Origin of the sequence: Caulobacter endophyticus (assembly GCF_003116815.1) — a bacterium.
GTDB lineage: Bacteria > Pseudomonadota > Alphaproteobacteria > Caulobacterales > Caulobacteraceae > Caulobacter > Caulobacter endophyticus.
Genome location: NZ_QDKQ01000056.1, coordinates 110,432 through 166,117 on the forward strand (window position 1 = coordinate 110,432; position 55,686 = coordinate 166,117).

Sequence of the window (55,686 nt, forward strand, 5' to 3'; positions counted from 1 at the left end):
CGCCCAGCAGCCGCTGGCGACCATTCCGCAGGTCCCCGCCGCCCCGGCGGCGGCCGACGACGGCCTGGGCGACGACGGCTACTACCTGGAATCCGACCTGCTGATCCGCGACGACGCGTCCAAGACGATGACGGCGCGCGGCTCGGTCGAGGTGCGCTCCCAGGGCCGCACCCTGCGCGCCCAGGAGGTGATCTACGACACCAGCACCGGGGTGGTGACCGCCCACGGCAAGGTCTCGCTGATCAATGCCGACGGCACGGCCCAGTTCGCCGACGACCTGACGCTGGACAAGGACATGCGCGCCGGCTTCGCGCGCAACTTCTCCACGCGCCTGGACCAGAACGTGAAGATCGCCGCGGCCACGGCGATCCGCCGCAACGAGGAAGTCACCGAGCTCAACCAGGCGATCTACACCCCGTGCGACGTCTGCGCCGAGAAGCCGACGCCGACCTGGTCGATCGAAGCCGACAAGGTGGTGCAGGATAAGAAGCGCCAGATCGTCTACTACCATGGCGCCAAGATCCGCCTGTGGGGCGCGCCGCTGCTCTACCTGCCGCTGTTCTGGCACCCCGACCCGCAGGCTCCGCGCAGCTCGGGCTTCCTGACGCCGAAGGTGGGCCTGTCGCAGCGCCGAGGCCTGTCCTACCAGCAGCCCTACCTACAGGTGATCTCGCCCTCCCAGGACGTGATCATCAGCCCACAGATCAACACGAAGGTTAACCCCTTCGTCAACGTCAACTACCGCAAGCGTTTCTACTCGGGCATGCTCGAGGCGCGCATGGGGGCGACGTACGAGAAGGAGTTCGACAACCGGGGCAACCGCTTCGGCGACGCGACCACCCGCAGCTACATACTGGCCAAGGGCGCGTTCGACATCGACGACAAGTGGAAGTGGGGCTTCAGCGCCGAGCGCGCCTCCGACGCCCTGCTCTTCGACAAGTACGACATCAACGACGTCTACGCCCAACGCGGCCTGTTCACGAGCGAAGATCGCCGCCTGACGTCGCAGATCTACACCTCGCGGCAGGACGCCCGCTCGTGGCTGTCGATCTCGGCCGTGTCGGTGCAGGGCCTGCGCGTCGTGGGTACGGACGCGACGACCGGCATCGGCAACAAGTTCGAGAACAGCGGCGCCTTCCCGGTGATCGGCCCCCTGGTCGAAGGCCGCTGGGAACCGGAATCGCCGGTGCTGTTCGGCCGCCTGCGCCTGCAGGGTTCGGGCGTGCTGCTCAACCGCTCGGAATCGCAGTTCGGCGAAGCGCCCTACTACGGCACCATGGCCGCGTACAGCCACCAGGAAGGCGTCGACAGCGCCCGCGGCAGCGTCCAGGCCGACTGGCGCGCCAGCGCCGTGGTCGGACCGGGCCTGCGGATCCAGCCGTTCGCCCAGGCCCGCGCCGACGCCTACAAGATCAAGGGCATCTACCTGACGACCGAGGCCATGGCCGCGGGCGACGACGCCTCGGTCAACTATTCGCGCACCATGGGCGTGGCCGGGGTCGACCTCAGCCTGCCGCTCTACAAGGGCCTCAAGAAGGGCGGCAGCGTCATCCTCGAACCGCTGGTGCAGATCGCCACGGGTTCGGACAGCTCCAGCGTGCCGGTGGTGGTCGCCCGCAACGGGACCACGACCTATCTCTACAATGAGGACAGCTCGGCCTTCGAGTTCGACGAAACCAACCTCTTCCGCACCAACAAGTCGCCGGGCTTCGACCTCTACGAAGGCGGCACGCGGATGAACGTGGGCGGCCGGGCAACCTTCAACACCGCCGACGGCCGTGGCGGCAGCGTGCTGGTGGGCCGCAGCTTCCGCACCGAATACGACCCGCTGCTGCCCTCGCGCACCGGCCTGCAGGACAAGTCGTCCGACTGGATCGTGGCCGCCACGGTCACCCCGGTGCAGGGAATCAACGCCTATGTCCGCACGCGCCTGGACTCCGACACCACCAAGATCAATCGCCTGGAAACCGGCGCCGACGCCTACACCCAGCGGATCCAGGGTTCGTTCCGCTACCTGAAGGACAACGTCGACTCCAACGGCGAGCGGCAGGAAAACTTCGAGGCCCGCGGCCAGCTGAAGCTGACCAGCAAGTGGGCCCTGACGGCCTTCGGCCAGCTCGACCTGGTGGCCGAGACCTGGCGCCGCCGCGACCTCGGCGTGGCCTATACGGACGATTGCATCCGCATCGACATCATCTACCAACAGGAAGACCGCTATAGCTCGACGGTGACGGGGCTGCGGCTCCAGCCTGACCGCTCGGTCGTCGTGCGCCTAACCCTCGCCACATTGGGTGATACAGGGTACAGCGACTAAGCAATCCAACGTCCGGGGGGACGTGCGGGCGTCCGCACGCGTCCCCGTGACGCATCGAGACGCGGCCGCTCACGGTCTACCGGAAGGTCGTCGCGTCAAAGACATTGAAATCGAGGCCAGCCGCCAGGCCGGGCTCCAGAGGAACGACACTACCCATGCGGTCTGCGCGTAGCGTGACGACATTTGCGGCCAGCGCCGCGTCCATCCTCGCCCTGACCGTGGCGGGCTTCCCCGCCCAGGCCCGTCAGGCCACGCCCCTGGTCGACGCCCCTCCGGCCGCCGCCGAGCCTCGCGCCAATCCGCTGTCGGAAAGCGTCGCGGCCGTGGTCAACGACGACATCGTCTCGTCCTACGATCTGATGCAGCGCATGCGCCTGCTGATGGTGACCTCGGGCCTGCAGCCCACCCAGGAAAACCTGCCGCAGCTGGAGCAGGAAGCCCTGCGCTCGCTGATCGACGAGCACGTCCAGATGCAGGAACTGCGTCGGGTCGAGCGCGAGCAGAAGATCACGATCATTTCGACCGACAAGGAAGTCGACGAAGAGATCGAGAACATCGCCCAGGGCAACAAGATGAACGCCCAGCAGCTGCTGGCCAGCCTGTCGGCCCAGGGCGTCAGCGCCGACACCTGGCGCGCCCAGATCCGCGCGGAGACCAGCTGGCAGAACTGGATCAGCGGCCGCTACGGCTCGCGCCTGCGGATCGGCGAAGACCAGATCAAGGCCTTCCAGCGCCGCATGGCCGAGTCGGCCAGCAAGCCGCAGTACCAGGTCAGCGAAGTGTTCATCGACGCCGTGCGCGTCGGCGGCGCCGAGGTGGCCCTGAACGGCGCCCGCCAGCTGGTGACCCAGATGCAGCAGGGCGCGCCGTTCGCGGCCGTGGCCCGTCAGTTCTCGGCCGCCGCGACGGCGGCCAACGGCGGCGACGCCGGCTGGGTCAGCCCGGGCGAGATGCCGGCCGAGGTCGACGCGGCGCTCGAACAGCTGCGCCCCGGCCAGCTGTCGGCCCCGATCCAAGTCAAGGACGGCGTCTACATCGTCTATCTGCGCGACAAGCGCTCGGGCGCCAAGGCGACCCTGGTCGACCTGAAACAGGTGGCCGTGGCCCTGCCCAAGGACGCCCCTGAAACCGACGTGCAGGCCGCCACCGCTCTGCTGGCCGGCCTGAAGCCCAAGCTGACCAGCTGCCAGACGCTGGAAGCCGAAGCCGGCAAGGTGAGCGGCGTCGTGGCCGGCGACCTCGGCGAGGCCGAGATCGGCGACCTGGCCCCGTCGTTCCAGGAAGCCGCCAACGCCCTGAACATCGGCCAGGTGTCGGATCCGATCCGCACGGACGCCGGCCTGCACCTGATCGCGGTGTGCGGCAAGCGCCAGTCGGGCGGCGGCGCCCCGTCTCACGACCAGATCGAAAATCGTCTTAAGGGTCAGCAACTTGCGCTGATCTCCAAACGTTATCTGCGAGACCTGCGCAACTCCGCCACCATCGAGACCCGGTGAAGACAGACACCCTGGCCCTGAGCGTCGGCGATCCCGCCGGCGTCGGGCCCGAAATCATCGCCAAGGCCTGGGCCGCCCTCCGCGAAAGCGGCCCGGTTTTCATGGCCGTCGGCGACCTCCAGAGCCTGGCCGCCGCCGGCGGCGGTGTGAAGGTGCGGCCCGTGACCGGGCCGGCCGAGGCCGCCCAGGTGTTTCCTGAGGCCCTGCCGGTTCTGGACGTGCCCCTGCAATCGCCCGTGGTGGCCGGCAAGCCCTCCAGCGCCCACGCTCCCCAGATCATCCGCTGCATCGAGACGGGCGTGGGCCTGGCGCTTTCGGGCGCCGTCGCTGGCCTGGTCACCGCTCCCATCGCCAAGGCTCCGCTGTACGAGGCCGGCTTCAAGTTTCCCGGCCATACCGAGTTCCTCGCCGAGCTGACCGCCCCCGTCCCGTTTGAGGGCGCGCGCGGGCCGGTGATGATGCTGACCGCCGGCGACCTGCGCGCCACCCTGGTGACCATCCACCAGTCGGTGGGCAGCGTGCCGTCCTCGCTGAGCGTGCCGCGCATCGTCGAGGCGGGCCTGGTCACCGCCCAGGCCATCAAGACCGATTTCGGGATCGCCGCGCCGCGCCTGGCCGTGGCCGCGCTGAACCCTCACGCCGGCGAAGGCGGCGCCCTGGGCCGCGAGGAAATCGAGACGATCATCCCGGCGGTCGAGATCCTGCGCGCGCGCGGCGTGGACGCCCGCGGTCCCGCCCCCGCCGACAGCCTGTTCCACGCCGACGCCCGGGCGACCTACGACGCGGTGCTGTGCATGTACCACGACCAGGCCCTGATCCCGGTGAAGATGCTCGACTTCTGGGGCGGGGTGAACGTGACCCTGGGCCTGCCGATCGTGCGCACCTCGCCCGACCACGGCACCGGATTCGACATCGCCGGGCGCGGGATCGCCCGCCCCGACAGCCTGATCGCGGCCATTCGGCTTGCGGCCGAGATCGCCGCGCGGCGCAACGCCTAGGCTTTCGACGGTTTTGCCTCTAGAGGGAGGCGATGACGACCCCTTCCCTCGCCGACCTGCCGCCGCTGCGTGAAGCGCTGGAGCGCCACGGCCTGCTGGCCCGCAAGAGCTTCGGCCAGCACTTCCTGCTCGACCTCAACATCACCCGCAAGATCGCGCGCCTGGCGGAAGTCGGCGAAGGCGACACGGTGATCGAGGTGGGCCCCGGCCCCGGCGGCCTGACGCGGGCCCTGCTGGAGACCGGCGCCAGGGTGGTGGCGGTCGAGAAGGACAGCCGCTTCCTGCCGCTGCTGGGCGAACTGGCCGACGCCGCCGACGGCCGCCTGACCCTGGTCGAGGGCGACGCACTGCGGGCCGACATGGCCGCTCTGGCTCAGGGCGGTCCGGCGCACATGGTCTCGAACCTGCCTTACAACGTCGGCACCCAGCTGCTGATCAACTGGCTGACGGGGCCGTTCCGGCCGCTGTCGATGACCCTGATGTTCCAGAAGGAGGTCGCCGACCGCATCGCCGCCCAAGAGGACGACGACGCCTACGGGCGCCTGGCGGTGCTATCCCAGACCGTCTGCAGCGCCAGGGTGGTCATGGACCTGCCGGCCCGCGCCTTCACCCCGCCGCCCAAGGTGGCCTCGGCGGTGGCCCGCCTCGTGCCGCTGGAGCCCGCGCCGGACAAGGCGCTGGTCTCGGCCCTGGAACGGGTGACGGCGGCCGCGTTCGGCCAGCGCCGCAAGATGCTGCGCTCCAGCCTCAAGCCGATCGGCGGCGGCGCCTTGTGCGAAGCGGCAGGCATAGACCCTGACGCCCGGGCCGAGACCATCCCCATCGAAGGCTTCCAGGCCCTGGCCGCGGCGCTGCTGAAGGCCTGAGACGGCTCCACCACGGCTTGCATTCGCCGACAGGTGGAGGAATCTTCACCACATGCAGTCCGCGCCCGAGCAGCAGCATCTGGTCCTGGTCGTCGACGACGATCCTCTGGTGACGGAGTTCGTCAAGTTCCGGCTCGAAATGGAGGGTTTCGCGGTGGACGTGGCCCACAAGGCCGAGGACGCCTTGGCGAGCGCCCGACGCCGGCCGCCGCACCTGTTCCTGCTCGACGTCGCCATGCCCGAGATCAACGGCCTGACGCTGCTGCGGCGCCTACGGGCGGAAAGGCGGTTGAACGACGTGCCGGCCATCATGATAACCGCCTCGGCGCACGGGGCGAACGTCAAGGCCGCGATGGAGGCCGGCGCCGTCGGCTACGTGCTCAAGCCCTTCTCCGCCGCCGACCTGGTGGCGCGGGTGCGGGCGGCGACCAAGAATCAGTCCCGCGTCTGGTTGTGACGCGCTCCTGGAGTTCCCCATGACCTCGCGCCCCCTGGCCCTGGTGATCGACGACGACCCGCTGATGCTGGAATTCGTGTCGACCGCGCTCGAAGGCGGCGGTTTCGACGTGGAGACGGCCGAGGACGCCCGGCGGCTGCTGTCGGACGTGCAGGACCGCCATCCGGCGATCGTCTTCCTCGATGTGCGCATGCCTGGGGAAACGGGCATCGAAGTGCTGCGCCGCCTGCGGGTCAGCGAGTGGGGCCGCGAGGTGCCGGTGGTGATCATGACCGGCGAGCGCCGGCTCGACCGCGTGGTCGAGGCCATGAGCGCGGGCGCGACGACCTACATGATGAAGCCGTTCACGCCCGTGCAGATCGTGCTGCGGGCCCGCGAGCTGATCCAGCCGCGCGAGAGCGGCAGCTTCCACTACTGATTGGGGTGAAAGCCTCGCGCAGGCCGCTCAGATGTCTTCCGCCAGCAGGTCGCCGACCAGGTCGCCGATCCAGGGGTTGCGCGAGCGCTTCTGGCGTTCGGCGTGATAGATGTGGGCGAGGTCCGCATAGGCCTTGTCGAAGTCGTCGTTGAGCACGACGTAGTCGAACTTCTCCCAGGCGGCGACCTCGTCCTTGGCGCGGGCCAGGCGGCGGGCGATGACTTCCTCGCTGTCCTGGCTGCGGGCGTGCAGGCGGCGGCTCATCTCGGCCAGCGAAGGCGGCAGGATGTAGACCAGCACGCTGTCGGCGCCGGCCTGCTCGTGCACCTTCATGGCGCCCTGGAAGTCGATGTCGAACAGCACGCTCTCGCCGCGTTCCAGCGCTTCCATGATCGGACCGCGCGGGCTGCCGTAGTGATTGCCGTAGACCTCGGCCCATTCGAGGAAGGCATCGTCCTCGATCATCACCTCGAAATCGTCCCTGGAGACGAAGTGGTAGTCACGACCATGGTGCTCGCCGGGGCGCGGCTCGCGGGTGGTGGCGCTGATCGACAGGTGCAGGTCGCCGTGGTCGGCCACCAGGCGGCGGGTCAGCGAGGTCTTGCCCACGCCCGAGGGGGCGACGACCATCAGCAGGAGGCCGCGGTGCTTGCGGCCGCTCTTCTCGGCCGGGTTATTCGACATTCTGAACCTGTTCGCGAAACTGTTCGATCGTGGCCTTCAGCTCGAGGCCGTGGGCCGTCAGCGCGGTCAGCGCCGACTTGCTGCAAAGGGTGTTGGCCTCGCGCATGAACTCCTGCGAGAGGAAGTCGAGGCGCCGGCCCGAGGCGCCGTCGCTGGCCAGCAGGGTGCGCGCGGCGGCCACATGGCCGGCCAGGCGATCCAGCTCCTCGCGGACGTCGGCCTTGACCGCCAGGGCGGCGGCTTCCTGCAGAATGCGGTCCTGCGAGGCGCTTTCGCCCAGCAGTTCGCTCATGCGGCGCTCGAAACGCTGCTTGAGGATCGCCGGCTGGCCCTCGGCCTCGGCGGCGGCGAGGCTGGTCAGGGTCTCGATACGGTCGACGAGGCCGGAAAGCACCGGCGAGAGCGAAGCGCCCTCCTCCAGCCGCGCGGCCTTCAGGCCGTCGAGGGCCTGGTGGATGCTGGCGACGATGGCGGCTTCGAGGGCGGCGCGGGCCTCGGCGTCCTCGTCGTCCTCGCGGACCTCGATGACGCCGCGCAGGGCCAGCAGGCCGTCGAGGCTGGGCTTGCCGACCATGCCGGTGGCCACATAGGGGCTGCCGGCCTTGAGGTAGCGTTCCAGCACCTCGACATTGACCTGCGGGGCGGCGGCGGCCTCGGCCTTGCGGGCCTGGACGCCGAGCGTCAGCTGGCCGCGCTGGAAGCGACCTTGCGCGCCGTCACGGGCGGCCCGGTCGAGGCTTTCCAGGCCCGGCGGGCCACGGAAGCGGGTCTCGAGGTTGCGGCCGTTGACGCTGCGCGCCTCGACGGCCCAGCTCCAGTCGCCCAGAGCTCCCTCGACGCGCGCGAACCCGGTCATGCCCGACAGCGCCATGGTCAGTTCCCCGCTGCTTCCGAAGCCTTGGCCTCGCGCTCGATACGACGCCACTGGGCGACGTTGCGCTCGTGCTCTTCGTAGGTCCGGGCGAAGACATGGCCGCCGGTGCCGTCGGCGACGAAATAAAGCTCGTCGGTCTTGGGCGGGTTCATCACCGCCGCCAGGGCCTCGCGGCCCGGATTGGCGATCGGCGTCGGCGGCAGGCCGGTGATCTTGTAGGTGTTGTAGGGCGTGAAGGCGTCCAGTTCCGAACGGCGCAGCCCACGGCCCAGCGGACGGCCGCGGGTGATGCCGTAGATCACCGTCGGATCGGTATCCAGACGCATCCCCAGACGCAGGCGGTTGGTGAACAGGGCCGCGACGCGCGGACGCTCGCTGGCCAGGGCCGTTTCCTTCTCGACGATCGAGGCCAGGGTGACAGCCTCGTCCTTGGTCTGGAACGGCAGGCCGGCCTGGCGCTGCTCCCACAGGGCGTTCAGCACCTTGTCGCGGTCGTCCATCATCCGCTGCAGGACCGCGGCCCGCTCTTCGCCGCGCTCGACCTGGTAGGTCTCGGGCAGGACGGCGCCTTCCGGCGGGGTCGGCACGTCGCCGACCAGCACGGGCGAGCGCTGCAGGATCTCGACGACCATCTCGGAGGTCACGCCCTCGGGCACGGTGACCTGGTGGCGCACCACCTTGCCGTCGCGGACCATGGCCAGGACCGTGGAGAGCGAGGCGCGATTGGGGAATTCGTATTCGCCGGCCTTCAGCCGACGCGCCGCGCCGGTGACCTGGGCGGCGGTCAGGAACAGCGACGACGAGCGGATCGCGCCGCCGGCTTCCAGCGCCCCGGCGATCTCCGAGACGCTGGCGCCCCGGCGAAGCACCACCGAGGTATATTCGCCGTTCTTGGCCTTGGGGCCCGGCCCGCCGTAGAGCCAGACCGCCCCGCCGCCGACCGCGAGGGCCGCGACCGCGGCGACCACGAGGCCGCCGCCGGCCATGGCGGCCAGGCGACGTCCCAGGGTGGCGGTCTCGCGCTTGCGGGCCTTCGACGCCCGCTTGGGCGCCGTAGCCTTCTTCTGCGGACGCGGCGGCTTGCTCACGCGACTTGGCTCACGAGATCTTACGGAACACGACGGAGGCGTTGGTGCCGCCGAAGCCGAAGCTGTTGGACACGGCCACGTCGATCTTCATCGGCACGGCCTTGTGGGGCGCCAGATTCATCGGCACGTCCACATCCGGGTTGTCGAGGTTGATGGTCGGCGGCGCGATCTGGTCGCGGATGGCCAGGATCGAGAAGATCGACTCGATGGCGCCGGCCGCGCCCAGAAGGTGGCCGGTCATCGACTTGGTCGACGACATCACCACGTTCTTGGCGTGATCGCCGAGGAAGGAGGCCACAGCGCCGGCTTCCAGGCCGTCGGCCATGGTCGAGGTGCCGTGGGCGTTGATGTAGTCGATGTCCGAGGGCTGGAGGCCCGCGTCCTTGACGGCCGCCGCCAGGGCGCGCCCGCCGCCTTCGCCGTTCTCCGACGGAGCGGTGATGTGATAGGCGTCGCCCGACAGGCCGTAGCCGACCACTTCGGCGTAGATCTTCGCGCCGCGGGCCTTGGCGTGCTCGTACTCTTCGAGCACCACGACGCCGGCGCCTTCACCCATGACGAAACCGCCGCGGTCCTTATCGTAGGGACGCGAGGCCTTCTCGGGCGTGTCGTTGAAGTCGGTGGCGACCGCGCGGCAGGCGATGAAGCCGGCGATGCCCAGCTTGCAGACGGCCGCTTCCGCGCCGCCGGCGATCATCACGTCGGCGTCGCCGTACTTGATCAGGCGCATGGCGTCGCCGATGGCGTGGGCGCCGGTGGCGCAGGCCGTCACCACGGCGTGGTTGGGGCCCTTGAAGCCGTACTTGATCGAGACCTGGCCCGAGATCAGGTTGATCAGGGCCGAGGAGATGAAGAACGGGCTGACGCGGCGCGGACCCTTGGCTTCCAGTTCCAGGGCGGTGTCGGCGATGGTCGACAGGCCGCCGATGCCCGAGCCGAGGATGACGCCGGTGCGCCACTTCTGCTCGTCGGTTTCCGGAACCCAGCCGGAGTCCTTAACGGCTTCGTCCGCGGCGGCGATGCCGTACAGGATGAAGTCGTCCACGCGCTTCTGGTCGCGCGGGCTCATGGTCTGGTCGGGGTCGAACGAACCTTCGACGTCCGGACCGCCTCCGCCACGACCATCGACGCGCGGCACTTCGCAGGCCACCTGGCAGGCGTAGTCGGTCGGGTCGAAAGCGGTGATGCGGCCCGCGCCGGACTTGCCGGCCACGATGTTCTTCCAGGACACTTCGACGCCCTGGCCCAGAGGAGTCAGCAGGCCCAGCCCGGTGACGACGACTCTACGCATGGATTGCTCCCAAACCTTCCGACGCGCCGGCCCAGACGAAAGGCGAAAGCCTTAAGCCGGGTTGCGACGCGAATCTTGGCCACATACGAAAACCGCCGCGCGCACGATGGCAAGAGCCCGTGCTGCGCGGCGGCTGATAGTGCTGTTCGCCCGTGAGGGTACGAACCCGACGCCCTTAGGCGCCGGTCTTTTCCGTGATGAACTTCACGGCGTCGCCAACCGTCTGGATGTGCTCGGCGGCGTCGTCCGGAATTTCGATGTCGAATTCTTCTTCGAACGCCATCACGAGCTCGACGTTGTCGAGGCTGTCGGCGCCCAGGTCGTCGATGAAGCTGGCCTTCTCGGTGACCTTCTCGGGATCGGCATCCAGGTGTTCGATGACGATCTTACGCACGCGCTCGAGAATGTCGGACATTCTGTTAGTCCCTCGTTTTGAAATCTGTTTACCCCCGGACGGTATGAACTCTGTTTCACCGTCCGTGAGATGTCGGGTCACCGCCTATCACGTTCCTTTTCGGGTGACCAGCGGGTCAGCCGCCAAGAAGCATGGCCGTTGTGGACCAAGGCGGCGTTCGCCTCAGATCATGGCCATGCCGCCGTTGACGTGCAAGGTCTGACCGGTGACGTAGCCACCTTGATCGCTAGCCAGGTAAACGCAGGCGGCGGCGATATCGCTCCCCTCGCCCAGCTTGCCGGCCGGGATGGTCGACAGGATGCCGGCCTTCTGCTGATCGTTCAGGGCGTCGGTCATCGGGCTGGCGATGAAGCCGGGGGCGACGCAGTTGACGGTCACGCCGCGGCTGGCCAGTTCCTGGGCCAAGGCCTTGGAAAACCCGATCATTCCGGCCTTGGAGGCCGCATAGTTGGTCTGGCCGGGGTTGCCGGTGACGCCCACGATCGAGGTGATGCCGATGATGCGGCCGGCGCGGCGCTTCATCATGCCCTTGGCGGCGGCGCGAGCCAGGCGGAAGTAGCCTTCCAGGTTCACCTTGATGACGGTGTCCCAGTCCTCGTCCTTCATGCGCACGATCAGGCCGTCGCGAGTGATGCCGGCGTTGGCGATGACGATGTCGAGCGGGGCGCCGGCGGCTTCCTCGGCCTTGGCGACCAGGCCGTCGACGGCTTCGGCGTCCGAAAGATTCGCCACGACGAACGAGGCGCGCTCGCCCAGCTCGTTCTTCAGCTCGGTCAGCGCCGATTCGCGGGTGCCCGAGAGCACGACGTGGGCGCCCTGGCCATGCAGGGCCCGGGCGATGGCGCCGCCGATGCCGCCCGTGGCGCCGGTGACGAGGGCGGTCTTGCCGGTGAGGTCGAACATTTGAGTTCTCCGGTTCGGAGGAAAGGAAAGCGAGGCCCCGTCCGTGAACGGACGCCGGCCTCGACGGGATCAGAGCGACTGGGCGAAGGCTTCCAGGTCGGCCGGGCTGTTCAGCGGGGTCGCCTCGGCGTCCGGGGCGATGCGCTTGGCCATCCCCGACAGCACCTTGCCAGCGCCGGCCTCGGCGAAGCGGGTGACGCCGCCCTCGCCGGCCAGCCAGGTCATGCTTTCGCGCCAGCGGACGCGGCCGGTGACCTGCTCGACCAGCAGCTTGCGGATGACGTCCGGGTCGTGGACCGGGGCGGCGGTGACGTTGGCCACCAGCGGCGCGCGCGGGGCCAGGATCGTGGCGGTCGCCAGGGCGGCGGCCATCTCATCGGCGGCCGGCTGCATCAGCGGGCAGTGGAACGGCGCCGACACGTTCAGCGGAATGGCGCGGGCGCCCAGTTCCTTGGCCTTCTCGATGGCCCTGTCGACGGCGGCCTTGGCGCCGGAGATCACGACGTTGCCGTTGTTGTTGTCGTTGGCGACGACGCAGACGCCGACTTCAGAGCCGGCGGCGGCGGCGGCCTCGGCCAGGGCGATGTCGGTCTTGGGACCGATCAGCGAGGCCATCGCGCCCTCGCCCACCGGCACGGCGCGCTGCATGGCCTGGCCGCGCAGCTTCAGGAGGCGCGCGGTGTCGGCCAGGCTGATGGCGCCGGCGGCGGCCAGGGCCGAGTATTCACCCAGGCTGTGACCGGCCACGAAGGCGGCGCGGTCGATCCCGACGCCGAATTCCTTCTCCAGCGTACGGGTGACCGCCAGCGAGACGGCCATCAGGGCCGGCTGGGCGTTCTCGGTCAGGGTCAGGTCGCCCTCGGGACCTTCGCGCATCAGTTGGAACAGCTTCTGGCCCAGGGCGTCGTCGACCTCCTGGAACACCTCGCGGGCGGACGCGAAGGCCTCCGCCAGCTCGACGCCCATGCCGACCGATTGGCTGCCCTGTCCCGGGAAGATGAAGGCGATGCTCATGACGGCCCGCTCCTCTTAGATTCAATGTCTTGGGCGCGGAGGGTTAGGGGAAAGCCGGTGACTGGGCAAGCCGGACCGCTGTTTTGCCGATACTTGCTTTCCGTTGGGGCACGTCCACATTGCTGGCCAAGCCGTCGCGGGACGGCGCCCTGCCCCCTCCCCGGAGTCGCCAAAATGAAACGCCTCGCCCTCGCCGCCTCCCTGGCCGCGTTCAGCCTGCTGGCCGCCGCGCCCGCTTTGGCGGCGCTGAAACCCGGCGACAAGGCCCCCGACTTTACAGCGCCCGGCGCCCTGGCCGGCAAGGACTTCGAGTTCAAGCTCAGCAAGGCTCTGAAGAAGGGGCCGGTGGTGCTCTATTTCTTCCCGGCCGCCTACACCTCGGGCTGCACGGCCGAGGCGCACGAGTTCGCCGAGGCGACGCCCGAGTTCGAGAAGCTGGGCGCCACCGTGATCGGGGTCACCGGCGGCAATGTCGACCGGATCAAGGACTTCTCGAAGGAACACTGCCGCGACAAGTTCGCGGTGGCCGCCGCCAGCCCGGCCCTGATCAAGGACTACGACGTCAAGCTGCCGCTGAAGGACAACATGTCCAACCGCACCTCCTACGTCATCGCGCCGGACGGCAAGATCCTGCTGGCCTACAGCGACTTCAACTTCCAGGGCCACGTGACCAAGACCATGGACGCGGTGAAGGCCTACAAGAGGAAGTAAGGGGAGCGAGCCGCCGCTCGTCATCCCGGAAGCCGCGGAGCGGACGGCCGGGATGACGACGGTCGGGCCTAGAACTTCACCTTCACCCCGGCGCTCCACATCGCAGGCTCGTCGGCCAGGCGGTAGACGATCAGGCCTGGGATGAAGACCGCGCCGGAGACATAGTCCTTGGCGTCGAAGACATTGCGCCCTGCACGAACACCCGCCAGGCCGCCGACGGCGATTCCCAGGCAAGGCTCGCATTGACGCGGTCGACCGAAGCGATGCGGCCAGCCTCCGCGTTGGTCGCCTCGGCGTAGCGCGGGCCGCGGTGGCTGTAGTCGGCCGAGACGATGAGCGCCCCTCCCTTCAGCGCCTGCGGCTCGATGCGCCAGGAACCGCCGACCTGGGCCTGGACCTTCGAGACCAGCGGCAGGGTCCTGGCCCCGGCCTGGGCGGCGGCGGTTGCGGGGTCGAGCTTCTCGTACTCGGCGTCTGTCAGGGCCAGCGAGGCGAAGAGATCCAGCCCCTTCACCGGCGTGGCGGCGGCCTCGACCTCAAGCCCGGCGATGCGGGCCTCGGCGGCGTTCTGGGTCAGGATCGAGCCGTTGCTGATGACGTTCTGCTGCAGGTCCCTCAACTGCTGGACATAGGCGGCCAGGTTCAGGCGGGCGCGGCGGTCGAAGGCCTCGATCTTGGCCCCGGCCTCGTAGGACCAGGCGGATTCGGGATCATAGGCCTTGGTGAAGATCGACGGCTCTGCGATCGACAGGGCCACGAAGCCGCCGGCGCGATAGCCCCGCGCGATCGTGCCATAGACCATGACGTCGTCGCTGGCCTCGTACTGAAGATTGAACTTCGGGGTCCAGACCTTCCACTCGCCCGCGCTGGAGCGGCTGGTCAGGCTGGGCGGATAGGCGGCCAGGCCGTCCTGGATCGTGCCGGCGATGGTCTTTTCGTCCCGGGTCCAGCGCAGGCCGGCCGAGCCCTTGAGGCGGTGAGTGAAGCGCCACTCCAGCTGGCCGTAGGCGGCGATGCTTTCCGAGGTCGCGTGGATCGTCGTCGGCAGCAGGGGCACGGGGAACGGGCCGTAGATGCCCGAGCCGACGGTGTCGGACAGCACCTGGGTTCCGGTCTCCTTGAACCAGAACAGGCCGCCGATCCACTGCAGGCGCCCCTCGAACGCCTCGCCCAGGGCCTGCAACTCCTGGCTGGCCTGCTCCTGCTGGGTGGCGCTGCCTCGCAGGAAGCCGGGAACAAGGCCCGAGCCGGTCACCAGGCCGCCGGAAAAATCGAGCGTCCAGCGGTCGTCGAGGCGCTGGTAGGCGGTGATCGACTTGAGCTGCACGCCGGAAAGGTCGTAGCCCAGGTGCAGGGTCAGGCTCTTCTGCTCGGTCTTGGTGTCGGTGTTGATCGGCGAGCGGGTCGAGCCGAACGCGCCGCCGGCCAGGGGCGCCAGGGTCGCCGGGTCGAGCGGCGAGAAGTGCTGGCCGTCGGTGTCGGTGCGGGCGTAGGCGGCCGAGACGGTCGCGCTGAGCGGACCGGTGTCGATCAGGCCGAGCGCCATACGCACCCCGGCGTCGCGACGCTCGCCGACGCGGCGGTTGAGGGCGGTGTTCCGTTGCCAGCCGTCGCGGTCGGAGAACAGGGCCGAGGCCGTGGCGCCGACATGGTCGGTGACCTTGCCGCCGACGCTGCCCCGATAGCGCTGCAGGCCGTAATCGCCCCAGGAGGCCTCCAGCGAGCCGCCGGGCGTTCCGTCGGGCTGGCGGGTGACGTACTTCAGCGCGCCGGTCATCGAGTTGCGGCCGTAGAGCGTGCCCTGCGGGCCGCGCAGCACCTCCACCCGCGTGACGTCGGCCAGGTCAAGGTTCGCGACCGACAGGCGGGCCTGATAGACGTCGTCGACATAGATGCCGACCGGCGGCTCCGAGGTGATCATGCCGCCGGTCTGATCCAGCGCGCCGCGCAGGGCCACCTGCACCGTCGAGGGCGAGGCGCTGATCTGCGAGATATAGAGGCTGGGCACGGCAGCCCCCAGGGCCTCGGCCCGGGTGATCTGCAGCTGGTCCAGCGCCTTGGCCCCGAAGGCGCTGACCGCGACCGGCGCGTCCTGCAGCTTCTGCTCGCGCCGCTGGGCGGTGACGACCAGGTCCTCGACCGCGACCGGCCCTTCCTGGGCCAGGACCGGCGCCCCGCTCGCCAGCACCGCTGCGGCCGAGACGCTCCATAGAACCGACTTGCGCATGTATCCGCTCCCCCTCTGGTGGAGCGACCAGGAGGGAAAGACCCGCGCGCGGGCGCAAACCCGCCCTCGCCGGCGCCCGCAGGTCGGACAGGCTTGAGAGGCAGATCAGGGGGATCGTCGGGAAAGCGGCGCGGCTGCGCCTATGCTTACCAGTTGGTCTTGACCAGCTTGACCATGAAGCGGCCGTCCTGGACGCGTTCGTCCTCGGCGCGGACGCTGACCGAGAACTCGGCCGGGATGTCGAACGGGCGGATCAGGCTGAAGTCGACGCCCTCGTCGCCCATGGTGCCGCCGCCCAGGCCGATAGAGGCGATCTGGCGGCCGTCGAGGGTCAGGGCCGAACGCACGTTGGCGCGGGCGATCGGAACCGAGGTCGGCAGGATCATCGAGCGCGTGGCGTTCATGTCGACCGACACGCTGACATAGTTGGACTTGGGCAGGTCGCCGAACCCGAACAGGCGCGACAGCGACGAGCGGAAGCCGGCCTCGCGCTTGTTCAGCGACGCGCCCAGCGCCAGGGCGCGGGGGCTGGGCCCCTGGTCGGCCTTGGCCGTCATGTTCAGATTGAAGTCGTAGGTGGGCTGCTCGATGCTGCCGGCGACCTTGGCCACGAAGGTGGTGTTTTCGGCGTCGGACGACAGGTCGAGCGGCAGGGCGGCCGAATAGCCCGTGAAGCGGCCGTCGTTGGACGACACCGACAGGTCGGGCTTCCTGATCGCCTGGGCCAGCACCGGGGCAGCCGTCATCGACAGCGCGAACGCGCCGCCAAGGATCAGGCTCTTCACGGTTGCACCCCGCATGCCCCTTCCCTAACCACCTGATCCCTTAACGACAAGCTGACTTCCGCCGCGAAAGCCTATTTCTCCTTCTGCGACTTGAGGGCCGCCAGCTTGGCGAGCAAGCGCCTTTCGAGGTCCGCCTGCATTTCGGGCATGATCGCGACCACAGCGGCCGAGGACTTGACCCCGAAGCTGGGCATCTTGGCTATGATCGAGCGGCCGGTCGGGCTTTCATAGAAATCGACCATCGCCTGCAGTTCGTCTTCGGAGAAGCTCTCGGCGATCGCCGGCTCCATGGCCGCCATCATCCTGTCGAGCATGCCCGCCTCGACGCTTTCGTTGAAAGCCTCCCGGACGGCCTTGCCCACCAGGGCCTTGGCCTCGTCGTCCCCCTTGGCCGAGGCCATCTGCTGCTGCAGCATGCCAGCCATCAGGTTATCGAGCATCGGCGCGAAATTCTTCTTCATGTCCATCGCCGAGACGTAGCGATGCGCCAGTTCGCGGGCGCGCGGCGAAGACGCTGCGCTGGGGCCGGCAGCGCCCAGGACGATGGAAAAGGCCGCGACGGCCGCTACGATGCGTTTCATGATTGCAAGCCCCTCAATGCAACCGCACCAGTGGATGCAGAGGACGCTTGGGGCAAGACCCATCGTTTCCTTGCTTCCGCCCTTAGTTTCCTGTAGTAGCGCGCGTTCTCACGGAAGGCGGTCTTGCGCGAACCCTTCATTGGGCCGGGATTTTCCCGCTCGTCGCACAGGATCCATCGTGGCCGCCGGACTTCCGCCGTCGACCGCGCCGCCTTCCATAACGGAAGAGGAAAACATGTCGTTCTACGAACACGTGGTCATCGCGCGGCAGGACATCTCGCCGCAACAGGCCGAAGCTCTCAACGAGCAAATCAAGACCCTGATCGAAGAAGGTGGTGGTCACATCGCCAAGATCGAATACTGGGGTCTGCGTAACCTCACCTACCGCATCAAGAAGAACCGCAAGGGCCACTATTCCCTGCTCGCCATCGACGCTCCGGCGGCGGCGGTGAAGGAAATGGAACGCCAGCTGTCGATCAACGAAGACGTGCTGCGTTTCATGACCATCCGCGTGGAAGAGCTGGACCTGGAACTGTCGCCGGTTCTGGCCCGTCGCGACCGTGAGCGCAGCGATCGCCCCGAACGTTCGGACCGCCCTGAGCGTACCGAGCGTCCGCGCGAAGACTTCGCGCCGCAAGCGTAAGGGAGAAATAGATCATGACCGATACGACTGCTCCCGAAGCCGCGGCTCCGGCCGCTGCCGCCGCCGGCGGCGCCCGCCGTCCGTTCTTCCGTCGCCGCAAGGTTTGCCCGTTCTCGGGCGCCAACGCTCCGAAGATCGACTACAAGGACGTGAAGCTGCTGCAGCGTTACGTTTCCGAGCGCGGCAAGATCGTTCCGTCGCGCATCACCGCGGTGTCGGCCAAGAAGCAACGCGAACTGGCCAAGGCCATCAAGCGCGCCCGCTTCCTGGCTCTGCTCCCCTACGTCGTGAAGTAAGGGAGACGCCACGATGAAAGTGATCCTGCTCGAACGAGTCGAAGGCAAGGGCGTCCTCGGCGACGTCGTCACCGTGAAGGACGGCTTCGCCCGTAACTTCCTGCTGCCCCGTCAGAAGGCTCTCCGCGCCAACGCGGCGAACCTGAAGGCCTTCGAAGTGCAGCGCGCCGAAATCGAAGCGCGCAACGTCCGCAACCGTGAATCGGCCGGCAAGGCCGGTGACTCGCTGGACGGCACCCAGTACGTCCTGATCCGTCAGGCTGGCGAAAGCGGCCAGCTGTACGGTTCGGTCGCTGGCCGTGACGTCGCCGACGCCATCAAGGCCGAAGGCGGCAAGGTCGACCGCTCGATGATCGTGCTGGACAAGCCGATCAAGACGCTCGGCGTCCACGAAGTGAAGGTGAAGCTGCACGCTGAAGTGACCGTCACGGTCACCCTCAACATCGCGCGCAGCGCCGACGAAGCCGAGCGCCAAGCGCGCGGCGAAAACGTCATCGCCTCGCAGTTCGAAGAAGAGCGTCTGGCCGACGCCGAAGCCGCCCAGGACCTCCTGGAAGGCGGCGCCGGCGCCCAGGAAGGCGACTACGAAGCCTGATCCGTCAGGTCCTTCGCAGACGAATGAGAAACGGCGCGGAGCAATCCGCGCCGTTTTTTTCTGCGCCGAAACCTAGAATTGCTCAGATTGTAGGACGACCCACGTTCGCGCAGGTTGATCGCGTCTAACCGCCTGTCGGCCAGAAGAGACGCGAACGCGCCCCCGACCGACAGCGTTTCGAGGGGATTACTCCATGCGTACTCAGTTGCTTCTGCTCGCCGCCGCCTCGGCTTCGGCCCTGGCGGTCTCCACCGCCCAAGCTCAGACCCCGGACGACCAGATCGCCGTCGAGGAAGTCGTCGTCACCGGCACCCGCACCGCGGGCCGCTCGCGTCTCGACACCGTCTCGCCGGTCGACGTGGTCGACTCAAAGGCCCTGACCCGGCAGGGCTCGACCGAACTAGCCCAGGCGCTGTCGACCCTGGCGCCGTCGCTGAACTTCCCGCGCCCGTCGGCCGTGGACGGCACCGACTCGGTGCGCCCGGCCACGCTGCGGGGCTTGGCGCCCGACCAGACCCTGGTTCTGCTGAACGGCAAGCGCGGCCACGCCGCCGCCCTGGTCAACGTCAACGGCTCGGTCGGTCGCGGCTCGGCCGCCTTCGACCTCAACACCATCCCAACCGCCGCCCTCGACCGCGTCGAGATCCTGCGTGAAGGCGCCGCGGCCCAGTACGGCTCGGACGCCATCGCCGGCGTCGTCAACCTGCGCCTGCGCGAGGCCCGCAGCGGCGGCGGCGCGACCGCCAGCTACGGGATCTACGACACGGAGGTGAAGACCGCCCGCGACACCGACGGCCGCAAGGCCAATGACGGCGTCACCTACACCGCCTCGGTCTGGCAGGGCTTCGGCATCGGCGAGGACGGCTACCTGACGGTCACCGCCGACTGGTCCAAGCGCAACCCGACCAACCGCAGCGACGTCTCGTCGGCCTTCAGCCCGGGCGTCGTCACCGGCCGCTACGGCGACGCCGAGGTCGAGAGCAAGTCGCTGTTCGCCAACGCCGGCGTTCCGATCGGCGAGACCTGGAAGGCCTATGGCTGGCTGGGCTACCAGCACCGCGACGGCGAAAGCGCGGCCTTCCCGCGCCTTTCCAACAACGCCGGCAACATCCTGGCGATCTATCCCAGCGGCTTCCTGCCCAAGATCGTCACCGATATCGACGACTACAACGCCGCCTTCGGCGCCAAGGGCCAGGCCGGCGCCTACACGATCGACGCCAGCGTCACCTATGGCCAGAACGATATCGACTACGGCGTCAAGGACAGCCTGAACGCCTCGTACGGGCCGGCCTCGCCGACCTCGTTCGACGCCGGCTCGATGCGCTACCGCCAGGCGGTGGCCTCGCTGGACGTCACCCGCCCGCTGACCATCGCCGCCTTCGCCCAGCCCTCGACCCTGGCCTTCGGGGCCGAGTACCGCAAGGAAAGCCACGAAATCGTCGCCGGCGAAACCGCCTCGTGGGCCAACGGCGGCTATAACGGCCTGGCGGCCGGCGCGCAGGGCTTCCCGGGCTTCCGCCCGAGCAACGCCGTCGACGTCAGCCGCGACAACTACAGCTTCTATGTCGACCTCGACAGCCAGGTGACCGACAAGCTGGACGTCGACGTGGCCGCGCGCTTCGAGGACTATTCGGACTTCGGCACCAAGACGACCGGCAAGATCGCCGCCCGCTACGACATCGCCGACGGCTTCGCCGTGCGCGGCGCGGTGTCGACCGGCTTCCGGGCCCCGGCCCTGCAGCAGCAGTACTTCACCGCCACCTCGACGAACATCATCAGCGGCACGGCCACCGAGGTCGGCACCTTCCCGGCCACCAGCCCGGTCTCGGCCGTGCTGGGCGCCAAGGCGCTGGAGCCGGAAGAGAGCAAGAACTACTCGCTGGGCCTGGTCTATCACCGCGGCCCGTTCGAGGTGACGGTCGACGCCTACCAGATCGATATCGACAACCGCATCGTGCTCTCGGAGAACATCCAGGGCAGCGCGACCGGCACGGCGACCCAGCAGGCGATCTACGCCCTGCTCGCCCCCTACGGCGTGACGACCGCGCGGTTCTTCATCAACGGCGTCGACACCACGACCAAGGGCGTGGACGTGGTGGTGCGCTACCGCCTCGACGCGGCCGAGGCCGGCCGCTTCGACCTGACCCTGGCGGGCAACTACAACGAGACCGAGGTCACCCGACTGCCGACGACCAACACCCTGTCGTCGCTGCCGGTCCCGCCGGCCCTGTTCGCCCGCGTCAACGTCCAGACCTTCGAACGCGGCACCCCGCGCACCAAGTTCGTGGCCAGCGGCGACTGGAGCAAGGGCCCGTGGGGCGCGACGCTGAAGCTGACCGGCTACGGCACGGTGCTGCAGCCCAACGCCACGGCCTCGCTGGACTACTGGACCGGTCGCAAGGCGGTGATCGACCTGGAAGCCCGCCGCACCTTCGCCGACAGGGTGACCTGGGCTGTGGGCGCCAACAACCTGTTCGACGAGTACCCCAACCGCACCCCCGCGGCCGTCAACAGCACCAGCGGCGTGGTGGGCTTCCCGAACTACTCGCCGTTCGGCTTCAACGGCCGGTTCCTCTACACCCGCCTCAGCTACAACTGGTAAGCTGACCTAGGGTAAACACCGAAGGGGACGCAGCCAGGGCTGCGTCCCCTTTTGTCGCCCCACAGAGATATACACAGAACATCCCCATTCATCTTCGCCGTTCACGATGCTCTTCCGAGCGCCCGGACGTCGATCGCGTTAACTTATGGCGATGTCTCTCGTACCCGCTCTCGATCTGCGCCCGCCGGTGCAGGATGCTCCCGTCATTGCCGTCGCGCCGCACAACCTGGAAGCCGAACAGGCGCTGCTGGGCGTGCTGCTGTACGACAACTCGGCCTATGAGCGGCTGACCGACAGCCTGCAGGGCCGTCACTTCTACGAGCCCTTCCACCAGCGGCTGTTCCAGTCGATCGAGACTCACATCCGCAAGGGCCAGCTGGCCGAGCCGATCCTGCTGGCCGACGAGTTCAAGCGCGATCCGGCCTTCGAGGAACTGGGCGGCATCCGCTACCTGGCCGACCTCGTGGATCGCGCCCCGCCGGCCGCCAATGTCGGCGACTACGCCCGGGCCGTGTTCGACCTCGCCCTGCGCCGCGACCTGATCCGCATCGGCGGCGAGATCGCCTCGGCCGCCCATGGCCACGGCGACGAGAAGCGCCCGGCCCGCGACCAGATCGAAGCGGCCGAACAGCAGCTCTACACCCTGGCCGAAAGCGGCACCGCCAGCTCGGGTTTCGTCAGCTTCGGCGACGCCCTGCGCGGCGCCGTCGAGATGACCGCCGAGGCGTTCCAGCGCGACGGCGGCATGTCGGGCCTGGCCTCGGACCTGATCGACCTCGACCAGAAGATCGGCGGCCTTCACCCGTCCGACTTGATCGTACTGGCCGGTCGCCCGTCGATGGGCAAGACGGCGCTTGCGACCAACATCGCCTTCAACGTCGCCAAGAAGTACGCCTGGGAGCCCCAGCCCGACGGCAGCCGCAAGACCGTCAACGGCGGCGTGGTGGCCTTCTACTCGCTGGAAATGAGCGCCGAGCAGCTGGCCCTGCGTATGCTGGCCGACGCTTCGGGCGTGTCGGGCGACAAGCTGCGCAAGGGCGAGATCGACGCTTCCGAGTTCGGGCGCGTTCGCGACGCGGCCATGGAGCTGCAGGAAGCGCCGCTCTACATCGACGCCACCGGCGGCATCTCGATCGCCAAGCTGACCGCCCGGGCCAGGCGCCTGAAGCGCCAGGTGGGCCTCGACCTCATCGTGGTCGACTACCTCCAGCTGGTCACCGGCTCGGACCTTGGCTCCAACGCCAGCCGCGTGCAGGAAGTCTCGCAGATCACCATGGGCCTCAAGGCCCTGGCCAAGGAGCTGGCCTGCCCGGTCATCGCGCTGTCGCAGCTGTCGCGTCAGGTCGAAAGCCGCGACGACAAGCGCCCGCAGCTGTCGGACCTTCGTGAATCCGGCTCGATCGAGCAGGACGCCGACATGGTGTGGTTCGTGTTCCGCGAAAGCTACTACGTGGGCCGCGCCGAGCCGCGCGAAGGCACGCCCGAGCACCTGACCTGGCAAGAGGAAATGGACAAGCTGCAAGGCCTGGCCGAGGTGATCATCGCCAAGCAGCGTCATGGTCCCATCGGCACCGTGCGCCTGTCGTTCAACAGCGACACCACTCGCTTCGGCAATCTCTCGCGCGACCACTATTTCCACCAGATGCGGTCGGGCGACGACGAATAGCCGCCTGGCGCTTTACCTCTGGATGCGCGTCGGGCAACGCTCGGCGCGCGATTCAGGAGTCGAGCGCGCGTCATGGAATTCAGCCCCCTGCCCGTCTCGACCTTCGTCGGGGCGTTCCTGCTGGCCTTTCCGGCCCTGTTCTCGATCGTCAATCCGGTCGGGGCGGCGCTGATCTTCCACCAGATGCTGGCCGATCATCCGGCCGAGACCCGCAAGCGCCTGGCGCCGACCATCGCGCTCTACGCCTTCTTCATCCTGTTGGGCTCGCTGCTGCTGGGCGGCTATGTGCTCAACTTCTTCGGGGTCAGCCTGGGCGCCCTGCGGGTGGCCGGCGGGCTGGTGGTGGCCATCCGCGCCTGGGCCCTGCTGATGGCCCCCGAGGCGCACGAGGAGCGCAAGGCCGACCAGGCCGCCTCGCCCGCCAAGGCGCGGGCCGAGGACATGGCCTTCTTCCCCCTGACCATGCCGTTCACGACGGGACCGGGCGCGATCTCGGTGGCCATCGCCCTGTCGTCGCAGCGTCCGGCCGAGGGCCACTCGGTGATCCCGTTCTTCATGGGCGCGAGCCTGGCCGTCGCCGTCATCGCCCTGATGGTCTGGGTGTTCTACCGGGCCTCGGACCGGGTCCTGTCCTTCCTGGGCGTGAACGGCGCGCGCGTGATGTCGCGGCTGATGGCGTTCCTCCTAATGTGCATCGGCGTGCAGATCGTCGCCAGCGGGGTCGAGGCGCTGGTGGGGCAGTTCCTGGCGACGCGCTAGGCCGCATCTCCACAGCATCTGCACTGGCCTTGCGGGCGCGGGTCGGCTACCTCCGCAGCCGTGACCGAAGCCCGCCTGACCCTCGACCTCGACGCCCTAGCGGCCAACTACGCCACGCTGAAGGCTGAGGCCCGCGACGCCGAACTGGCGCCGGCGGTGAAGGCCGACGGCTATGGCCTGGGCGCGGGCCTCGTCGCCCGCCGCCTGTGGGACGAGGGCGCGCGCGCCTTCTATGTGGCGCGGCTCTCCGAAGGCGTGGCGCTGCGCAAGGCGCTGGGCGATCGCGAGGCGAAAATTCACGTGCTGGACGGGGCGACGCCGGGCTCGGGCCCGACCCTGGTCCAGGCCGGCCTGATCCCGGTGCTCAACAGCCTTCCCCAGGTCGAGGCCTGGAACAGCCAGGCCGGCAAGGGGGTGCTGGAAGCGGCGATCCATGTCGACACCGGCATGAACCGACTTGGCCTGCGCCATGAAGAAGCCGCCGTGCTGACCGCCTCGATGGACCGGCTGAAGCACCTGGACGTCTCTCTGGTGATCAGCCACCTGGCCTGCGCCGGCGAGCCGGAGCATCCGCTGAACGCCCGCCAGCTGACCCGCTTCACCGATGCGGCGGCCCTGTTCCCAGGCGCCCGCCGGAGCCTGGCCAACTCGGCCGGCGTGTTCCTGGGCGGCGACTATCATTTCGACCAGTGCCGGCCCGGCGTCGCCCTCTACGGCGGCGGCCCGCGCGACGTGACCGACGCGCGGATCAAGGCCGTGGCGACGCTGGAAGCGCCGATCCTGCAGGTGCGGGTCGTGCCGCGCGGCGAGTCGATCGGCTACGGCGCGGCCTTCACGGCGAGCGAGACGACGCGCGTGGCGGTGCTGGCCTGCGGCTATGCCGACGGCGTGCTGCGCAGCTCCAGCCCCGCCGGCCACGTGTGGTTCGACGGCGCGCGACGGCGGCTCCTGGGCCGGGTGTCGATGGACCTGATCGCCATCGACGTCACCGACTGCGACGCGGCGCGTCCCGGCGCCCTGGTCGAGCTGATCGGCCCCAACCTGCCGGTCGACGAGGCCGCCGCCGCGGCGGGCACCACGGCCTACGAACTGCTGGTCCGCCTGGCCGGCCGCGCCCGCCGCGTGGTGCTGGGCGAGGCCTGAGACTTAGCCTGCGTCCGGCTTTGGCGCAGGCGATCGCCAGCCTGTAGTCTCCACACAGTCGAGAATCAGGAGACCCCATGGCCCGCGACAGCGCCGCCTACGCCTGCCAGTCCTGCGGCGCGGTCCAGACCAAGTGGGCGGGGCAATGCCCGGCCTGCCAGAGCTGGAACACCCTCGTCGAGGAGGTCGGCGTCCGCCCGCCCGGCGCCATGTCGACCACCAAGGCCACGCGCTCGCGCGGCCTGCAGTTCGCCGGCCTGGAAAGCGACACGCCCGCCCCGCCCCGCATCCTGACCGGCGTCGACGAGTTCGACCGGGTCTGCGGCGGCGGCGTGGTGCCCGGCTCGGCCATCCTGATCGGCGGCGACCCGGGCGTGGGCAAGTCGACCCTGCTGCTGCAGGTCTGCGCCAACGCCTCGAGCCGCGGCGTCTCCTGCGCCTACATCTCGGGCGAAGAGGCCGTCGAGCAGATCCGCGGTCGCGCCGACCGCATGGGCTTGGCCGGCACGCCGGTGAAGCTGGCCGCCGAAAGCAGCCTGCGCGACATCCTCGACGGGCTGAAGCGCGACAAGTTCGACCTGGTGGTCATCGACTCGATCCAGACCATGTGGAGCGACGCCCACGAGGCCGGTCCAGGCACCGTGACCCAGGTGCGCGCCTGCGCCACCGAGCTGGTCCGCCTGGCCAAGAAGCAGGGCGTGGCGATCCTGCTGGTCGGCCACGTCACCAAGGACGGCCAGATCGCCGGCCCGCGCGTGGTCGAGCACCTGGTCGACGCGGTGCTGAGCTTCGAGGGCGAGCGCGGCTATCCGTTCCGCATCCTGCGCGGCGCCAAGAACCGCTTCGGGGCCACCGACGAGATCGGCGTGTTCGAGATGGGCGACGTGGGCCTGCGCGAGGTGAAGAACCCTTCCGCCCTGTTCCTCAACGAAGGCGGCGAGCGCGCGGCGGGGGCTGCGGTGTTCGCCGGCATCGAGGGATCGCGTCCCGTCCTGGTCGAATTCCAGGCCCTGGTCGCGCCTTCCGCGTACGGAACGCCCAGACGCGCCGTGGTCGGATGGGATTCCGGACGCCTGGCGATGGTGCTGGCGGTGCTCGAATCTCGCTGCGGCCTTGGTTTTGGCGACAAGGACGTCTATCTGAACGTCGCCGGCGGGCTGAGGATCACCGAACCCGCCGCCGACCTCGCGGCGGCGGCCGCCTTGGCCTCCTCGGCCCTCGATGTCGCCCTGCCGCAGGACTGCGTGGTGTTCGGCGAGGTCAGCCTCTCCGGCGAGATCCGGCCCGTGAGCCGAATGGAGTCGCGTTTGAAGGAAGCCGCCAAGCTCGGGTTCGGCCGCGCGCTGGGACCGCTGTCGGGCCTGCCCGAAGGCGGCGGCGCCTTGCCGGTGGCCGGCGCGGCGCGCCTGGCCGACGCGGTCCGTCGAATCGAGAACGACATCTGGAGCTCGCACGCGTGACGCCGTTCGACATCATCGCCGGACTGATCCTGCTGGTTTCCGGCGCCGTCGGCTTCTTCCGCGGCGCCTCGCGGGAACTGACCTCGGCGCTGTCGTTCATCCTCGCCGCCGTGGTGGCCCTCTTGGGCCTGCGCCTGACCGGCCCGCTCTTCCGCGAATTCATGGACCCGGACTGGGCGGCCACGGCGGCCGCCATCCTGGTCACCTTCGTCGTCGCTTTCGTCATCATGCGCCTGATCGGCGCCCAGCTGACCAAGACCCTGCACGCCGACGGCACGCTGGGCCTGCTCGACCGCCTCATCGGCCTGGGCTTTGGCCTGCTGCGCGCGCTGGTGGTGCTGGGCGTCTTCAACCTCGTCTTCCACATGGCCACGCCGCGCGAACGCGTGCCGGCCTGGGTGTCGGAGTCGATGTTCTATCCGCTGTCGGAGGCCAGCGCCCGGGTGCTGAAGGTCTTCGCACCGAAGGGCGCGGGCCTGGCCGGCAAGCTGGCCCCCGCCATCGAGGACGCCGTCCGCGACGGGGCCAGCGACAAACCGTCCGACGCCGAACGCGGCGAAGAAGGCTATGATAAGGACCAGCGTCGGAAGCTCGACGACCTGGTGGAGAAATCGCAATGACGTCTATCGGCCAGTCGACCGACCGCTTCTCGTCCGCGCCCTGGCGCGATCCCGAGGACGACACGCTGCGCCTTGAATGCGGCGTGTTCGGCGTGTTCGGCGCCCGTGACGCCGCCGCCATCGCCGCGCTTGGCCTGCACGCCCTGCAGCACCGAGGCCAGGAAGCCTGCGGCATCGCCGCCTTCGACGGCAGCCGCTTTCACACCGAGCGCCACATGGGCCACGTCGGCGACGCCTTCACCGGCGCCGACCTCGTCCAGCGCCTGCCGGGCAACATGGCCATCGGCCACACCCGCTACTCCACGGCCGGCGGCAGCTTCATTCGCAACGTCCAGCCGATGTTCGCCGATCTCGAGACCGGCGGCCTGGCCCTGGCCCACAACGGCAACCTGACCAACTTCCTGACCCTGCGTGAGCGCCTGGTGCAGGAAGGCGCGATCTTCCAGTCGACGTCGGACAGCGAGGTGATCCTTCACCTGATCGCCCGCTCGCGCAAAGCCAAGATCGTGGACCGCTTCATCGACGCCATCGGCCAGATCGAAGGCGGCTACGCCCTGGTGGCCATCACCAACAAGAAGATGATCGGCGTGCGCGATCCGCTGGGCATCCGCCCGCTGGTGCTGGGCGACCTGGACGGCAAGCCGGTGCTGGCTTCGGAGACCTGCGCCCTCGACATGATCGGCGCCCGCTTCGTGCGCGACGTCGAGCACGGCGAGATGGTGGTGATCAGCGACACCGGCGTGAAGTCTCTACGCCCGTTCGCGGCCCCGGCCGCCCGCCCCTGCGTGTTCGAATACGTCTACTTCGCCCGTCCCGACAGCGTCGTGAACGGCCGCTCGGTCTATGAGGTGCGCAAGCGCATGGGCCGCCGCCTGGCCATCGAGACCGGCGTCGAGGCCGACGTCGTGGTGCCGGTGCCCGACAGCGGCGTGCCGGCGGCGATCGGCTATGCGGCCGAAAGCGGCCTGCCCTTCGACCTGGGCATCATCCGCAATCACTATGTGGGCCGCACCTTCATCCAGCCGACGCAAGGGGTTCGCGAACTGGGCGTGCGCATGAAGCACAGCCCCAACCGCGCCGTGCTGGAAGGCAAGCGCGTCATCCTGATCGACGACTCGATCGTGCGCGGCACCACCTCGCTGAAGATCGTGCGCATGGTCCGCGAGGCCGGCGCCAAGGAAGTGCACCTGCGCTCGGCCAGCCCGCCGATCAAGTGGCCCGACTTCTACGGCATCGACATGCCCGAGCGCGAACAGCTGCTGGCGGCCACCAAGTCGCTCGAAGAGATGGCCAAGTTCCTGGAAGTGGACAGCCTGGGCTTCCTGTCGGTCGAAGGCCTGTACGAGGCCCTGGACTGCGCCCCGCGCGATCCGGTCGCCCCGCAGTTCACCGACCACTACTTCACCGGCGACTATCCGACGCGCCTGACCGACCGCGAGATCGCCGAAGGCCGCAACGACCAGGCCGAGAAGCAGCTGTCGCTGCTGGTCAGCGCCTAGGCTTTCGCCTGCTTCTGGGGCCCTCCGACTTGTTTGGAGGGCCCAAGCTGCGCTACCCCCGGTATGCGGCCCGCTCACCTTGATCTTCCGGCCGCTCGGAACGCCCGGACGAACCGGGCGACGATCCATTTGAGAGTCGCTTCTTGGCCAATCCCGTCTCCGCCGTCCTCTCGAAGCTGAAAATCGACGCCTACATCATCGCCCTGTTCGGCATGGTGGTGCTGGCCTCGTTCCTGCCGGTGCGGGGCCAGGCCGCGGAAGTGACGGGGTGGGTGGTGAAGATCGCCATCGCCCTGCTGTTCTTCCTGCACGGCGCCAAGCTGTCGCGCGAGGCCGTGATCGCCGGGATCACCCACTGGCGCCTGCACCTGACGATCCTGGCCTTCACCTTCGTGCTGTTCCCCATCCTGGGCCTGGCGATCAGCAAGGTGGGCGTGCTGACCCCGACCATGGCGGCGGGCATGGTGTTCCTGGCCTGCCTGCCCTCGACGGTGCAGTCGTCGATCGCCTTCACCTCGATCGGGCGCGGCAACGTCGCCGCCGCCGTTTGTGCGGCCTCGGCCTCGAACCTGTTCGGCATCTTCCTGACCCCCGTGCTGGTCGGCCTGCTGATGAACGCCCACGGCGACGTCGGCGGCTGGGACTCGATCAAGTCGATCATCATCCAGCTGCTCGTGCCGTTCGTGGCCGGCCAACTGGCCCGGCCGCTGGTCGGCAAGTGGATCGAGAAGCACAAGACCCTGGTGGGCCGCGTCGACCGCGGCTCGATCCTGCTGGTGGTCTATTCGGCCTTCAGCGCCGCCGTGGTCGAGGGCCTGTGGCGCAAGGTCTCGCCGCTGGAGCTGATCACCCTGTTGCTGGTCTGCGGCGTCCTGCTGACCCTGGTCATGCTGGCCACCATGTGGGGCGCGCGCCTGCTGGGCTTCTCCAAGGCCGACGAGGTGGCGATCGTGTTCTGCGGCTCCAAGAAGAGCCTGGCGACCGGCGTGCCCATGGCCGGCATCCTGTTTCCCGGGGCCACCGCCGGCGTGCTGGTGCTGCCCCTGATGATCTTCCACCAGATCCAGCTGATGGCCTGCTCGGTCCTGGCGCAGCGCTACGCCGCGCGCCCGGCCGACGAGGCCTGACCTCAATTATCGCCCGCAAGAGGCGTAGGAAACGCTCATGACCCCCACCGACACGCCGCTGGCCGGCCGCATCGCCCTCGTCACCGGCGCCACGCGCGGCATTGGGAACGCCATCGCCCTGGGCCTGGCCAAGGCCGGCGCCCACGTCATCGCCCTGGGCCGCACCCAGGGCGCGCTGGAGGCCCTGGACGACGCGATCTTCGCCGCCACCGGCGAGCACGCCACCCTGGTTCCGCTGGACCTGCGCGAGGCCGACGGCCTGGACCACCTGGGCGCGGCCCTGCACCAGCGCTTCGGCCGGCTGGACATCCTGGTCGGCGCGGCCGGCGTGCTGGGCGCCCTGACCCCGGTCGGGCACCTGGACCCCAAGGGCTGGGACATGATCCTATCGACCAACCTGACGGCCAACTGGCGGCTGATCCGGGCCATGGACCCGCTGCTGCGCGCCTCCGACGCCGGCCGGGCCATCTTCCTGACCAGCAGCGTCGCTAAAAGCCACCGCGCCTTCTGGGGCGCCTACGCCGCCTCAAAGGCGGGCCTGGAGGCCATCGTCGACTGCTATGCCGACGAGATGGAGAACACCAGGGTCCGCGCCTTCTGCATCGATCCCGGCGCCATGCGCACCAAGATGCGAGCCGGCGCCTTCCCGGGCGAGGATCCGGCCACCGTGCAGGATCCGGCCGAGATCGCGCCCTTCGTCGTCGACCTGGCTAGCCCTGACCGCGAGCCGCCCAAGGGCGTCGTCCGCTTCAAGGAGCGAGGTCAAGAGTCAGCAAGCGTTGGATGATAGCTGAACCTCGTAAACATTCGCAGGTTCAGTTGGGCGGCGCGAAATACAGATAGATCCGCAAACTTCCGGACCTGACGGAAAATACGGATTTTCTGCGGTCAAGCTGATGGTCGACTCCACGACACATGACCCGAAGACACGAAACTGCGACAACCTGACGCAGATGACGCTTTCGGAAACCAGCTCTCGTTAAGCATGGAATAAGACTCGCGACCTCACCCTAAGGATGCAGCGCTGATCCGGCGCGGTCCTCGGGGTTTGGACAAATGCCGTTCTCGTTCAAGCGTGGTCGCAATGCGGCCGACGAGCGTCTCGCCGAGCTGGAGGCCACTGTCGCGGCCATCCATCGCTCCCAGGCCGTCATCGAGTTCGAGCTCGACGGCACCATCCTGACCGCCAACACCAACTTCCTGAAGACGGTGGGCTACTCGCTGGACGAGATCCGCGGCCGCCATCACAGCATGTTCGCCGATCCGGACTTCGCCCGCAGCGACGAGTACAAGCAGTTCTGGCTGAACCTGGGCCGCGGCGAGTTCTTCGCCGGCAAGTTCCAGCGCCAGGGCAAGGGCGGCGTCGAGATCTGGATCCAGGGCGCCTACAACCCGGTGTTCGACGCCGGCGGCAAGCCCTGCAAGGTCATCAAGTTCTGCACCGACATCACTCAGGCCGAGCACGAGCGGCTGGCCAACGAGGCCCTGCGCAAGACCGAAGCCGAACAGGGCGCGGTGGTGCTGACCCTGGCCGACAACCTTCGACGCCTGGCCGGCGGCGACCTGACCGCCGACATCACGGCCGCCTTCGACGGCCGCTTCGCCTCGATCAAGAGCGACTACAACGCCGCCCTCCAGTCCCTGCGCCAGGCCATGACCGAGATCGGCGGCTCGACCCAGGGCGTGCACAACGGCTCCAACGAGATCACCACGGCCTCGGAAGACCTCTCCAAGCGCACCGAACAGCAGGCGGCCGCTCTGGAGGAGACCGCCGCGGCCCTGGACGAGATCACCGCCACCGTGCGCCGCAGCGCCGAGGGGGCTCGCGCGGCCTCCACCGCCGCCTCCACCACGCGCCAGGAAGTCACCCGCTCGGGCGAGATCATGCGCGACGCGATCGCGGCCATGGGCGAGATCGAGCAGAGCTCGGGCAAGATCGGCCAGATCATCGGCGTCATCGACGAGATCGCCTTCCAGACCAACCTCCTGGCCCTCAACGCGGGCGTCGAGGCCGCCAGGGCCGGCGAAGCCGGCCGAGGCTTCGCGGTCGTGGCTCAGGAAGTGCGGGCGCTCGCCCAGCGCTCGGCCGAGGCCGCCAAGGAGATCAAGACCCTGATCGCCAACAGCAGCGCCCAGGTCGATCGTGGCGCCAAGCTGGTGAGCGACACCGGCCAGTCGCTGACCGGCATCGTCGGCCGCATCGCCGAGATCGACACCCTGATCTCCGAGATCGCCCAGTCGGCCCATGAGCAGTCGTCGGGCCTCAATCAGGTCAACACCGCCATCAACCAGATGGACCAGGTGACCCAGCGCAACGCGGCGATGGTCGAGGAGGCCACCGCGGCCGCCGCCTGCCTGCGCAACGAGGCCTCGTCGCTGGCCGAGCTGGTCTCGCGCTTCGAGACCGGCCACCGCATCGAGCAGCCCGCCGCGCACGTCGCACCCCGCCCGGCCGCGCGCCACATGCCCGACAACCCGGTCGCCGCCGCCCAGACCCGCATCGCCCAGTCGTTCCGCCCAGGTTCGGGCTCCGTCGCCGTCAAACAGGAGTGGGAGGAGTTCTAGGCTCCTCCCGCCCCCGAGTTAGCGGCCCTTGGGCTTCCCGCCCGGGGTCTTGTTGCCGCGCACGACGCGCGAGCCGGCCACCGGACGGCGCGGACCGCCGGCCTTGCCGCCGGCGCTCTTCGTGCCGACCTTGTAGCTCGGCGCCGTCGACACCTTCTTCTGGGCCTTGGGGCCCTGCGGCTTGACCGACTTCACGGCCGCCTTGCCGGTGTCGGCCTTGGCCGCCTCGGGAAGCTCGGCCGAAACCGTCGCCTTCTGGGCCGACTTCTTGACCGTGTTGCGGGCGGCCTTCAGGCGCGCCTTCTCGGCTTCCTTCTTGTCGAAGGCGCGCTTGCCCTTAACAACATACCCCTGGTCGGCGTCGGCATAGGGGTTGGCGCCCGACTTGATGGTGATGCGCAGCGGCACGCCCGGCAGGTCGAAGCTTTCGCGCAGGCTGTTGACCAGATAGCGCCGATAGTGGTCGGGCATCTGATCGGCGCGGCTGGAGAACAGCACGAACGTCGGCGGACGGGCCTTGGTCTGGGCCATGTACTTGGGCTTGACGCGCTTTCCGCCCACGGAGGGCGGCGGGTGCCTCTGCATCGCCAGCTGCAGCCAGTCGTTCAGGTCGCGGGTCTTGACCTTGGTCGACCAGTCGCGGTGCGTCTTGATCACGGCCGGCATCAGGCGCTCGACGCCCCGACCGGTCTCGCCCGACAGCGCCACGACCGGCGCGCCGCGCAGTTGGGGCAGCATGCGCTCGGCGTGCTCGTTGAAATCCTTCAGGGTCTGGCCCGGATCCTCGATCAGGTCCCACTTGGCCAGCACGAACACGACGCAGCGCCCTTCCCGCTCGGCCAGGTCGGCGATCTGCAGGTCCTGGGTCTCGAACGGATGGGTGGCGTCCATCACCAGCAGCACGACCTCGGCGAAGGTCATCGAGCGGATGGTGTCCTGGGTCGAGAGCTTCTCGAGCTTCTCGTTGACCTTGGCCTTCTTGCGCAGGCCGGCGGTGTCGACGAGGCGGATCTTGCGGCCGTCCCAAGTCCAGTCGACCGAGATGGAGTCGCGGGTGATGCCCGCTTCCGGGCCGGTCAGCAGGCGCTGCTCGCCGATCAGGCGGTTGACCAGCGTCGACTTGCCGGCGTTCGGACGGCCGATGATGGCGATCTTGATCGGCTTGGTGTCGTCGTCGTAGTCCTCGAACTCTTCCTGCAGCTCTTCGGGCGTCACCGCCAGGAGCGCCGCATAGAGGTCGGCCATGCCCTCGCCGTGCTCGCCGCTGATCGGGATCGGCTCGCCCAGCCCCAGGCGGTGCGCCTCGGCCGCGCCGATCTCGGCCTGCTTGCCTTCCGACTTGTTGGCCGCAACGACGACCGGCTTGTTCCGGCGGCGCAGCATCTCGGCGAAGATCTTGTCGAGCGGCGTCAGGCCCTCGCGGGCGTCGAAGACGAACAGCGCGACATCGGCCTCATCGATGGCCAGCTCGGTCTGGGCGCGCATGCGCGCTTCCAGGCTCTCGTCGGTGACGTCCTCGAAGCCGGCGGTGTCGATCAGCTCCAGGTCGAGGTCGCCCAGGCGGCCGTGCGCGAAGCGACGGTCGCGGGTGACGCCCGGCTGGTCGTCGACCAGGGCCAGCTTCTTGCCGGCAAGACGGTTGAACAGCGTGGACTTGCCCACATTGGGGCGGCCGACGATGGCGAGTTTCAAAGGCATAGGCGGTCAGTAGTCGATTTTTCGGGTCCCGGCAAAGCAACAAGCCCGGGCTGGCGATTCGCCAGCCCGGGCCCGGGACGGTGTGGATGAAATCCAGGCTCGCAAGGGAGCCCGGAAAGGGTCAGCGGATCGCGATCAGATCCGCCTCGTCGGTGGTGATGTAGACCTTGTCGCCGACGGCGATCGGAGCCAGCAGAACCGGCGCGCCGATCTTCAGGGTCTTCTCGGTGGCGCCGGTCTTGGGGTTCAGGGCCACGGCCTCGCCGTAGCTCGACACCGTGATCAGGCGGCCCGAAGCCAGGATCGGGCTGGACCAGACACGCGGACGCTTGGCCAGCTTCTTCTTCTGCTTCTTGGAGAGCTTGTCGGTCTCGTTCAGGTCGCGGATCCAGTGGACCTGGCCGCCGTCGCGCGAGGCGCAGATCACCTGGCCGGCCTTGTCGACCACGTAGACCACGTCGCCGACGGGCCAGGGCGTGGTGATCGCGGTGACCGGCAGGCTCCAGCGGGCCTGCCCTGTGCGCAGGTCGGTGGCGGCGAACACGCCCGAGTGGCTGACGGCGTAGACGTCGCCCTTGTAGATCACTGGGCGGCCGGCGATGTCGCGGATTTCCGACAGGGCGTTGGTGCGGCTGGCGCGGCTGAGGGCCTCGCTCCACAGGTCGTTGCCGTTGCCGGCGCGCAGGGCCACCAGTTCGCCCGAGGCGAAGCCGGCGACGACCGTATCGCCGCTGACGGCCGGGCTCGAACCGCCCAGGATGCGGGCCGGCTCGATCAGGGCCTGGTAGGTCCAGCCGGGCGTGCCGTCGGTCGCGGCGAAAGTCAGCAGTTCGTTGTCGGTCGAGACCACGAAGACGCGGCCGTCGGCCACGGTCGGCGCGGCGTGGACCGGCGTGCTGGTCGCCTGGCGCCAGTTCTCGTTGCCGGTGGCCGCGTCCAGCTGGGCCACGAAGCGGAAGCCCGACGAGACGTAGAGCTTGCCGTCGGCATAGGCCACGCCGCCGCCGAAGCCCTTGGTGTCGTCCTTGCGGCCGCCGATCCCGAAGAAGCCGCGCTTGCCCGGCTGGCGGGCCGGACGCAGATCCTTGCGCCACAGGGTCTCGCCGGTGACCGCGTCGAGCGCCGAGACCTTGGCCTCGCCGTCGAGCACGAAGATCTTGCCCTCGGCCGAGACCGGGTTGGAGGTGATGTGGAAGGTGCGGTTGGCCTTCTGGCCAAAGCCCTTGCGCCAGGCGATCACGAAGTCCTTGGCGGCGGCGACGTGTTCGACCGATTGCTCGGGGCCGCCGCCCGGCAGGCGCCAGTCGGCCTGGGCTTGCGGTTCGGGCAGGAAGAAATCGACGCCCTTCAGACCATCGGCGGCCTCGACCTTCTGATCGAAGGCGATGACCGAGATTCGCTGCCCTTGGGTGGCCTGGGCCTTGTTCTTCTCATCCTTGCCGAAGGGGTTGAGCTTCGACACCGTCGAGCAACCGGTCACCGACACCGCGGCCGACATCATCGCGGCGAGCAGCAGGGAACGCTTCAGAGTCATGGGTCGGCGGCTCATTGAGCTTGGGGTTGCAGGCCCGGCGGCAGCTGGCCGGGCGCGAGTTGGACCGGCGGCGGCAGAGCAGCGGCGGCCTTGACGGCGGCCGGCAGGGCCTTGGCCGAGCCGGAGTCGATCATCTGGATCGCCGCCTGGGCGCGCTGGCGGGTGTCGTCAGAACCGTCCGACAGCAGCGAGAGCACGACGAAATCGCCGCGCGCCTCGGCCGTCTTGCCGGCCTGGAGCTTGGCGAACGCCAGGGCTTCCTTGGCCTGCACGCGATAAGGGCTCTTCTCGCCGGTCAACGGGGTCAGCCTCGACTCGATCTCCTGATACGGAGCCGTGTCCATGAGCGCGAAGGCGGATTTGAGGCGGGCTATGTCACCCATGACAGGATCGGGAGCAATCTTGGCCGCTTCGTCGAAATAACCGACAGCTTCCTTGGTCTTGCCCTCGTCCAGGCGAATGCCGCCCATCTGCATCAGGGCCAGCGCGCGGTAGCCCGCGTTGCCTTCCTTCGACAGTTTTTCGAACTCGGAGAAGGCCTTGGCCGGGCCGTTCTTCTCGTAGGATTCGAGGGTCGCCTGAACGGCTTCCGACGCCTTGTTGGCGCGGTTGCTCTCGTAGGCCGTCCAGCCCCACCAGCCGCCGACGCCGAGGACCGCGACCACGGCCACCGCGCCCAGGACGGGCAGCGACTTCAGCGCGAAGGTCTTGTAGCGGTCGGAGCGAAGCTGCTCTTCGACCTCGTCAAACACATCGACCACGAACGAGGCTCCAGTACGGGCGCCGACGGCGCCGGGGCGTCGCTGCCCGGACGATCCCGGACGACGCAAGGTTGAAACATCAGGAGTCGAGGCGCAGGCCGCGACGCAGGCGGCGAACCTATAGCGTGTCCGCCGCCGCCGCAACGGCGGGGAACCGCGGTTTGGAAGGGTATCACTCGCCCCCTTTCCCCTTGATGGGGGAAGGGCCGGGGTTGGGGGTGACTACGGCGGCCCATCCTGGCGCTTCGGTGCGAACTGAACGCTCGGCGTCACCCCCATCCCAACCCTTCCCCCATCAAGGAGGAAGGGCTTGGACACCGCCAACCTCAATCCTTCTTGGCGTAGTACGTCTCGGCCACGCCCGGGAAGCTGCGGTCCTGGACGTCGCGGGCGTAGTCGGCGGCAGCCTTCTCGATCGCGCCCTTCAGGTCGGCGTAGCGGCGCACGAACTTGGGGGTCCAGTCGAACAGGCCCAGCATGTCGTCGCTGACCAGCACCTGGCCGTCGCAGCCGGCCGAGGCGCCGATGCCGATGGTCGGCGGGGCGATGGCCTGCGTGATCTCGCGGGCCAGGGCCTCGGCGACGCCCTCGACCACGACGGCGAAGGCGCCGGCGTCGGCGGTGGCGCGGGCCTCGGCCAGGATCTTCTGGCGGCCCTCCTCGTCGCGGCCCTTGGCCTTGAAGCCGCCGTCGACCAGCACCGCCTGCGGGCGCAGGCCCACATGGCCCATGACCGGCACGCCGCGATCGACGAGGTAACGGATCGTCTCCGGCACGGTGGGGCCGCTCTCGACCTTCACCGCCTGGGCGCCGGTTTCCTTCATGATGCGCACGGCGTTGGCATAGGCCTCTTCCGGCGCGCCCTCGTAAGAGCCGAACGGCATGTCGACCACGACCATGGCCTTCTTCGAGCCGCGCATGACCGCCTGGCCGTGCAGGATCATCATTTCCATCGTCACGCCGACGGTGTTGGGCAGGCCATGCACGACCATGCCCAGCGAGTCGCCGACCAGCAGGACGTCGCAGGCGTCGTCGAGGGCGGCGGCCACCGGGGCCGTGTAGGCGGTGAGGCAGACGATCGGAACGCCGCCCTTGCGGGCGGCGATATCGGGGGCGGCGAGACGGCGGACCGTCTCCTGACGATGGGCGGACAAGACTCGCTCCGGCTCTATTACGAAAGCCCGGAGCGCGGCAGGCCGCCTCCGGATTAGAACTCTTCGACCAGTCGGGTGATGGCGAAGGTCAGAGCGATAGCCGCAAGAGCCGCGCCGAGCCAAAGGGTTTCTACGCTGGCCGGCGTGGCGACGAACTGGTTCACCTGGTCCATCAGCCTGTCGACGCCCAAATCCACGGTCGAGACGCTCTCGCTGGAGGCCGAGCGCAGGTCGGTGGCGAAACGGCTGGAAATCAGTTGCCCGACCGCGAACAGGCCCGCCACGCCGCCGGCCGCGCCGATCGCCAGGCGCCGCAGCGTCCAGCCGCGGTCGAGCCGGCGCTCGACCCGCCCGTGGAAGCCCTCGGCGTCCGGAAACGCCGGCGGTTCGGCGAACAGCCGCGAAAGCTGCGCGTCGAAATCGCGATCAACCATGACCTTCCCTCCGCGCCGAGGCGTCCGTGGGCGGGGCCAGCCTGGCCCTGAGTTTATCCAGACCACGTTTGACATGGGATTTGACCGTGCCGATCGGGATGTTCAAGGCTTCTGCAGCCTCCGCATGTGACCAGTCCGCGCCGTAGCAGAGTGAGACGCACAGCCGCTCGCCCCGCGACAGCCCCTTCAGCGCTTCGTCGAGATCCAGCCGGTCGCCGGGCGTGTCGCCCGAAACGGGTGGCGGCGGCTCTTCCGGGGCGGCGTCCGAGAAGATCAGGCGCGAGTCGCGCTTGACCTTGCGCAGATACAGCCGTGCGGCCGTCTTCTTGATCCAGCCGCCGAAGGCCCCCTCGCCGCGATAGTCGGCGATCTGCTCGAAGCCGACCAGAAAGGCGTCCTGGGCGACATCGTCGGCGGTGGCCGGATCGGCGCCCAGGCGACGCAGCAGGCCTCTCACGGACGAGCCGTGCCTGCGCACGAGCTCCCCGTAGGCCCGGCGGTCGCCGGTGGCGGCCAGGGCCGCCAGCTCGACGTCGTGACCGGTGGTGGGTGGGCGTTCGATGCCCATGATGAAGGTCCCCTCTTCCCCAAGGCGCCTGCGTCAGGCGTCCGGCTGGTGGCCCTTGTTGGGGTTGAAGAAGCTCAGGATGACGTAGGCGACGCCGATCAGGGCCGGGATGGCGGCCGCGCCCATGACGGGATGCAGAGCCTCGTCCGCGATCTGGCCCAGCATGAAGCCCAGCACCGCCAGGCCCGCGCCGACGGCGATCAGGATCACGCCAGTGCGCATGTCGCGCAGGGCCGACGAAACCTTGGCCGGCTTGACCTCCTTGGTCATCGCCTCGATCAGCTCGGGCGGCAGCGCCTGCCCCTTCTCGATGGCGGCGCGGACGGTGGCCTGCATCTCGCGACGATCGCGGCTCTTCAGCCACATCGGGATCACGACGATGCAGACGACCATGATGAATGGCGCCAGCGGCACCAGGACTCCAAGTTCCATGACCTGTTCCCCTCGAATGTGTGTCGACGAGAGCCTGTCGCTTTCGTCTCGTACAGGGAAGAGGCTTTGACGGCGCCGTTTGGAGGCGCCCGCCGAGATGAAACTTTCGTAAGGCGGATCAGGCCGTGGCGACGGCTGGCGCTTCGACCCGCGGGGTCAGGCGCGCGACGATGTCGTCCATCGCGTCGAGCAGCACGGTCGGCGCATGGTCGACGAGCAGCTGGCGGGTGGCGTAGCCCCAGGTGACGGCGCCGGACGCCAGGCCCAGAGCGTTGGCGGCGTCGATGTCGCGGGTCTCGTCGCCGATCGAGATCACCCGGCCCGGTTTCACCCGGGCGGTCCTGATCACCTTGGTGAACTTCTTGGCCTTGCCGAACAGCGAGGCGCCGCAGCCGTAGTGGTCGATCAGTTGGGCCAGGTCCGGCCCCAGCACGGTGCGGATGGTGGCTTCGCTGTTGGAGCTGACCACGGCCAGGCGCACGCCGCCGGCGGCCAGGGCCTTGAGCATGTCGGGAACGCCTGGGAACAGTCCGATCGAACCGATCTCGGCAGCCATCAGCTTCTTGCCGTGGGCGGCGATGATCGGGATCTTCCAGGCCGAGACGCCCAGATACTTGATGATCTCGCGGTTGGGACGGCCGCGCAGCATCTCGACTTCCTCGTCGGTGACGCTCTTGAAGCCGTACATCCTGGCCATCGGATTGACGAGCTTCAGCACCACGGCGCCGCTGTCGGCCAACGTGCCGTCGAAATCAAAGATCGCCAGATCGTAGGGAAGCCCCGAAGTCACGCCCACTCAATGCCCTGCCGCCGGACGAACCGGCTGTTTCCCCAAGACTTAGCCGCTCGACGCGGACCTTGTCGCCCCAAAGTTCGCCAACTCGCGTCAATCGCGCAAGCGGCGTTTCGCTCGTCAGGCGAGAATAGACGTGTACTGATCGGGTTTGAAGCCCGCCAGCAGCTTGCCGTCGACGTCGAGAATCGGCCGCTTGATCATCGACGGCTGAGCCAGCATCAGGTCGACGGCCTTGGCCGCGTCGATGCCCGCCTTGTCGGCGTCGGGCAGCTTGCGGAAGGTCGTTCCGGCGCGGTTCAGCACCGTTTCCCAGCCCAGCTGCGCCACCCAGCGCTCGACGTCGGCGCGGTCGGCGCCCGAAACCTTGTAGTCATGGAAAGCATAGACCACGCCGTGCTCGTCCAGCCAGGTGCGGGCCTTCTTCATCGTATCGCAGGCCTTGATGCCGTAGATCGTCACCGTCACCGGGGGCGCGCTCCAGAAATCCGCCCGCGAGTCGGGCCCTTCCCTCCCCGCTTAGCATTTTCGTTCGAGGCGCGGACGGATTTGACCTGGAGCAGTTGCGTCTCAGTCGCGACACGACAACATTGGACCCATGACCGATACCGCTCTTGCTCAAGCCCCGTCCCTCGCCAAGCGCCTGAAGGCCGGAACCGAAGCGACGCACGATCGACTCGACAAGAGCATCATGGCCGGCCAGCCCTTTGCCGACCGCGAGCGCTACGGACGGTTCCTCGAGGTGCAGTACCGATTCCACCGCGATATCGACGGCCTGTACCAGCGTCCTGAGCTCGCCGACCGCCTGCCCGACCTCGACGGCCGCCGCCGCATGGCACAGATCGCCGCCGATCGCGCCGACCTTGGCCTGCCCGCCCTGGCCGACCTGCCGCCGCCGGCCTTCACCGCCGACGCCGAGCCCGACCTCGCCACGGCGTTTGGCTGGCTGTACGTGGCCGAGGGCTCGAACCTGGGGGCGGCGTTCCTCTTCAAGGCGGCCGCCAGGCTCGGCCTGGACGAGACGCTCGGCGCGCGCCACCTTGCGGGTCATCCTGACGGCCGCGCCGTCCACTGGCGCCAGTTCACCGCCGCGCTCGACGCGGCCGGGCTGGACGAGGCGGGCGAAGCACGCGCCATCGCCGGCGCGGACGCCGCCTTCTCAAGGGTGCAGGCCTATGTCGACGCCGCCTTCGGCTGAACCGCCTTCCCTGGAGATCGACGAGCCGCCGACGGCCCTGCCGAGTTCGCGCGGCCTGCGTGTCGGCTATCTGCTGGCCGGCTTCGCGTTCACGGGCCTGGGCATAGCCGGCGCCTTTCTGCCGCTGTTGCCCACGACCATCTTCCTGATCCTGGCGGCCGGATGCTTTGGCAAGTCCTCGCCCAGGCTGGAGGCGTGGCTGCTGAACCATCCGCGCTTTGGCCCCTCGATCCGCGCGTGGCGGGCGAACGGCGCGATCCCGCGCAAGGCCAAGGTGCTGGCCTGCATGGGCATGGCCGGCGGCATGGCGGTGTTCCTGATCGCCGCGCGCCCCAAGCTCTGGCTGGGCCTGCTGGTCGGCGCGGTCATGGCGGCCTGCGCGGCCTTCGTGGTCTCCCGCCCGGCTCCGCCGACGGCCTGAGCCAAGCGCTACGCTAGGAACGGGCTAAGCGTCCCGACGGTTTTCTTCCGACAGCCAGAAGGAGGAAGCCATGTCCAAGGCCCCGCCCATTCCGCCGGAACAACGCGCCTTCAAGGGCCAGAAGCCCGATATCGAAGGCCACGCCAGCGCCGAAGGCCTGCAATCGCCCGATCCCGGCAACGCCGACGTGAACCTGTCCGAACAGGGCCGGCACGGGAACCTGCGCCAGAACACGACCCATTCGGGCAACGTGCAGGATCGCTAGATCAACCCTTCAGGGGCCAGCGCCCGAGCACGATGTGCCGGGTCTGGCCCAGCAGGCTGTGGATCAGCACGAACTCGCCGACCGTCCACGACACCGGCTCCACCGGCGTCTCCGGCGCCAGGGCGCGGTCGTAGAGCAGCGTCACGTGCGGATTGAACTGCCTGGCGACCTGCTTGCCCAGGCCCGCATGGGCCATGGCCAGGCCCAGGGCCTTCTGAAAGCCATGCAGGCTCGAAAGCCCATCTCTGCCCTGCAGCGTGAACGGGTTGTTTCCACGGTTGTTGAAGCTGGCGGCGCGATCGAAGACCACCTCGAACGGCGCGGCGGTCGACGCCGCCTCGCCGGCCTCCAGCGCCTGAGCGACGACGCCGCGCGGCAGGCCGGCATAGTCGCCGATGTGGTGCAGGGTCACATGGAAGCGATCCGGCGTCAGCGGCGCGCCGGCAAGGCCAAGGCGGCCCTTCAGGTCACGAGTCCGGCCGGCGATCGCCTCGGCGACGGGGGCCTGCGGAAAGATCCCGAAGAACAGGCGATCGGACGGCGGGACGTCCAGCTCGGGAAACAGCGACATGGCGAGAATCGGCGGCCGTTGAAGGGTGGCTCGCCTTATGGCGCCGGAGCGGACGGCTGTCGCCGCCCGCCCTGCCCTGGACTACGGGCGCGCCGGGATGTTGAGGCCGCGCTGCACCGCCGGACGGGCGAGGCCCCGCTCCAGCCAGGCCGGCACGTTCTTCAGGCTCTTGAAGTCTACGAGTTCGCCCGCCTCGTAGAAGCCGACCAGGTTGCGCACCCAGCCCAGCGTGGCGACGTCGGCGATAGTGTAGTCCTCGCCCATCAGCCAGTCGCGGCCTTCCAGGCGGGTCTCCAGCACGCCCAGCAGACGCTGGCTCTCGGCGCGATAACGCTCCAGCGGGCGCTTGTCCTCGTACTCGCGGCCGGCGAACTTGTGGAAGAAGCCCAGTTGCCCGAACATCGGGCCGACGGCGGCCATCTGGAAGAACACCCACTGCAGGGTCTCGTAGCGCGCGGCCGGGTCGGCCGGCAGCAGCTTGCCGGTCTTCTCGGCCAGATAGACGAGGATCGCGCCGCTCTCGAACAGGGCCAGCGGCCTGCCGCCCGGACCGTCGGGATCGATGATGGCCGGGATCTTGCCGTTGGGGTTCAGGCTGAGGAATTCCGGCGTCCAGGTCTCGTTCTTGCCGATGTCGATCAGGTGCGGCTCGTAGGGCAGGCCTACCTCCTCCAGCATGATCGACACCTTCACGCCGTTGGGCGTGGGCAGCGAATAGAGCTGGATGCGGTCAGGATGGGCGGCGGGCCAGCGGCTGGCGATCGGGAAGGCCGAGAGATCGGACATGGAAGCTCCTGCGAAGGGTCCCGGTCGATATAGGCGCCGCCGGAGCAAGGCCCAGCCCCCTACCGCAACTTTATTTGTTTCAGTTATCCCAGTTCAGTCGCGCGCGGCCGAGCGCAGGATGAAGCCCAGGATCTCGGCGACGGCGACATAGAGCGCCTCGGGAATCTCCTCCTCCATCGGGATGGTCGACAGGGCTTGGGCCAGGGCCGGGTTCTCCTCCAGCGGCACGCCATGCTCGCGGGCGGTTTCGACGATCTTGTCGCCTACCCAGCCACGGCCGCTGGCGACCACGCGCGGGGCGTTCGGCTCGTCGTAGCGCAAGGCGACGGCGATGCGGGGACCCGAGACGCGGGTCATGTGGCCTGGTCCAGGAAGCGGCCGGGCGCGGATGGCGCGGCGACCGGCGGTGCGGCGGCGTGGAAGGCGACCTCCGGCTCCAGGGCGGCCTCGCGCAGGGCGGCGTTCAGCATTTCCTCGCCGCCGCGCAGGCGCGCCATCGACTCGGACCGCTCGGCCCACAGCGAGACCCGGGCCCGTTCGCCGGTCAGCGCCAATTGGACGTCGATGCGGCCCATGGGCTCGACGTCGAGCGAGAAGCGGACCTTCCAGGTGCGGGCCTCGCCCGGACCGCCGGCGGCCCCGCCCCCGCCGCCGTCGCGGCTGATCTCGAACTGGGCCACGGCGCTGCCCTGCGGCGTGGCGAAGGGCACATCAAACACCCAGCGCGGGCCGGGCCGGTCCTCGACGGGGCGGCCGTCGGCCGGGCGCGCGGCCTCGGCCCGTTCGGGCAGCGAAGCGGCCTGCAGGAGTTCCTGGCGGGCCAGGGCCGCGTCGACGCCCTTGGCGAGCTGCTGGGCGACCGCGGCGGGCGCGGCGTTGGGGGCAAGGGTCGAGGGCGCGGCCGGCTGGGCCACGACCGGTCCGCCGGCGAACGGCGGCGGCGGACCCTTGCCGGGCGGCGGGGCCAGCGGCGTCATGAGCGGACGCGCGACAGGCGCCTCCTCGAAGCCGGCGGCGGCCTCCTGGGCCAGGACGAACAGGGCGGCGGCAGGCTGGGCCGCCTGCTGCGGAGCCGGACGCGGCGCCACGGCGGCCAGGAAGCGGGCGACGGGCGTCTCGGCCCCTTCGGGCTGCGCCGGGACAGGCGCGGCGGGCGGCCGAGCTTCAGCCTCGACGGCGGCCTGGGCGGGATTGGGCTGAGGCGCGGACAAGGCGGCCGCCTGCGCTCCGACCTGCGGCGCCGGCGCGCCGAGCGTCTGAGGCGAAGGCGAAGGAGGCTGTGGCGTGTTCGTGGGCGTCTGGGGCGGTAAGGCGCTCGGCGCCTGGCCTGTCGGCCCGGCTGTCGTCGCCGGCGTGGCGGGACCGGCCTGGACGCTCCAGCTGGCCACGGCAGCGCGCAGCACCAGCATGGCGGCCTTCAGGTCCTTGGCGGCCAGGGGCGCGGCGCCCGGCGCGGGGGCCTCCTCGGCCAGGCGGCTTTCCATGAACAGGCCCGAGCGGCCAAAGGCCTGGCGGATCTCGCCGGCGGTCACGGCTCCGTCGATCGGCGAGCGCAGAGCCAGCATGTTGGCGGCGGCCTGGCGCACCAGGGCGGGCGCCTGGGGCGATGTCGAGACCCGCTCCAGGTCGGCCAACAGCGGGGCCATGCCGCCCTGGGCGGCGGCGGCGCGGCCGACCATGTCGGAGACGACCTTAGCCTGAACGGTGGAGCTGGAGAGCAGGATCTCACGGGCCTGGCCGGTGGTCCCGCCCTTCAGCAGGCTTTCCACCGTGTCTGGAGCATCGTGCGCGGCGCCCGCCTGCACCGCAATCTTGCCAAGGGCCTCGGTCGCCTCGGCCATCGCCATCTGGGCCAGCATGGCCGGCGGCGGCAGGCCCGCCTGTCCCGTCTGGCCGCCCTGCGGACCGGCGGGCGCGATCGTCGCCGCCGGCTGCACCGAGGCGAGACTGGGAACAACGGGTCCGAGCGACTGAACCGACACAGGCGAACTCCACGGCGCGCCAGGGCGCGCAGGGTTTCCGCGAGATTAATCCACAGGCGTGAAGCGGGTCTTAAGCCGTTTTGGCGGTTCGCTTTTCCAGGAACGCGAGCAGCGCGTCGGCGGCGGCTTCGGCCGGATCGGGCATGCCGCGCCCCAGCTGGTCCAGGGCGGCGTACTGCTCGGCCACCTGCCGATCGCGCAGCGCCGGATCATCGAGCCGCATGGACAGCTGGGCCGCCAATCGCTCGCCGGTGCAGTCGTGCTGCAGGAGCTCGGGCGCGACCTCGCGGTCGGCGGCGATGTTGAACAGCGTCACCCAGCGCGGCGTCATCAGGCGCTTGAGCAGGCTGTAGGTGATCGCGCCGATCCTGTAGCCGACCACCATCGGCGCGCCCGCCAGGGCCAGCTCGATGGTCACCGTGCCGCTGCAGGCCAGGGCCACTGTGGCGGCCTTCATGGCGTCGTCCTTGGCCTGATCATCCTCGATGACGTGGGCGCGGAACGGCCAGCCGGCGACGCGCGCCTTGACCGCCGCCGCCACCGTCTGGGCGGCCGGCACGACGACGTGCAGGTTCGGACGATCGGCCTTCAGGATGCGGACGGCGTCCTCGAAAGCAGGCAGAACACGCTCGATCTCGGACGGACGGCTGCCCGGCAGGACGGCCAGGATCGGATCGTCCGGCCCCGCCCCGATCGCCGCCCGCGCCCGGGCGGCGTCGGCGGCGCCGAAATCGCGGGCCAGGGCCGGATTGCCGACGAAGACGCTGGGCAGCCCCACCGCGTCGAAGAACGGCTTGTCCATCGGCTGGGTGGCCAGCAGCAGGTCAACGGCCTCGGCCAGGGTCTTGGCCCGTCCAGGACGCGAGGCCCAGACCTGGGGCGCGACATACTTGATCAGCGCCATCGACGGGTCCAGCGCCCGCAGGCGCTTGGCCAGGCGGATGTTGAAGCCCCAGGAGTCGATCAGCACGGCCACGTCGGGCTTTTCGCGCACGGCCAGGGCCTCGACGTCCTTCAGCCGGCGCAGCACCCGCGGATAGGCCTTGAGGCCCTCGAACAGGCCCAGGATCGACAGCTCGGCGATGTCGAAAGGGCTCTGGACGCCCTCGGCCGCCATGCGCGCGCCGCCCAGGCCGACGAAGCGCACCTGGTCGCCCAGCCGGGCGCGCAGGGCCTTGGCCAGGCCCGCGCCGAGATTGTCGCCCGAGGCCTCGGCCGCGATCAGCATGACCGTCAGCGGCCGGGGGGAAGGCATCACCGCGGCTCGACGCCGTAGACGAAGAGACCCAGGTCGTCGGCGCAGGCGATCACCTGGTCGCGGTCGACGATCAGCAGGCGGCCGGCCTCGCCGACCACGCCGGCCAGGCCGGCCCGCGCCGCACGCTGGATGGTGGCCACGCCGATGGTGGGCAGGTCGACCTTGGTCTCCTGGATCGGCTTGGGCGCCTTGGCCAGGACGCCCTTGGGCGCCTCGGGACAGCCGCGCACGGCCTGCGGCAGGTCGGCGACCCGGCGCAGCATGGCGTCGGTGCCTTCCTGGGCCTCGACGGCCAGAACGAGGCCGTCGCAGACCACGGCCCCCTGCCCCACGTCCAGCCCGCCAATGGCGCGGGCCACGGTCAGGGCCCGGTCGATATCGGCGCCGTGCTGCTCGCGCGGGGCGTAGCGGCCCAGGGGGCCGGCCTGCAGGGTCATCTCGCCGCGCACCTCGTGGGCGCCCTCGACGATGAAGCCTTCCTTCTCGAACTCGGTCAGCACGCGGCGCAGCAGGGCGTCGTCACCCTCGCGCGCGGCCTTGATCAGGCCGGGCAGCACCTTCACGCCCCGGAAGTCGGGGATCAGCGCCGAGAAGTCCGGGCGATCGACGACGCCGGCGAAGCAGACAGCCTCGCAGCCCTCCTCCTTCAGCGCCTTGAAGGCCTTGCCGAACTCGGCGATGCCCACCTCGGCGCCGGGATACTGCTCCAGCGACGGATCGGCGAAGCCCCGCACCCGCATCACCGAGAACGGCCGTCCGGCGCGCTCGCAATGGGCGGCCAGTTCGATCGGCAGGGCCCCGCCGCCGGCGATCAGTCCAAGCTTGCGCAAGATCAGACCTCGCGCTCGGGCAGGCACAGCGGACGGTTGCCGTCGGCGCGGATGAAGTCGACGATCTCCATCACCTCGGGCGTGGCCGAATAGGTCTCGACCACGTCGTCCAAGCGCTCCTGGAAGGTGCCTTCGTCGGCGAACATCAGGCGGTAGGCCGCGCGCAGGGCGTTGATCGTCTCGCGCGAGAAGCCCCGGCGCTTGAGGCCCACCAGATTCAGCCCCTCCAGGTGAGCGTGGTTGCCCCACACCGAACCATAGGGAATCACGTCCTTGGTCACCGCCGCCAGACCGCCGATGAAGCTGTAGCGGCCGACGCGCGAGAACTGGTGGATGGCCGCCAGGCCGCCCACGAACACGAAGTTGCCGACGTCGACATGGCCGCCCAGGGTCGCGCCCTTGGCCAGCACGACATTGTCGCCGACCGCGCAGTCGTGGGCCACGTGGGCCTCGGCCATGAAGAAGCCGTCGGCGCCGATCGTGGTCACCCCACGGCCCGAGGCCGTGCCGGTGTTCATCGTCACCTGCTCGCGGATGACGTTGCGCGGACCGATGACCAGCTGCGTACGCTCGCCCTTGTAGCCCAGGTGCTGCGGCGGGCCGCCCAGGGCGGAAAAGGCGTGGACGACGGTGTCCTCGCCGACGGTGGTGACGCCATCGACCACCACGTGCGACAGCAGGCGCACGCGGGCCTGCAGGGTCACGTCCGGGCCGACGATGCAGAACGGCCCGATTTCGACGCCTTCGCCCAGCTTGGCGCCGGCGTCGACGATGGCGGTCGGATGGATTTTCGTCATTTCGTCGGGGTCTCCACGACCATGGCGGCGAACTCGACCTCGGCGGCGACCTTGTCGCCGATCTTGGCCACGCCCTTGAACTTGAAGATGCTGGAACGCGCGCGCAGCACCTCGACCTCCATGCGCAGGACGTCGCCCGGGCGCACGGGGTTGCGGAAGCGGGCGTTGTCGACCGACATGAAGAAGATCGTCTTGCCGGCGGTGTCGACTTCCAGCGACTTGCTCATCAGCACCGCGCCCGTCTGGGCCAGGGCCTCGATGATCAGCACGCCGGGCATCACCGGATTGCCCGGGAAGTGGCCCTGGAAGAACGGCTCGTTCACCGTCACGCACTTGATGCCGACGATCGACTTGTGGGGCTCGTAGGCCTCGGCGCGGTCGACCAGCAGGAACGGGTAGCGGTGCGGGATCCGGTTGAGGATCTCGGCGATGTCGATGTCGGTCTGCGGGGCCGCGGTTTCGGTCTGGCTCATGCCTCGTCTTTCATCCCCCGGCTGCGCGCGCTGCGCGACAGCCATGCGGTTTCTCGCAGCCACCGTTTGATCGGTCGCGCGGGAAACCCTGTCCATGTCTCGCCCGCCGGCACGTCCTTGAACACCGAGGCCGAAGCCCCGATGCTGGCGCCGGGGCCGATCGTCAAGTGGTCGGCTACGCCGGCCTTGCCGCCGAAGGCGACGCCGTCGCCGACGACCGTGGTGCCCGACAGCCCGGTATAGGCCGCCAACACGCAGTTGCGGCCCAGCTGCACGTTGTGCGCAACATGGACCAGATTGTCGATCTTGGTGTTCTCGCCCACCGTGGTGTCGTCGAAGGCGCCGCGATCGATGCAGCTGTTGGCGCCGAGCGTCACGCCGTCCTGCAGGACTACGCGGCCCAGCTGCGGCAGGTCGACCACGCCCCTGGCGCCGGGAGCTGCGCCAAAGCCCGCCTCCCCGACCACCGAGCCGGCGTGCAGGCTGACCCGGTCGCCGATCAGGGCGAAGCCGACCACGGCGTTGGCGCCGATGAAGCAGTCGCGGCCAATGGCGACGCCCGGGCCGACGACGGCGCCGGGGCTGATCGTCGTGCCCCGCCCGATGCGGGCGTCCTGGCCGATGATAACGCCCGGCGACAGGCGCACGCCCTCCTCCAGCACGGCGGAAGGGTGAATGGCGGGAGCGCCGGCCTCGTGGCGGCGCGGGGTATGGAGAAGAGCGGTCGCGGCGGCCCAGGCGGCCTGCGGATGCGGGGTCAGCAATACGGCGCAGCCGTCCGGCGCGAACTCGCGGTGCTGCGGGCGCATGAAGATCGCCCCAGCCTTGCAGGCCGACAGGTTCTTGGCCCGGCGAGGATCGGAAAGGAAGGAGACGGCGTCAGCACCCGCGTCGTCCAGCGGCGCGACGGTGGCGATCAGACGCTCGCCCAGGGTCGGATCAGCCAGCTCGGCCCCGCCGACGGCGGCAAGGGCGGACACGGAAACCGGACCCAGGGTCTCGAAAAAGCGGGGGTCCGGCATGCAAACCTCTCGACGACGGCCGTCCCGGGAATCGCCCGATACGGACGAAGTGTAGGCGGCCCAAAGCCGCTCCGAGTCAATGCCGTAACGGAAAGCGCCCGCCCAGCCGCAAAGGCCGGACGGGCGCTCTCGGTGCTTAGCGCTGCAGCTGGGCGGCCAGCTGGGCGGCTTGCTGCGGGGTCAGCTTGGTGCGTTCCAGAGCCTGGAACGAACCGGCCTTGCCGCGGGCGTCCAGGGCGCTGACGATCTGGGCGGTGATGTCCATGGCCGGGTTGAAGATGGCCACGGCGCTACGCTCCAGCAGCACGCCGCACTGCTTGGACTGGTAGGCCGAGATCACGGCCGGCTGCAGTTCCGTCGAGTAGGTCTGCTGGGCGGTGTCGGCGGTGGCGACCAGTTCCATCTGGGTGTGGGCGGCGTCGCGCTGCAGGGCGCTCTGCTCCAGTTCCAGGTCGGCCTTCTGCTTTTCGCGGGCGTTGATGTCGGCGGCCGGGGTCTTGGCGGCGGCGTTGAACGCGTCGATCTTGGTCTGCAGAGCCTTTTCACGGGCGGCCAGCGGCGACTCGGCCGTGGTCTGCAGGGCCTTCAGGCGGGCGTCGAGCGCCTTGCCGGTGGCCGAAGTGCCGCGCACGGCGCCAGCCGAGAACACGCACAGATTGGCGATCGGAGCGCCGTGGGTGATCGCCGGGGCGGCCGGAGCGGCCGGAGCCTTGGCGAGCGGGGCGGCGGCTTGAGCGAAGGCGCCCGAGGCCACGGCGAACGCGGCCAGGCCCGAAGCGGCGGCGGCGAAGAACTTGGAGGACATGTCGTCTAAAGCCTTGTGGAGATTAGAAACGAGTGGAGGTGGAGAAACGGAAGGTTTCCGTCCGGTCGTAGTCTTCCTTCGCCAGGATGCGGCTGATGTCGAACCGGATCGGTCCCATCGGCGACTTCCAGTCGATGCTCACGCCCGCCGAAGCGCGCAGACCAAGGTTGTCCCTGATCGTGTCGCTGAACTCGCCGGGCGAAACTTGGCGGTCGACGTCGTCCAGCTGGCCGGCGGTGCCGAAGTCGCTGAACAGCGCGGCCTTGATGCCATACTGCTCGGGCAGGAAGGTCGGGATCGTCAGTTCCAGCGAACCGATCGCGTACAGCTTGGCGCCGAGGGCGCTGTTGTCTGTCAGCGTATCGCGCGGGCCGATACCGGCCGTCTCGAAGCCGCGGAACGACTGGCCGCCCTTGTAGAAGCGGTCGTTGATCCGGACGCTGTCGCCGCCCCAGCCCTCGATGTAGCCGGCCGAACCGGTGGCGCTGAACACGAAGTCCTTGTTGAAGCCCCAGTACCAGCCGCCGTCGACTTCGGTCTTGAGGTAGTTCACGTCGCCGCCGAAGCCGGCCAAGTCCTGGTTCAGGTCGGCGAAGAAGCCGCGGGTCGGACGCAGCGGGTCGTTCCGCTTGTCCAGGCGCAGGCCGTAGCCGACCAGCGAGGTCATGTAGGCGCCGCGCTGCAGGCAGAGGATCGTCGAGACGGTGCCATTGGTGCAGTAGCTGTCGGCCACGCTGACCTCGTCCTGGCGCAGGGTGTACCGCAGGCTCATCGAGGTGTTTTGCGTCAAGCCGAAGCCCATGGTGAAGCCGCCGCCCAGCGACTTGGTGTCGTAGGCCGCGAACTCGCTGAGGTCATATCGGTACGAGTAGAGGTTCACGCCCGCGGCCAAATTGCGGCCCAGGAAGCGCGGCTCGGTGAACGCGAAGTCGACCTGCTGGCGCAGCGAGCCCACCGACACGCGGGCGCGCAGGTTCTGGCCGCGGCCGCGGAAGTTGCGCTGGGTGACGCCGACGTCCAGCACCAGCTGGTCGACCGAGCTGTAGCCGGCGCTGAACGACAGTTCGCCCGTCGGCTGCTCCTCGACCTTGACCCGTAGGTTGGTGCGGTCGGGGGCGGCGCCGGGCACCTCCTCGATGGTCACGTCCTTGAAGAAGCCCAGGCGGCGCATGTTGTTGCGCGAGCGATCGACGAGCACACGGTTGTAGGCGTCGCCCTCGGCGACTTCCATCTCGCGGCGCAGGACGTAGTCGAGCGTGGCGGTGTTGCCGACGATGTCGATGCGGTCGACGTAGACGCGCGGGCCTTCACGAACCGAGAAGACCACGTCGACCGTCTGGGTCTCGCGGTTGGGCACGTAGCGCGGACGCACGTCCACGAAGGCGAAGCCGGCCGCGCCCGCAGCGAACGTCAGGGCGTCGGTGGCCTGCTCGATGCGCTCGTCCTCGTAGATCTGGCCGGTCTTGATCGGCAGGATCTGGGCCAGCAGGTTGCCGTCCAGCTTCTTCAGCTCGGTTTCGACGGTGACCTTGCCGAACTTGTACTTGGGACCTTCGTCGATCGTGTAGGTGACCGCGAAGCCGTTCTTGTCGGTGGCCAGCTCGGCCGTGGTGGCCACGACGCGGAAATCGAAGAAACCGCGGTTGCGGTAGTACTTGCGCAGTTGTTCGCGGTCGTACTCGATCCGGTCAGGGTCGTAGTTGTCGTTGCTGGTCAGGAACTTGTACCAGTGCGACTCCTTGGTGACGATGACGTCGGAGAGCTCGTTGTCCGAGAACTCCTTGTTGCCCAGGAAGTTGACGCCCAGGACGCCGCTCTTGGGGCCTTCGTTGATCTCGAACACCAGGTCGACGCGCTTCTGAGGCAGCTCGACCACCTTGGGCGTCACGGTCGCCGAGATGCGGCCCGAACGACGATAGAGTTCGATGATGCGCTGGACGTCGGCCTGCACCTTGGCGCGGGTGAAGATGCCGCGCGGACGGATCTGCACCTCGTCCTTCAGCTTGTCTTCCTTGAGGGCCGAGTTCCCCTCGAAGACCACCTGGTTGATGATCGGGTTCTCGACCACCTTGACCACCAGGTCGCCGCCCACCAGCTCGATGGAGACGTCGGCGAACAGGTCGGTGCGGGCCAGGGTCTTCAGCGCCAGGTCGAGGCGGGCCGGGTCGACCGTCTCGCCCGGCTGGATCGGCAGGTAGGAGAGCACCGTGCCCGCCTCGATCCGCTCGTTGCCCTGCACGACGATGCGCTGCACCACGCCCGACGTCTGGGCCTGGGCGAAAGCGACCTGGGGCGCGATCAGGGCGGTGGAGCCGAAGAGAAGCGCAACGCCGGTGGCGAACGCGGCGCTATGGGCGCGAATTTTGCTCATGGGACCAATCATGGACGGGCGGCGGTCGTTCACGTGAACAGGCCGCCGATGAATTTGAACACGTCGTAGCGGTTGAGGTCGTTCCACGCCGCGAACAGCATGAAACACAGGATCAAGGCAAGGCCCGCGCGGAAGCCGGCGGCCTGGAAGTCGGCCCGCAGAGGACGCCGGAAGACGGCCTCATAGGCGTAGAGCAGCAGGTGGCCGCCATCCAGCACGGGGATCGGCAGCAGGTTCATGAAGCCGATGCTGACCGAAAGGCTGGCGATCAGGATCGCCTGGCTGGCGACCGTGCGGATGATCATCGTCTTGACGTCGGGGGCGCCCTCGACGCTGGCCTGGGTCACCGCGCCGGCGGTCTTGCCGATGCCGATGATGCCGCTGATCTGGTCGGCCGGCAGTTGGCCGGTCACCAGGCGCCCGAGATAGAAGCCGATGGTCTTGAGCATGTCCCAGACCTGCGCCGTGGCGCGCGGGATAGCCATCCAGACGGAGGAGCGCTCGAAATAGCCGCGACCGCCGAGCGACACGCCCAGACGGCCGACCTTCACACGGCCGGCGATCTCGTCCTTCTGCTCGACCAGCGTCGGCGTGGCGGTAAGCTCCACCATCTGCTGGGCGCGCTGCACCGTGAACTGCACCGGCAGCTTGGCGCGCAGGCTCACATAGGCCGAGACGTCGCGATAGCTTTCGACGGCCTTGCCATCCATCTTCACGATGACGTCGGCGGGCTTGAAGCCGGCGACCTCGGCGGCGCTCCTGGGCTCGACGGCCTGCACGATGACCTGGGTCTTCAGGTCGCCGATGGTCACCTGCATCACGGCGAAGACCAGGATGGCCAGGATGAAATTGGCGACCGGGCCGGCCGCCGCGATGATCGCCCGCTGCCAGACCGGCTTGAAATGGAAGTACTGCTTCAGCGCCGCCGCGCCCTCGCGGTCGGCGATCTCGCGCTTCATGGCGTCCAGGTCGTTCTGGTCGGGCACGCTGGCGGCGTTCTCGTCGCCGGAGAAGCGTACATAGCCGCCCAGCGGGATCGAGGCGATGCGCCACTCCACGCCGCGCTTGTCGCGCCAGGAAACGAGGGGCGCGCCAAAGCCGATGGAGAAGCGATCGATCGCCACCCCACAGGCCCGCGCGGCCCAATAGTGTCCCAGCTCGTGCACCGTCACGACGACGGACAGCACGATGACCATGGACACGATCGCGATCAGAAGACCGATCATCGGCTTGGAATCAGAGCTCCCCGGTCACTTCCTAATGCCGCTTTTGAGCGACAACCTCGGCCGCAATACGGCGAGCGGAACCGTCGATCATGACGGCTGTGTCAAGAACGTCACCTGCCGTTACGGCGAGGTCCCCTACCCCGTTCATGCGTTCAAGCGTCCCCTCAACCGACGCGGCAATATCGAGAAAGCCGATCTGCCGGTCAAGGAAAGCCGCGACGGCGACTTCATTCGCTGCGTTCATCGCTGTCGGCGCGCCGCCGCCCAGGCGCAGAGCCTCGCGCGCGACGCCCAGAAGCGGGAAGCGCGAAAGGTCCGGATCCTCGAAGGTCAGCTGGCCATAAGCCCCCAGATCCAGGGGCTTGGCCGGCCAGTCCAGCCGTTCGGGCCACGAATAGGCGTAGGAAATCGGGCTGCGCATGTCGGGCGGGCCGAGCTGCGCCAGGGTGGAGCCGTCGGTGTACTCCACCAGGCTGTGAATCACCGACTGCGGGTGGATCACGACGCCGATACGGTCTTCGGGCGTATCGAACAGGTAGGAGGCCTCGATCATCTCGAGCCCCTTGTTCATCATCGACGCCGAATCCACCGAGATCTTCGCGCCCATCGACCAGTTCGGATGGGCGATCGCCTGCTCGGGCGTGGCCATGGCCATCTGCTCGCGGGTCCAGGTACGGAACGGACCGCCCGAGGCGGTGAGGATCAGGCGGGCCACGCGGTCCAGGCACGCCGGCTGCAGCACCTGGAAGATCGCTGAATGTTCGGAATCGACCGGGATCACCGTACCGCCGGCCTGACGCGAGATGCGCAGCAACTCGGGACCGGCGCAGACCAGGCTTTCCTTGTTGGCCAGGGCCACGACGGCGCCGGTGCGGGCGGCCGCCAGGGTCGGCGCCAGGCCCGCCGCGCCGACGATGGCCGACATCACCCAGTCCGCGCCCATGGCCGCGGCCTGGGCCACGGCCTCCGAACCGGCAGCGGCCTCGACGCCGGACCCGGCCAGACGCTCGCGCAGGTCGCCCAGCAGCGCCTCGTCCTCGATCACCGCCAGCTTCGGACGCCAGCGCAGCGCCTGCTGGGCCAAGCGATCGACATTGCGACCGGCCGCCAGGGCGAGGATTTCGACCGGAACCTTGGACTGTTCGAAGAGATCTAGCGTGGAAACGCCGATGGAGCCGGTCGAGCCGAGCACCACCACCTTACGTGCGTTCAAGGCAGCCATCCCCACTGGTCGAACAGGCGCACCGCGGCGACGACGATGGCGGCGAACATCAGGCCGTCGACGCGGTCCAGCAGGCCGCCGTGGCCCGGGATCAGGTCGCCGGAGTCCTTCACGCCGAAGCGGCGCTTGAGCATCGATTCCCAGAGGTCGCCGGTCATGGTGGCCAGGCCGCCCAGGAAGCCGATGGCGGCGGCCACGGGCCAGGTTAGGTCCATATCGGGCAGGCGCGGCAGGGCCTCGGCCAGCAGGTCGACGCCGATCGCGGCCAGGGCCGCGGCCAGCAGGCCGCCGAAGAAGCCCGACCAGGTCTTGTTGGGCGAGAACCGGGGCCAAAGCTTGGGACCCTTGAAAATGCTGCCGGTGACATAGGCGAAGATGTCGGCGAACCAGGTCACCGCAAACAGCAGCAGCGTCCACGACAGCCCGGCCGGGCTGAGCCGCAGCCACAGCAGGGTGATGCAGGCCGGCGCGATGTAGATGACGCCATAGGCCGCGTCGGCCCGGCGCTCGACCGCGCCGCGGGCCAGCAGGGCGGCGGCGGCGGCCCCGGCGGCGGCCAGCGGCCAGGTCAGGATGTAGTGACCGCGGAAGGCCGCGACGAGCGAGATCAGCACCGCCACGCCCACGGCGATCGCGACGCCGACCGGCGCCTTGGGGGCGCTCATCATGCCCCACTCGCGCGCCAGCAGCGCGGTGCAGAGCGCCAGCAGCAGCAGGAACCACACCTGGCCGAACCAGACAGCGGCCACGACCGTGGGTACGAGCACCGTGGCCGAAACCACGCGCGTACCCAGATTGCCCCAGTTGAAGCGCTTAGCCGGCGACGGCGACGTCATCGGCTGCAATGCCTCCATAGCGCCGGTCACGGCTACGATATTCCGCGACGGCGGCGGCCAGGTGTTCGGGCCCATAGTCAGGCCACAGCACATCCTGGAACACCAGTTCTGCGTAGGCGCATTCCCACAGCAGGAAATTCGAGATCCGGTGC

General features: G+C 68.9%; 57 protein-coding genes (1 of these 57 running past the window's edge). 23 read left to right on the forward strand and 34 right to left on the reverse strand.

Translation table 11 applies throughout. The features are described from left to right. The 6 genes from DDF67_RS16175 to DDF67_RS16200 all read left to right on the forward strand — a co-directional run. Positions 1-2,314 carry the 3' portion of an LPS-assembly protein LptD gene (locus tag DDF67_RS16175; RefSeq protein WP_233247676.1) on the forward strand. 98 nt of this gene lie to the left of the window's left edge, so 2,314 of the gene's 2,412 nt are visible here — the last part of the coding sequence; its start codon lies beyond the left edge, outside the window; the stop codon is at positions 2,312-2,314. A 155-nt stretch (positions 2,315-2,469) separates the two neighbouring features. Beyond that, a complete protein-coding gene (locus tag DDF67_RS16180) occupies positions 2,470-3,810 on the forward strand; it encodes a peptidylprolyl isomerase (protein ID WP_109101881.1) in 1,341 nt (446 codons plus the stop codon). Beyond that, positions 3,807-4,808 carry a 4-hydroxythreonine-4-phosphate dehydrogenase PdxA gene (gene pdxA, locus DDF67_RS16185; protein WP_109101882.1) on the forward strand — a complete coding sequence of 334 codons (1,002 nt, stop codon included), beginning with the start codon at positions 3,807-3,809 and terminating at the stop codon, positions 4,806-4,808. The genes DDF67_RS16180 and pdxA overlap by 4 nt, the downstream gene beginning before the upstream one ends. Before the next feature lie 32 nt (positions 4,809-4,840). Beyond that, the gene (gene rsmA / locus DDF67_RS16190) at positions 4,841-5,674 is read left to right on the forward strand and encodes a 16S rRNA (adenine(1518)-N(6)/adenine(1519)-N(6))-dimethyltransferase RsmA (protein WP_109101883.1); all 834 of its coding nucleotides are present in this window, start codon (positions 4,841-4,843) and stop codon (positions 5,672-5,674) included. A 52-nt stretch (positions 5,675-5,726) separates the two neighbouring features. Further along, positions 5,727-6,131 (forward strand): response regulator transcription factor, encoded by a 405-nt coding sequence (locus DDF67_RS16195; protein WP_109101884.1) that lies wholly within the window; start codon positions 5,727-5,729, stop codon positions 6,129-6,131. 19 nt (positions 6,132-6,150) lie between these two features. Next, positions 6,151-6,549, forward strand: coding sequence for a response regulator (locus DDF67_RS16200; RefSeq protein WP_109101885.1), 399 nt, complete (start codon positions 6,151-6,153; stop codon positions 6,547-6,549). A gap of 27 nt (positions 6,550-6,576) precedes the next feature. On the opposite strand, the gene gmk is transcribed toward DDF67_RS16200, so the two are convergent. The 7 genes from gmk to fabD form a co-directional block, all read right to left on the reverse strand. After that, a complete protein-coding gene (gene gmk, locus DDF67_RS16205) occupies positions 6,577-7,233 on the reverse strand; it encodes a guanylate kinase (RefSeq protein ID WP_109101886.1) in 657 nt (218 codons plus the stop codon). After that, the gene (locus DDF67_RS16210) at positions 7,223-8,104 is read right to left on the reverse strand and encodes a YicC/YloC family endoribonuclease (RefSeq protein WP_109101887.1); all 882 of its coding nucleotides are present in this window, start codon (positions 8,102-8,104) and stop codon (positions 7,223-7,225) included. The genes gmk and DDF67_RS16210 overlap by 11 nt, the downstream gene beginning before the upstream one ends. A gap of 2 nt (positions 8,105-8,106) precedes the next feature. After that, complete coding sequence (gene mltG, locus DDF67_RS16215) at positions 8,107-9,195, reverse strand: endolytic transglycosylase MltG (protein ID WP_233247677.1); 1,089 nt, start codon at positions 9,193-9,195, stop codon at positions 8,107-8,109. Between the two features lie 10 nt (positions 9,196-9,205). Beyond that, on the reverse strand, positions 9,206-10,486 hold the full coding sequence (gene fabF / locus DDF67_RS16220; protein ID WP_109101888.1) for a beta-ketoacyl-ACP synthase II: 1,281 nt from the start codon (positions 10,484-10,486) through the stop codon (positions 9,206-9,208). A gap of 175 nt (positions 10,487-10,661) precedes the next feature. After that, on the reverse strand, positions 10,662-10,901 hold the full coding sequence (locus DDF67_RS16225; protein ID WP_007672577.1) for an acyl carrier protein: 240 nt from the start codon (positions 10,899-10,901) through the stop codon (positions 10,662-10,664). Between the two features lie 162 nt (positions 10,902-11,063). Continuing rightward, on the reverse strand, positions 11,064-11,804 hold the full coding sequence (fabG, locus tag DDF67_RS16230) for a 3-oxoacyl-[acyl-carrier-protein] reductase (RefSeq protein WP_101712922.1): 741 nt from the start codon (positions 11,802-11,804) through the stop codon (positions 11,064-11,066). 69 nt (positions 11,805-11,873) lie between these two features. Then, positions 11,874-12,818, reverse strand: coding sequence for an ACP S-malonyltransferase (gene fabD / locus DDF67_RS16235; protein WP_109101889.1), 945 nt, complete (start codon positions 12,816-12,818; stop codon positions 11,874-11,876). Between the two features lie 174 nt (positions 12,819-12,992). On the opposite strand from fabD, the gene DDF67_RS16240 reads away from it, so the two are divergent. Further along, positions 12,993-13,529 (forward strand): peroxiredoxin, encoded by a 537-nt coding sequence (locus DDF67_RS16240; RefSeq protein ID WP_109101890.1) that lies wholly within the window; start codon positions 12,993-12,995, stop codon positions 13,527-13,529. Between the two features lie 130 nt (positions 13,530-13,659). Here DDF67_RS16240 and DDF67_RS16245 read toward each other — a convergent pair whose 3' ends face one another. From DDF67_RS16245 to DDF67_RS16255, 3 genes are all read right to left on the reverse strand, one after another. Continuing rightward, entirely contained in the window at positions 13,660-15,756 is a 2,097-nt protein-coding gene (locus DDF67_RS16245; protein WP_109101891.1) for a TonB-dependent receptor, read from the reverse strand. Between the two features lie 146 nt (positions 15,757-15,902). After that, on the reverse strand, positions 15,903-16,556 hold the full coding sequence (locus tag DDF67_RS16250; protein ID WP_109101892.1) for a hypothetical protein: 654 nt from the start codon (positions 16,554-16,556) through the stop codon (positions 15,903-15,905). 56 nt (positions 16,557-16,612) lie between these two features. Then, on the reverse strand, positions 16,613-17,122 hold the full coding sequence (locus tag DDF67_RS16255) for a DUF2059 domain-containing protein (protein ID WP_158278066.1): 510 nt from the start codon (positions 17,120-17,122) through the stop codon (positions 16,613-16,615). A gap of 235 nt (positions 17,123-17,357) precedes the next feature. Between DDF67_RS16255 and rpsF the strand changes: the two genes are divergently transcribed. The 13 genes from rpsF (at position 17,358) to DDF67_RS16320 (ending at position 32,097) form a co-directional block, all read left to right on the forward strand. Then, on the forward strand, positions 17,358-17,765 hold the full coding sequence (gene rpsF, locus DDF67_RS16260) for a 30S ribosomal protein S6 (protein WP_109101894.1): 408 nt from the start codon (positions 17,358-17,360) through the stop codon (positions 17,763-17,765). 14 nt (positions 17,766-17,779) lie between these two features. Further along, complete coding sequence (rpsR, locus tag DDF67_RS16265; RefSeq protein ID WP_109101895.1) at positions 17,780-18,061, forward strand: 30S ribosomal protein S18; 282 nt, start codon at positions 17,780-17,782, stop codon at positions 18,059-18,061. Between the two features lie 13 nt (positions 18,062-18,074). Next, entirely contained in the window at positions 18,075-18,656 is a 582-nt protein-coding gene (rplI, locus tag DDF67_RS16270; RefSeq protein ID WP_109101896.1) for a 50S ribosomal protein L9, read from the forward strand. A gap of 193 nt (positions 18,657-18,849) precedes the next feature. Further along, a complete protein-coding gene (locus tag DDF67_RS16275) occupies positions 18,850-21,258 on the forward strand; it encodes a TonB-dependent receptor plug domain-containing protein (RefSeq protein ID WP_109101897.1) in 2,409 nt (802 codons plus the stop codon). Positions 21,259-21,403: 145 nt separating this feature from the next. Next, a complete protein-coding gene (locus DDF67_RS16280) occupies positions 21,404-22,924 on the forward strand; it encodes a replicative DNA helicase (RefSeq protein ID WP_109101898.1) in 1,521 nt (506 codons plus the stop codon). Positions 22,925-22,996: 72 nt separating this feature from the next. Continuing rightward, positions 22,997-23,683: a MarC family protein gene (locus DDF67_RS16285; RefSeq protein WP_109101899.1), complete on the forward strand. Its 687-nt coding sequence runs from the start codon at positions 22,997-22,999 to the stop codon at positions 23,681-23,683. Positions 23,684-23,743: 60 nt separating this feature from the next. Then, positions 23,744-24,826 (forward strand): alanine racemase, encoded by a 1,083-nt coding sequence (alr, locus tag DDF67_RS16290; RefSeq protein WP_109101900.1) that lies wholly within the window; start codon positions 23,744-23,746, stop codon positions 24,824-24,826. Positions 24,827-24,903: 77 nt separating this feature from the next. After that, a complete protein-coding gene (radA, locus tag DDF67_RS16295) occupies positions 24,904-26,286 on the forward strand; it encodes a DNA repair protein RadA (protein ID WP_109101901.1) in 1,383 nt (460 codons plus the stop codon). Beyond that, positions 26,283-26,906 (forward strand): CvpA family protein, encoded by a 624-nt coding sequence (locus DDF67_RS16300; protein ID WP_109101902.1) that lies wholly within the window; start codon positions 26,283-26,285, stop codon positions 26,904-26,906. Before radA ends, DDF67_RS16300 begins: the two co-directional genes overlap by 4 nt. Continuing rightward, positions 26,903-28,405, forward strand: a complete 1,503-nt coding sequence (gene purF, locus DDF67_RS16305) for an amidophosphoribosyltransferase (RefSeq protein WP_058346411.1) — start codon at positions 26,903-26,905, stop codon at positions 28,403-28,405. Before DDF67_RS16300 ends, purF begins: the two co-directional genes overlap by 4 nt. Positions 28,406-28,548: 143 nt before the next feature. Beyond that, positions 28,549-29,532 carry a bile acid:sodium symporter family protein gene (locus DDF67_RS16310; protein WP_109101903.1) on the forward strand — a complete coding sequence of 328 codons (984 nt, stop codon included), beginning with the start codon at positions 28,549-28,551 and terminating at the stop codon, positions 29,530-29,532. Between the two features lie 37 nt (positions 29,533-29,569). Then, positions 29,570-30,319, forward strand: coding sequence for an SDR family NAD(P)-dependent oxidoreductase (locus DDF67_RS16315; protein ID WP_109101904.1), 750 nt, complete (start codon positions 29,570-29,572; stop codon positions 30,317-30,319). A 269-nt stretch (positions 30,320-30,588) separates the two neighbouring features. After that, complete coding sequence (locus DDF67_RS16320) at positions 30,589-32,097, forward strand: methyl-accepting chemotaxis protein (RefSeq protein ID WP_109101905.1); 1,509 nt, start codon at positions 30,589-30,591, stop codon at positions 32,095-32,097. Between the two features lie 18 nt (positions 32,098-32,115). On the opposite strand, the gene der is transcribed toward DDF67_RS16320, so the two are convergent. The 9 genes from der to DDF67_RS16365 form a co-directional block, all read right to left on the reverse strand. After that, positions 32,116-33,795, reverse strand: a complete 1,680-nt coding sequence (gene der / locus DDF67_RS16325; RefSeq protein ID WP_109101906.1) for a ribosome biogenesis GTPase Der — start codon at positions 33,793-33,795, stop codon at positions 32,116-32,118. A gap of 121 nt (positions 33,796-33,916) precedes the next feature. Further along, positions 33,917-35,329: a PQQ-binding-like beta-propeller repeat protein gene (locus DDF67_RS16330; protein ID WP_233247678.1), complete on the reverse strand. Its 1,413-nt coding sequence runs from the start codon at positions 35,327-35,329 to the stop codon at positions 33,917-33,919. Positions 35,330-35,340: 11 nt separating this feature from the next. Continuing rightward, positions 35,341-36,090 carry a tetratricopeptide repeat protein gene (locus DDF67_RS16335; protein ID WP_109101908.1) on the reverse strand — a complete coding sequence of 250 codons (750 nt, stop codon included), beginning with the start codon at positions 36,088-36,090 and terminating at the stop codon, positions 35,341-35,343. Between the two features lie 326 nt (positions 36,091-36,416). Continuing rightward, positions 36,417-37,244, reverse strand: a complete 828-nt coding sequence (panB, locus tag DDF67_RS16340; protein ID WP_109101909.1) for a 3-methyl-2-oxobutanoate hydroxymethyltransferase — start codon at positions 37,242-37,244, stop codon at positions 36,417-36,419. Positions 37,245-37,297: 53 nt separating this feature from the next. Then, positions 37,298-37,678, reverse strand: coding sequence for a hypothetical protein (locus DDF67_RS16345; RefSeq protein WP_109101910.1), 381 nt, complete (start codon positions 37,676-37,678; stop codon positions 37,298-37,300). Further along, positions 37,671-38,246 (reverse strand): RNA polymerase sigma factor, encoded by a 576-nt coding sequence (locus DDF67_RS16350; protein WP_109101911.1) that lies wholly within the window; start codon positions 38,244-38,246, stop codon positions 37,671-37,673. Before DDF67_RS16350 ends, DDF67_RS16345 begins: the two co-directional genes overlap by 8 nt. Positions 38,247-38,279: 33 nt before the next feature. Then, positions 38,280-38,678 carry a DUF6249 domain-containing protein gene (locus tag DDF67_RS16355; RefSeq protein ID WP_109101912.1) on the reverse strand — a complete coding sequence of 133 codons (399 nt, stop codon included), beginning with the start codon at positions 38,676-38,678 and terminating at the stop codon, positions 38,280-38,282. Between the two features lie 118 nt (positions 38,679-38,796). Further along, complete coding sequence (locus tag DDF67_RS16360; RefSeq protein ID WP_233247679.1) at positions 38,797-39,468, reverse strand: HAD hydrolase-like protein; 672 nt, start codon at positions 39,466-39,468, stop codon at positions 38,797-38,799. Between the two features lie 123 nt (positions 39,469-39,591). Then, positions 39,592-39,939 (reverse strand): ArsC family reductase, encoded by a 348-nt coding sequence (locus DDF67_RS16365; protein ID WP_109101913.1) that lies wholly within the window; start codon positions 39,937-39,939, stop codon positions 39,592-39,594. A 130-nt stretch (positions 39,940-40,069) separates the two neighbouring features. Here DDF67_RS16365 and DDF67_RS16370 point away from each other — a divergent pair, with 130 nt between their 5' ends. The 3 genes from DDF67_RS16370 to DDF67_RS16380 all read left to right on the forward strand — a co-directional run bounded on the left by DDF67_RS16370 (position 40,070) and on the right by DDF67_RS16380 (position 41,355). Further along, positions 40,070-40,669 carry a biliverdin-producing heme oxygenase gene (locus tag DDF67_RS16370; protein ID WP_109101914.1) on the forward strand — a complete coding sequence of 200 codons (600 nt, stop codon included), beginning with the start codon at positions 40,070-40,072 and terminating at the stop codon, positions 40,667-40,669. After that, the gene (locus DDF67_RS16375) at positions 40,647-41,090 is read left to right on the forward strand and encodes a YbaN family protein (RefSeq protein ID WP_109101915.1); all 444 of its coding nucleotides are present in this window, start codon (positions 40,647-40,649) and stop codon (positions 41,088-41,090) included. Before DDF67_RS16370 ends, DDF67_RS16375 begins: the two co-directional genes overlap by 23 nt. Before the next feature lie 70 nt (positions 41,091-41,160). After that, positions 41,161-41,355, forward strand: coding sequence for a hypothetical protein (locus DDF67_RS16380; RefSeq protein ID WP_109101916.1), 195 nt, complete (start codon positions 41,161-41,163; stop codon positions 41,353-41,355). Between the two features lies 1 nt (position 41,356). Here DDF67_RS16380 and DDF67_RS16385 read toward each other — a convergent pair whose 3' ends face one another. From DDF67_RS16385 to DDF67_RS16455, 15 genes are all read right to left on the reverse strand, one after another. After that, the gene (locus DDF67_RS16385; RefSeq protein WP_109101917.1) at positions 41,357-41,926 is read right to left on the reverse strand and encodes a 2'-5' RNA ligase family protein; all 570 of its coding nucleotides are present in this window, start codon (positions 41,924-41,926) and stop codon (positions 41,357-41,359) included. Between the two features lie 81 nt (positions 41,927-42,007). Continuing rightward, on the reverse strand, positions 42,008-42,712 hold the full coding sequence (locus DDF67_RS16390; RefSeq protein WP_109101918.1) for a glutathione S-transferase N-terminal domain-containing protein: 705 nt from the start codon (positions 42,710-42,712) through the stop codon (positions 42,008-42,010). A 93-nt stretch (positions 42,713-42,805) separates the two neighbouring features. Continuing rightward, positions 42,806-43,069: an EscU/YscU/HrcU family type III secretion system export apparatus switch protein gene (locus DDF67_RS16395; RefSeq protein WP_109101919.1), complete on the reverse strand. Its 264-nt coding sequence runs from the start codon at positions 43,067-43,069 to the stop codon at positions 42,806-42,808. Next, a complete protein-coding gene (locus tag DDF67_RS16400; RefSeq protein ID WP_109101920.1) occupies positions 43,066-44,694 on the reverse strand; it encodes a flagellar hook-length control protein FliK in 1,629 nt (542 codons plus the stop codon). The genes DDF67_RS16395 and DDF67_RS16400 overlap by 4 nt, the downstream gene beginning before the upstream one ends. A gap of 70 nt (positions 44,695-44,764) precedes the next feature. Next, a complete protein-coding gene (gene lpxB / locus DDF67_RS16405; protein WP_109101921.1) occupies positions 44,765-45,949 on the reverse strand; it encodes a lipid-A-disaccharide synthase in 1,185 nt (394 codons plus the stop codon). Then, on the reverse strand, positions 45,949-46,782 hold the full coding sequence (gene lpxI, locus DDF67_RS16410; RefSeq protein WP_109101922.1) for a UDP-2,3-diacylglucosamine diphosphatase: 834 nt from the start codon (positions 46,780-46,782) through the stop codon (positions 45,949-45,951). Before lpxI ends, lpxB begins: the two co-directional genes overlap by 1 nt. A gap of 2 nt (positions 46,783-46,784) precedes the next feature. Further along, the gene (gene lpxA, locus DDF67_RS16415; RefSeq protein ID WP_109101923.1) at positions 46,785-47,579 is read right to left on the reverse strand and encodes an acyl-ACP--UDP-N-acetylglucosamine O-acyltransferase; all 795 of its coding nucleotides are present in this window, start codon (positions 47,577-47,579) and stop codon (positions 46,785-46,787) included. Continuing rightward, positions 47,576-48,052: a 3-hydroxyacyl-ACP dehydratase FabZ gene (gene fabZ, locus DDF67_RS16420; RefSeq protein ID WP_109101924.1), complete on the reverse strand. Its 477-nt coding sequence runs from the start codon at positions 48,050-48,052 to the stop codon at positions 47,576-47,578. Before fabZ ends, lpxA begins: the two co-directional genes overlap by 4 nt. Then, positions 48,049-49,074 carry a UDP-3-O-(3-hydroxymyristoyl)glucosamine N-acyltransferase gene (gene lpxD, locus DDF67_RS16425; RefSeq protein ID WP_109101925.1) on the reverse strand — a complete coding sequence of 342 codons (1,026 nt, stop codon included), beginning with the start codon at positions 49,072-49,074 and terminating at the stop codon, positions 48,049-48,051. Before lpxD ends, fabZ begins: the two co-directional genes overlap by 4 nt. A 136-nt stretch (positions 49,075-49,210) precedes the next feature. After that, complete coding sequence (locus DDF67_RS16430; RefSeq protein ID WP_058346387.1) at positions 49,211-49,879, reverse strand: OmpH family outer membrane protein; 669 nt, start codon at positions 49,877-49,879, stop codon at positions 49,211-49,213. 22 nt (positions 49,880-49,901) lie between these two features. Continuing rightward, the gene (gene bamA / locus DDF67_RS16435; protein ID WP_109101942.1) at positions 49,902-52,262 is read right to left on the reverse strand and encodes an outer membrane protein assembly factor BamA; all 2,361 of its coding nucleotides are present in this window, start codon (positions 52,260-52,262) and stop codon (positions 49,902-49,904) included. Between the two features lie 17 nt (positions 52,263-52,279). Then, positions 52,280-53,476, reverse strand: a complete 1,197-nt coding sequence (locus DDF67_RS16440) for a M50 family metallopeptidase (RefSeq protein WP_109101926.1) — start codon at positions 53,474-53,476, stop codon at positions 52,280-52,282. 31 nt (positions 53,477-53,507) lie between these two features. Beyond that, positions 53,508-54,698, reverse strand: a complete 1,191-nt coding sequence (gene dxr, locus DDF67_RS16445; RefSeq protein ID WP_109101927.1) for a 1-deoxy-D-xylulose-5-phosphate reductoisomerase — start codon at positions 54,696-54,698, stop codon at positions 53,508-53,510. Beyond that, positions 54,686-55,534, reverse strand: a complete 849-nt coding sequence (locus tag DDF67_RS16450; protein ID WP_109101928.1) for a phosphatidate cytidylyltransferase — start codon at positions 55,532-55,534, stop codon at positions 54,686-54,688. Before DDF67_RS16450 ends, dxr begins: the two co-directional genes overlap by 13 nt. After that, a partial coding sequence (locus tag DDF67_RS16455) for an undecaprenyl diphosphate synthase family protein (protein ID WP_199229258.1) occupies positions 55,512-55,686 on the reverse strand: 175 nt, incomplete at its 5' end. The genes DDF67_RS16450 and DDF67_RS16455, both read right to left, overlap by 23 nt.

Coding starts and splice junctions, on each gene's coding strand:
- DDF67_RS16395 (WP_109101919.1), bottom strand. CDS start 43,069: ATGACCCGCGTCTCGGGTCCCCGCATCGCCGTCGCCTTGCGCTACGAC.
- rplI (WP_109101896.1), top strand. CDS start 18,075: ATGAAAGTGATCCTGCTCGAACGAGTCGAAGGCAAGGGCGTCCTCGGC.
- DDF67_RS16375 (WP_109101915.1), top strand. CDS start 40,647: ATGTCGACGCCGCCTTCGGCTGAACCGCCTTCCCTGGAGATCGACGAG.
- DDF67_RS16180 (WP_109101881.1), top strand. CDS start 2,470: ATGCGGTCTGCGCGTAGCGTGACGACATTTGCGGCCAGCGCCGCGTCC.
- DDF67_RS16275 (WP_109101897.1), top strand. CDS start 18,850: ATGCGTACTCAGTTGCTTCTGCTCGCCGCCGCCTCGGCTTCGGCCCTG.
- DDF67_RS16200 (WP_109101885.1), top strand. CDS start 6,151: ATGACCTCGCGCCCCCTGGCCCTGGTGATCGACGACGACCCGCTGATG.
- DDF67_RS16225 (WP_007672577.1), bottom strand. CDS start 10,901: ATGTCCGACATTCTCGAGCGCGTGCGTAAGATCGTCATCGAACACCTG.
- lpxD (WP_109101925.1), bottom strand. CDS start 49,074: ATGCCGGACCCCCGCTTTTTCGAGACCCTGGGTCCGGTTTCCGTGTCC.
- DDF67_RS16380 (WP_109101916.1), top strand. CDS start 41,161: ATGTCCAAGGCCCCGCCCATTCCGCCGGAACAACGCGCCTTCAAGGGC.
- DDF67_RS16255 (WP_158278066.1), bottom strand. CDS start 17,122: ATGAAACGCATCGTAGCGGCCGTCGCGGCCTTTTCCATCGTCCTGGGC.
- DDF67_RS16280 (WP_109101898.1), top strand. CDS start 21,404: ATGGCGATGTCTCTCGTACCCGCTCTCGATCTGCGCCCGCCGGTGCAG.
- purF (WP_058346411.1), top strand. CDS start 26,903: ATGACGTCTATCGGCCAGTCGACCGACCGCTTCTCGTCCGCGCCCTGG.
- DDF67_RS16355 (WP_109101912.1), bottom strand. CDS start 38,678: ATGGAACTTGGAGTCCTGGTGCCGCTGGCGCCATTCATCATGGTCGTC.
- lpxB (WP_109101921.1), bottom strand. CDS start 45,949: ATGCCTTCCCCCCGGCCGCTGACGGTCATGCTGATCGCGGCCGAGGCC.
- fabZ (WP_109101924.1), bottom strand. CDS start 48,052: ATGAGCCAGACCGAAACCGCGGCCCCGCAGACCGACATCGACATCGCC.
- DDF67_RS16440 (WP_109101926.1), bottom strand. CDS start 53,476: ATGATCGGTCTTCTGATCGCGATCGTGTCCATGGTCATCGTGCTGTCC.
- rpsF (WP_109101894.1), top strand. CDS start 17,358: ATGTCGTTCTACGAACACGTGGTCATCGCGCGGCAGGACATCTCGCCG.
- DDF67_RS16320 (WP_109101905.1), top strand. CDS start 30,589: ATGCCGTTCTCGTTCAAGCGTGGTCGCAATGCGGCCGACGAGCGTCTC.
- DDF67_RS16330 (WP_233247678.1), bottom strand. CDS start 35,329: ATGACTCTGAAGCGTTCCCTGCTGCTCGCCGCGATGATGTCGGCCGCG.
- radA (WP_109101901.1), top strand. CDS start 24,904: ATGGCCCGCGACAGCGCCGCCTACGCCTGCCAGTCCTGCGGCGCGGTC.
- DDF67_RS16210 (WP_109101887.1), bottom strand. CDS start 8,104: ATGGCGCTGTCGGGCATGACCGGGTTCGCGCGCGTCGAGGGAGCTCTG.
- DDF67_RS16245 (WP_109101891.1), bottom strand. CDS start 15,756: ATGCGCAAGTCGGTTCTATGGAGCGTCTCGGCCGCAGCGGTGCTGGCG.
- DDF67_RS16390 (WP_109101918.1), bottom strand. CDS start 42,712: ATGTCCGATCTCTCGGCCTTCCCGATCGCCAGCCGCTGGCCCGCCGCC.
- lpxA (WP_109101923.1), bottom strand. CDS start 47,579: ATGACGAAAATCCATCCGACCGCCATCGTCGACGCCGGCGCCAAGCTG.
- DDF67_RS16195 (WP_109101884.1), top strand. CDS start 5,727: ATGCAGTCCGCGCCCGAGCAGCAGCATCTGGTCCTGGTCGTCGACGAC.
- DDF67_RS16450 (WP_109101928.1), bottom strand. CDS start 55,534: ATGACGTCGCCGTCGCCGGCTAAGCGCTTCAACTGGGGCAATCTGGGT.
- fabD (WP_109101889.1), bottom strand. CDS start 12,818: ATGAGCATCGCCTTCATCTTCCCGGGACAGGGCAGCCAATCGGTCGGC.
- rpsR (WP_109101895.1), top strand. CDS start 17,780: ATGACCGATACGACTGCTCCCGAAGCCGCGGCTCCGGCCGCTGCCGCC.
- rsmA (WP_109101883.1), top strand. CDS start 4,841: ATGACGACCCCTTCCCTCGCCGACCTGCCGCCGCTGCGTGAAGCGCTG.
- fabF (WP_109101888.1), bottom strand. CDS start 10,486: ATGCGTAGAGTCGTCGTCACCGGGCTGGGCCTGCTGACTCCTCTGGGC.
- bamA (WP_109101942.1), bottom strand. CDS start 52,262: ATGATTGGTCCCATGAGCAAAATTCGCGCCCATAGCGCCGCGTTCGCC.
- DDF67_RS16345 (WP_109101910.1), bottom strand. CDS start 37,678: ATGGTTGATCGCGATTTCGACGCGCAGCTTTCGCGGCTGTTCGCCGAA.
- DDF67_RS16370 (WP_109101914.1), top strand. CDS start 40,070: ATGACCGATACCGCTCTTGCTCAAGCCCCGTCCCTCGCCAAGCGCCTG.
- DDF67_RS16250 (WP_109101892.1), bottom strand. CDS start 16,556: ATGCGGGGTGCAACCGTGAAGAGCCTGATCCTTGGCGGCGCGTTCGCG.
- DDF67_RS16315 (WP_109101904.1), top strand. CDS start 29,570: ATGACCCCCACCGACACGCCGCTGGCCGGCCGCATCGCCCTCGTCACC.
- fabG (WP_101712922.1), bottom strand. CDS start 11,804: ATGTTCGACCTCACCGGCAAGACCGCCCTCGTCACCGGCGCCACGGGC.
- DDF67_RS16385 (WP_109101917.1), bottom strand. CDS start 41,926: ATGTCGCTGTTTCCCGAGCTGGACGTCCCGCCGTCCGATCGCCTGTTC.
- DDF67_RS16430 (WP_058346387.1), bottom strand. CDS start 49,879: ATGTCCTCCAAGTTCTTCGCCGCCGCCGCTTCGGGCCTGGCCGCGTTC.
- dxr (WP_109101927.1), bottom strand. CDS start 54,698: ATGGCTGCCTTGAACGCACGTAAGGTGGTGGTGCTCGGCTCGACCGGC.
- der (WP_109101906.1), bottom strand. CDS start 33,795: ATGCCTTTGAAACTCGCCATCGTCGGCCGCCCCAATGTGGGCAAGTCC.
- DDF67_RS16240 (WP_109101890.1), top strand. CDS start 12,993: ATGAAACGCCTCGCCCTCGCCGCCTCCCTGGCCGCGTTCAGCCTGCTG.
- DDF67_RS16285 (WP_109101899.1), top strand. CDS start 22,997: ATGGAATTCAGCCCCCTGCCCGTCTCGACCTTCGTCGGGGCGTTCCTG.
- DDF67_RS16350 (WP_109101911.1), bottom strand. CDS start 38,246: ATGGGCATCGAACGCCCACCCACCACCGGTCACGACGTCGAGCTGGCG.
- gmk (WP_109101886.1), bottom strand. CDS start 7,233: ATGTCGAATAACCCGGCCGAGAAGAGCGGCCGCAAGCACCGCGGCCTC.